The 56,147-nt window shown below is 64.3% G+C and carries 58 protein-coding genes (2 of these 58 running past the window's edge); 32 read left to right on the top strand and 26 right to left on the bottom strand.

Annotation, left to right across the window (positions count from 1 at the left end; genetic code table 11):
• Positions 1–1,435: the 3' portion of a GGDEF domain-containing protein gene (locus LK540_RS16475; RefSeq protein WP_229438391.1), read on the top strand. It extends 182 nt beyond the left edge of the window; only the last 1,435 of its 1,617 coding nucleotides appear in the window; the start codon falls outside the window, past its left edge; its stop codon occupies positions 1,433–1,435.
• 311 nt (positions 1,436–1,746) lie between these two features.
• Here the strand turns inward: LK540_RS16475 and fliD are convergent, their stop codons facing one another.
• The 4 genes from fliD to LK540_RS16455 all read right to left on the bottom strand — a co-directional run bounded on the left by fliD (position 1,747) and on the right by LK540_RS16455 (position 4,701).
• A complete protein-coding gene (gene fliD, locus LK540_RS16470; RefSeq protein WP_229438390.1) occupies positions 1,747–3,090 on the bottom strand; it encodes a flagellar filament capping protein FliD in 1,344 nt (447 codons plus the stop codon).
• 38 nt (positions 3,091–3,128) lie between these two features.
• Positions 3,129–3,491: a flagellar protein FlaG gene (locus LK540_RS16465; RefSeq protein ID WP_229438389.1), complete on the bottom strand. Its 363-nt coding sequence runs from the start codon at positions 3,489–3,491 to the stop codon at positions 3,129–3,131.
• A 73-nt stretch (positions 3,492–3,564) separates the two neighbouring features.
• On the bottom strand, positions 3,565–4,386 hold the full coding sequence (locus tag LK540_RS16460) for a flagellin (protein ID WP_229438388.1): 822 nt from the start codon (positions 4,384–4,386) through the stop codon (positions 3,565–3,567).
• 21 nt (positions 4,387–4,407) lie between these two features.
• Positions 4,408–4,701, bottom strand: coding sequence for a hypothetical protein (locus LK540_RS16455; RefSeq protein ID WP_229438387.1), 294 nt, complete (start codon positions 4,699–4,701; stop codon positions 4,408–4,410).
• 130 nt (positions 4,702–4,831) lie between these two features.
• On the opposite strand from LK540_RS16455, the gene LK540_RS16450 reads away from it, so the two are divergent.
• The 8 genes from LK540_RS16450 to LK540_RS16415 all read left to right on the top strand — a co-directional run bounded on the left by LK540_RS16450 (position 4,832) and on the right by LK540_RS16415 (position 12,625).
• Positions 4,832–7,024, top strand: a complete 2,193-nt coding sequence (locus tag LK540_RS16450) for a tetratricopeptide repeat protein (RefSeq protein ID WP_229438386.1) — start codon at positions 4,832–4,834, stop codon at positions 7,022–7,024.
• A 192-nt stretch (positions 7,025–7,216) separates the two neighbouring features.
• Positions 7,217–9,121, top strand: a complete 1,905-nt coding sequence (locus LK540_RS16445) for a sensor domain-containing phosphodiesterase (protein WP_229438385.1) — start codon at positions 7,217–7,219, stop codon at positions 9,119–9,121.
• Positions 9,122–9,235: 114 nt separating this feature from the next.
• Positions 9,236–9,433 (top strand): hypothetical protein, encoded by a 198-nt coding sequence (locus LK540_RS16440; protein WP_229438384.1) that lies wholly within the window; start codon positions 9,236–9,238, stop codon positions 9,431–9,433.
• Between the two features lie 243 nt (positions 9,434–9,676).
• Complete coding sequence (gene fliS / locus LK540_RS16435) at positions 9,677–10,120, top strand: flagellar export chaperone FliS (protein ID WP_229438383.1); 444 nt, start codon at positions 9,677–9,679, stop codon at positions 10,118–10,120.
• The gene (locus LK540_RS16430; RefSeq protein WP_307729185.1) at positions 10,117–10,449 is read left to right on the top strand and encodes a flagellar protein FliT; all 333 of its coding nucleotides are present in this window, start codon (positions 10,117–10,119) and stop codon (positions 10,447–10,449) included. Before fliS ends, LK540_RS16430 begins: the two co-directional genes overlap by 4 nt.
• 19 nt (positions 10,450–10,468) lie before the next feature.
• Positions 10,469–11,512 carry a flagellar hook-length control protein FliK gene (locus tag LK540_RS16425; protein WP_229438382.1) on the top strand — a complete coding sequence of 348 codons (1,044 nt, stop codon included), beginning with the start codon at positions 10,469–10,471 and terminating at the stop codon, positions 11,510–11,512.
• Positions 11,509–11,883: an EscU/YscU/HrcU family type III secretion system export apparatus switch protein gene (locus LK540_RS16420; protein WP_229438381.1), complete on the top strand. Its 375-nt coding sequence runs from the start codon at positions 11,509–11,511 to the stop codon at positions 11,881–11,883. The genes LK540_RS16425 and LK540_RS16420 overlap by 4 nt, the downstream gene beginning before the upstream one ends.
• Positions 11,867–12,625: a flagellar brake protein gene (locus LK540_RS16415; protein WP_229438380.1), complete on the top strand. Its 759-nt coding sequence runs from the start codon at positions 11,867–11,869 to the stop codon at positions 12,623–12,625. The genes LK540_RS16420 and LK540_RS16415 overlap by 17 nt, the downstream gene beginning before the upstream one ends.
• 296 nt (positions 12,626–12,921) lie before the next feature.
• On the opposite strand, the gene fliE is transcribed toward LK540_RS16415, so the two are convergent.
• A complete protein-coding gene (gene fliE, locus LK540_RS16410) occupies positions 12,922–13,335 on the bottom strand; it encodes a flagellar hook-basal body complex protein FliE (RefSeq protein ID WP_229438379.1) in 414 nt (137 codons plus the stop codon).
• A 194-nt stretch (positions 13,336–13,529) separates the two neighbouring features.
• Here fliE and fliF point away from each other — a divergent pair, with 194 nt between their 5' ends.
• The 13 genes from fliF to fliR all read left to right on the top strand — a co-directional run bounded on the left by fliF (position 13,530) and on the right by fliR (position 25,071).
• On the top strand, positions 13,530–15,251 hold the full coding sequence (gene fliF / locus LK540_RS16405; protein ID WP_229438378.1) for a flagellar basal-body MS-ring/collar protein FliF: 1,722 nt from the start codon (positions 13,530–13,532) through the stop codon (positions 15,249–15,251).
• Positions 15,251–16,252, top strand: coding sequence for a flagellar motor switch protein FliG (gene fliG, locus LK540_RS16400; protein ID WP_229438377.1), 1,002 nt, complete (start codon positions 15,251–15,253; stop codon positions 16,250–16,252). Before fliF ends, fliG begins: the two co-directional genes overlap by 1 nt.
• A 17-nt stretch (positions 16,253–16,269) precedes the next feature.
• Positions 16,270–17,010 carry a flagellar assembly protein FliH gene (fliH, locus tag LK540_RS16395; protein ID WP_229438376.1) on the top strand — a complete coding sequence of 247 codons (741 nt, stop codon included), beginning with the start codon at positions 16,270–16,272 and terminating at the stop codon, positions 17,008–17,010.
• A complete protein-coding gene (fliI, locus tag LK540_RS16390; protein WP_307729184.1) occupies positions 17,011–18,414 on the top strand; it encodes a flagellar protein export ATPase FliI in 1,404 nt (467 codons plus the stop codon).
• Positions 18,415–18,449: 35 nt separating this feature from the next.
• The gene (gene fliJ / locus LK540_RS16385) at positions 18,450–18,890 is read left to right on the top strand and encodes a flagellar export protein FliJ (protein ID WP_229438375.1); all 441 of its coding nucleotides are present in this window, start codon (positions 18,450–18,452) and stop codon (positions 18,888–18,890) included.
• Between the two features lie 7 nt (positions 18,891–18,897).
• Positions 18,898–20,172, top strand: coding sequence for a flagellar hook-length control protein FliK (locus LK540_RS16380; protein ID WP_229438374.1), 1,275 nt, complete (start codon positions 18,898–18,900; stop codon positions 20,170–20,172).
• Positions 20,173–20,540: 368 nt separating this feature from the next.
• Complete coding sequence (gene fliL / locus LK540_RS16375; RefSeq protein WP_267498813.1) at positions 20,541–21,068, top strand: flagellar basal body-associated protein FliL; 528 nt, start codon at positions 20,541–20,543, stop codon at positions 21,066–21,068.
• Between the two features lie 9 nt (positions 21,069–21,077).
• The gene (fliM, locus tag LK540_RS16370) at positions 21,078–22,076 is read left to right on the top strand and encodes a flagellar motor switch protein FliM (RefSeq protein WP_229438372.1); all 999 of its coding nucleotides are present in this window, start codon (positions 21,078–21,080) and stop codon (positions 22,074–22,076) included.
• Positions 22,069–22,488 carry a flagellar motor switch protein FliN gene (gene fliN / locus LK540_RS16365; protein WP_229438371.1) on the top strand — a complete coding sequence of 140 codons (420 nt, stop codon included), beginning with the start codon at positions 22,069–22,071 and terminating at the stop codon, positions 22,486–22,488. Before fliM ends, fliN begins: the two co-directional genes overlap by 8 nt.
• Positions 22,489–22,571: 83 nt before the next feature.
• Complete coding sequence (gene fliO / locus LK540_RS16360) at positions 22,572–23,222, top strand: flagellar biosynthetic protein FliO (RefSeq protein ID WP_229438370.1); 651 nt, start codon at positions 22,572–22,574, stop codon at positions 23,220–23,222.
• Positions 23,212–23,955: a flagellar type III secretion system pore protein FliP gene (gene fliP, locus LK540_RS16355; RefSeq protein ID WP_229438369.1), complete on the top strand. Its 744-nt coding sequence runs from the start codon at positions 23,212–23,214 to the stop codon at positions 23,953–23,955. Before fliO ends, fliP begins: the two co-directional genes overlap by 11 nt.
• A 9-nt stretch (positions 23,956–23,964) precedes the next feature.
• The gene (fliQ, locus tag LK540_RS16350; RefSeq protein WP_229438368.1) at positions 23,965–24,234 is read left to right on the top strand and encodes a flagellar biosynthesis protein FliQ; all 270 of its coding nucleotides are present in this window, start codon (positions 23,965–23,967) and stop codon (positions 24,232–24,234) included.
• A 12-nt stretch (positions 24,235–24,246) separates the two neighbouring features.
• Positions 24,247–25,071: a flagellar biosynthetic protein FliR gene (fliR, locus tag LK540_RS16345; protein ID WP_229438367.1), complete on the top strand. Its 825-nt coding sequence runs from the start codon at positions 24,247–24,249 to the stop codon at positions 25,069–25,071.
• Positions 25,072–25,076: 5 nt separating this feature from the next.
• On the opposite strand, the gene LK540_RS16340 is transcribed toward fliR, so the two are convergent.
• Positions 25,077–25,532: a hypothetical protein gene (locus LK540_RS16340; protein WP_229438366.1), complete on the bottom strand. Its 456-nt coding sequence runs from the start codon at positions 25,530–25,532 to the stop codon at positions 25,077–25,079.
• 211 nt (positions 25,533–25,743) lie between these two features.
• Between LK540_RS16340 and LK540_RS16335 the strand changes: the two genes are divergently transcribed.
• Positions 25,744–28,125 (top strand): bifunctional diguanylate cyclase/phosphodiesterase, encoded by a 2,382-nt coding sequence (locus tag LK540_RS16335; protein ID WP_229438365.1) that lies wholly within the window; start codon positions 25,744–25,746, stop codon positions 28,123–28,125.
• A gap of 177 nt (positions 28,126–28,302) precedes the next feature.
• The gene (locus tag LK540_RS16330; RefSeq protein ID WP_229438364.1) at positions 28,303–28,959 is read left to right on the top strand and encodes a PEP-CTERM sorting domain-containing protein; all 657 of its coding nucleotides are present in this window, start codon (positions 28,303–28,305) and stop codon (positions 28,957–28,959) included.
• Between the two features lie 53 nt (positions 28,960–29,012).
• Here LK540_RS16330 and LK540_RS16325 read toward each other — a convergent pair whose 3' ends face one another.
• On the bottom strand, positions 29,013–29,447 hold the full coding sequence (locus LK540_RS16325) for a hypothetical protein (protein WP_229438363.1): 435 nt from the start codon (positions 29,445–29,447) through the stop codon (positions 29,013–29,015).
• An 81-nt stretch (positions 29,448–29,528) separates the two neighbouring features.
• Here LK540_RS16325 and LK540_RS16320 point away from each other — a divergent pair, with 81 nt between their 5' ends.
• Positions 29,529–29,897, top strand: coding sequence for a MerR family transcriptional regulator (locus tag LK540_RS16320; RefSeq protein ID WP_229438362.1), 369 nt, complete (start codon positions 29,529–29,531; stop codon positions 29,895–29,897).
• Between the two features lie 92 nt (positions 29,898–29,989).
• Here LK540_RS16320 and flgL read toward each other — a convergent pair whose 3' ends face one another.
• The 11 genes from flgL to flgB all read right to left on the bottom strand — a co-directional run bounded on the left by flgL (position 29,990) and on the right by flgB (position 41,063).
• A complete protein-coding gene (gene flgL, locus LK540_RS16315; protein WP_229438361.1) occupies positions 29,990–31,207 on the bottom strand; it encodes a flagellar hook-associated protein FlgL in 1,218 nt (405 codons plus the stop codon).
• Between the two features lie 26 nt (positions 31,208–31,233).
• A complete protein-coding gene (gene flgK / locus LK540_RS16310; protein ID WP_229438360.1) occupies positions 31,234–33,189 on the bottom strand; it encodes a flagellar hook-associated protein FlgK in 1,956 nt (651 codons plus the stop codon).
• Between the two features lie 83 nt (positions 33,190–33,272).
• Positions 33,273–34,211 (bottom strand): flagellar assembly peptidoglycan hydrolase FlgJ, encoded by a 939-nt coding sequence (gene flgJ, locus LK540_RS16305; protein WP_229438359.1) that lies wholly within the window; start codon positions 34,209–34,211, stop codon positions 33,273–33,275.
• A gap of 9 nt (positions 34,212–34,220) precedes the next feature.
• Positions 34,221–35,336 carry a flagellar basal body P-ring protein FlgI gene (locus LK540_RS16300; protein WP_229438358.1) on the bottom strand — a complete coding sequence of 372 codons (1,116 nt, stop codon included), beginning with the start codon at positions 35,334–35,336 and terminating at the stop codon, positions 34,221–34,223.
• A gap of 23 nt (positions 35,337–35,359) precedes the next feature.
• Positions 35,360–36,010, bottom strand: coding sequence for a flagellar basal body L-ring protein FlgH (locus LK540_RS16295; protein WP_229438357.1), 651 nt, complete (start codon positions 36,008–36,010; stop codon positions 35,360–35,362).
• A gap of 23 nt (positions 36,011–36,033) precedes the next feature.
• Positions 36,034–36,816 carry a flagellar basal-body rod protein FlgG gene (gene flgG / locus LK540_RS16290; protein WP_229438356.1) on the bottom strand — a complete coding sequence of 261 codons (783 nt, stop codon included), beginning with the start codon at positions 36,814–36,816 and terminating at the stop codon, positions 36,034–36,036.
• Between the two features lie 73 nt (positions 36,817–36,889).
• On the bottom strand, positions 36,890–37,630 hold the full coding sequence (gene flgF, locus LK540_RS16285; protein WP_229438355.1) for a flagellar basal-body rod protein FlgF: 741 nt from the start codon (positions 37,628–37,630) through the stop codon (positions 36,890–36,892).
• A gap of 162 nt (positions 37,631–37,792) precedes the next feature.
• Positions 37,793–39,328, bottom strand: a complete 1,536-nt coding sequence (locus tag LK540_RS16280) for a flagellar hook-basal body complex protein (RefSeq protein WP_229438354.1) — start codon at positions 39,326–39,328, stop codon at positions 37,793–37,795.
• Positions 39,329–39,532: 204 nt separating this feature from the next.
• Positions 39,533–40,225 carry a flagellar hook assembly protein FlgD gene (locus LK540_RS16275; protein WP_229438353.1) on the bottom strand — a complete coding sequence of 231 codons (693 nt, stop codon included), beginning with the start codon at positions 40,223–40,225 and terminating at the stop codon, positions 39,533–39,535.
• A 17-nt stretch (positions 40,226–40,242) separates the two neighbouring features.
• Complete coding sequence (flgC, locus tag LK540_RS16270) at positions 40,243–40,644, bottom strand: flagellar basal body rod protein FlgC (protein WP_229438352.1); 402 nt, start codon at positions 40,642–40,644, stop codon at positions 40,243–40,245.
• 2 nt (positions 40,645–40,646) lie between these two features.
• Entirely contained in the window at positions 40,647–41,063 is a 417-nt protein-coding gene (gene flgB, locus LK540_RS16265; protein ID WP_229438351.1) for a flagellar basal body rod protein FlgB, read from the bottom strand.
• A 129-nt stretch (positions 41,064–41,192) separates the two neighbouring features.
• Here flgB and flgA point away from each other — a divergent pair, with 129 nt between their 5' ends.
• The 7 genes from flgA (at position 41,193) to LK540_RS16230 (ending at position 47,622) form a co-directional block, all read left to right on the top strand.
• Positions 41,193–41,936 (top strand): flagellar basal body P-ring formation chaperone FlgA, encoded by a 744-nt coding sequence (flgA, locus tag LK540_RS16260; protein ID WP_229438350.1) that lies wholly within the window; start codon positions 41,193–41,195, stop codon positions 41,934–41,936.
• A gap of 102 nt (positions 41,937–42,038) precedes the next feature.
• Positions 42,039–42,347: a flagellar biosynthesis anti-sigma factor FlgM gene (gene flgM / locus LK540_RS16255; RefSeq protein WP_229438349.1), complete on the top strand. Its 309-nt coding sequence runs from the start codon at positions 42,039–42,041 to the stop codon at positions 42,345–42,347.
• A 7-nt stretch (positions 42,348–42,354) separates the two neighbouring features.
• Positions 42,355–42,822 (top strand): flagella synthesis protein FlgN, encoded by a 468-nt coding sequence (locus LK540_RS16250; RefSeq protein WP_229438348.1) that lies wholly within the window; start codon positions 42,355–42,357, stop codon positions 42,820–42,822.
• A gap of 168 nt (positions 42,823–42,990) precedes the next feature.
• Entirely contained in the window at positions 42,991–44,094 is a 1,104-nt protein-coding gene (locus LK540_RS16245) for an acyltransferase family protein (RefSeq protein ID WP_374041368.1), read from the top strand.
• 229 nt (positions 44,095–44,323) lie between these two features.
• Positions 44,324–45,070, top strand: a complete 747-nt coding sequence (locus tag LK540_RS16240) for a hypothetical protein (protein WP_229438346.1) — start codon at positions 44,324–44,326, stop codon at positions 45,068–45,070.
• A 165-nt stretch (positions 45,071–45,235) separates the two neighbouring features.
• Entirely contained in the window at positions 45,236–46,282 is a 1,047-nt protein-coding gene (locus LK540_RS16235) for a M35 family metallo-endopeptidase (RefSeq protein WP_229438345.1), read from the top strand.
• A 236-nt stretch (positions 46,283–46,518) separates the two neighbouring features.
• Positions 46,519–47,622, top strand: coding sequence for a M35 family metallo-endopeptidase (locus LK540_RS16230; RefSeq protein ID WP_229438344.1), 1,104 nt, complete (start codon positions 46,519–46,521; stop codon positions 47,620–47,622).
• Between the two features lie 51 nt (positions 47,623–47,673).
• On the opposite strand, the gene LK540_RS16225 is transcribed toward LK540_RS16230, so the two are convergent.
• From LK540_RS16225 to flhB, 8 genes are all read right to left on the bottom strand, one after another.
• On the bottom strand, positions 47,674–48,165 hold the full coding sequence (locus tag LK540_RS16225; protein WP_229438343.1) for a hypothetical protein: 492 nt from the start codon (positions 48,163–48,165) through the stop codon (positions 47,674–47,676).
• Between the two features lie 199 nt (positions 48,166–48,364).
• Positions 48,365–49,138, bottom strand: coding sequence for a flagellar motor protein MotD (gene motD / locus LK540_RS16220; RefSeq protein ID WP_229438342.1), 774 nt, complete (start codon positions 49,136–49,138; stop codon positions 48,365–48,367).
• A 4-nt stretch (positions 49,139–49,142) separates the two neighbouring features.
• A complete protein-coding gene (locus LK540_RS16215) occupies positions 49,143–49,886 on the bottom strand; it encodes a flagellar motor protein (protein ID WP_229438341.1) in 744 nt (247 codons plus the stop codon).
• Positions 49,868–50,596 carry an RNA polymerase sigma factor FliA gene (locus LK540_RS16210; protein ID WP_229438340.1) on the bottom strand — a complete coding sequence of 243 codons (729 nt, stop codon included), beginning with the start codon at positions 50,594–50,596 and terminating at the stop codon, positions 49,868–49,870. Before LK540_RS16210 ends, LK540_RS16215 begins: the two co-directional genes overlap by 19 nt.
• 14 nt (positions 50,597–50,610) lie before the next feature.
• Positions 50,611–51,435 carry an antiactivator of flagellar biosynthesis FleN protein gene (locus tag LK540_RS16205; RefSeq protein ID WP_229438339.1) on the bottom strand — a complete coding sequence of 275 codons (825 nt, stop codon included), beginning with the start codon at positions 51,433–51,435 and terminating at the stop codon, positions 50,611–50,613.
• A complete protein-coding gene (flhF, locus tag LK540_RS16200; RefSeq protein WP_229438338.1) occupies positions 51,428–52,867 on the bottom strand; it encodes a flagellar biosynthesis protein FlhF in 1,440 nt (479 codons plus the stop codon). The genes LK540_RS16205 and flhF overlap by 8 nt, the downstream gene beginning before the upstream one ends.
• A 450-nt stretch (positions 52,868–53,317) precedes the next feature.
• Entirely contained in the window at positions 53,318–55,426 is a 2,109-nt protein-coding gene (gene flhA, locus LK540_RS16195) for a flagellar biosynthesis protein FlhA (RefSeq protein ID WP_229438337.1), read from the bottom strand.
• An 11-nt stretch (positions 55,427–55,437) separates the two neighbouring features.
• Positions 55,438–56,147 carry the 3' portion of a flagellar biosynthesis protein FlhB gene (flhB, locus tag LK540_RS16190; RefSeq protein ID WP_229438336.1) on the bottom strand. It continues 454 nt past the right edge of the window, so 710 of the gene's 1,164 nt are visible here — the last part of the coding sequence; its start codon lies beyond the right edge, outside the window; the stop codon is at positions 55,438–55,440.

Genomic DNA, 56,147 nt, shown 5'->3' with positions numbered 1-56,147 from the left:
CCAGGCGCCGCGCCAGCCTATCCCGCTGACCGGCCCCGCGCCCGAGGAAGTGCTGGCCGAGTTCGCCACCCAGATCACCGATACGCCGGGTGAACTGGCCGAATACGGCCGCCGCCTGAACCGCGCCGTGAAGGGGCGCGACTGGGAAGCTTATGCGCGCGCCCTGTCGCAGCTGGTCGAAAAGCACCTGCGGCGCGGCATTCCGCCCGGCGTCACCTATGGCATGGAAAGCCGCGACACTATCCTGCTGCGCGAATTGCTGAGCCGCACGCTCGCCTTTGCCCTGGCCTCGCTGCTGCCGGCCAAGTCGGCGCTGGCGGTCGAGGCCGAATCGCTCGGCGCGGCCGTCAAGATCGCGCACAGCGAAGCGGCGCTGCAGGAAATCGCGGCGCGCCTGAAGGAACTCTGTTTCCAGATCGAACTGCACAGCGGCGATTCGGGCGAGCAGCAGGAACTGCTGCTGCGCCTGTTCAAGCTGCTGCTGGAAAACGTCAGCGAACTGCTGGACGACGACAGCTGGATGCGCGGCCAGATCGCCGCCGTGCAGGACCTGATCGCCGGCCCGATCGACGCCCGCGCGCTGGAAGACGCCACGCGCAGCCTGAAGGACGTGATCTACAAGCAGGGCCAGCTGAAACACGGCCTGTCGGACGTGAAGTCGACCGTCAAGAACATGATGATGACCTTCATCGACCGCCTCGGCTCGGTGGCCGCCTCGACCGGCGACTTCAGCGACAAGCTGGGTGGATTTTCCGAACGGATCCGCCATGCCGGCGACATCGGCGAGCTGAACGAGGTGCTGGACGAAGTGCTGCGCGAAACCCGCAATGCCCAGGCCGAGGCCCTGGCCTCGCGCGACCGCATGCTGGCCGCACACCAGGAAGTGCAGGAAGCCGAAGGCCGCATCAAGGAACTCGAAGCCAAGCTCCAGCACCTGAGCGAGCTGGTGCGCGAAGACCAGCTCACCGGCACCCTGAACCGGCGGGGCCTGGACGACGTGTTCGAGCGCGAAAGCGCCCGCGCCGACCGCCGCGGCTCGCCGCTGTGCGTGGCCCTGCTCGACCTCGACAACTTCAAGAAGCTGAACGACACCTACGGCCACCTGGCCGGCGACAACGCCCTGCGCCACCTGGCCAAGGTGGTGAAAGGCACGCTGCGCTCGATCGACGTGATCGCCCGTTTCGGCGGCGAGGAATTCATGATCCTGATGACCGAGACCACGGTGGAATCGGCGGTGCAGACCATGGTGCGCCTGCAGCGCGAGCTGACCAAGCACTTCTTCCTGCACGATAACGAGAAGCTGCTGATCACCTTCTCGGCCGGCGTGGCCCTGCGCCTGCCGAACGAAGACCAAGCGACGCTGCTGGCGCGGGTGGACAAGGCGATGTACCAGGCCAAGCAGAGCGGGAAGAACCGGGTTGTCGTCGCGGAATAAGCGCCGCAGTGATCGAAGTGGCGTAGGGTGGGCACCCCGTGCCCACGCGGAACGATGCGCAGTGTTGACGCATGCAAGATCGAAACCGATGCGCTAACGAGACGCCTCTGAAGCGCAGTCGAAACGCCTCTTTTCGGGTCCAAACAACGCCAGCATGACGCGGCCATCCGCGTGGGCACTTCGGTTATAAGGCCCCCGGCCTTATAACCCCCACCCTACGGTCGGCGCCATCGCTCACAGATCACGCCTCGAACTCTTTAAATAAAAATGCCCGCTTCAAGCGGGCATTCTTATTCATGCAGCAGCAGACATTACCAGGACGACAGCGCCGCCAGCTGCTGGGTCATATAGCTGCTCATGCTCTGCATATTGGTCATCATCGTATCGAGCGAGGTGAACTGGGCGCGGTAGCGCTTTTCGGTCTGGGCCAGCTGCAGCTCCATTCGCTCCTGGCTCTTGCTCATGCTCTCGATCGATGCATTCAGGCCGTCGGTGCGGTTCTTGAACACGCCCTTCGATCCCAGCATGTCTTCTGTCACCTTGGTCAGGCGCGTGGCCACGCCGTCGGTGGCCGAGAACAGGTTCGAGACACCGGCGAAATTGGTTTCCAGCGCACTCTTCAGCTTCTCCGGCTTTTCCAGCTTCAGGGTGCCGTCGCGCTGGAAGGAAATGCCGATGTCGGACAGTCCCTGCAGGCCGCCGCCCCCGCCCACGGCCTTGCCGAGCTCGGCACGGATGCCGGTCATGATCGAGCGCGCGCCGGCGTCGCCGTTCAGCACGGCCGCGGTCTTGGTGGTGGCGTTGTAGGCGGTCTGCTTGTTCACCGCCGTCGCCAGGGTGTTGTAGGCATCGACGAAAGCCGTGATCTTGCTCGTCACCGACGCTGTGTCCTTGGCCAGGTCGATCTTCACCGGGCTGCCGACGTTGGTCTGGTTCAGGTTCAGGGTCACGCCCTTGATCGCATCGGTGACCGTGTTCGAGGCTTTCGACACGGCGATGCCGTCGATCGTCAGCTCGGCGTTCTGCGCCGTCTGCGACTTGGTCATGCCGCCGCCGCTCGTGGCGAACTGCGCCAGGCTGCCGCTGGCGGCGATGCTGACCGTGTTGTCCTTGCCGGTTTCATTGCCGGTAATGACCAGGCGGTCCGAGGTGCCGTCGTTCAGGATGGTGGCGGTAACGCCGGCGTTGGCCTTGTTGATGGCGCTCGACAGGCCGGAGAGCGTGGTGTCGGTCAGCGTCAGCTTGGTGGTCTTGCCGCCGATGCTGATCTCCATCGAACTGTCGGCGGCGCTGAAGGTGGTGCCGGGGGCGACACCGCTTGACACCAGCTTGTCGCTCTGCGCCAGCTTGCTCACTTCGATGGAGTAATTGCCGGCCGATGCACTGCTGGCCTTGGACACCGAGACGCCGACCGTCTCGGCCTTGCTGGACGTTGCCGTCAGCGCCGACAGCGCGTCGCTCGACACGTTCTTGACCGCGGTCTGGAAGGTCGAGACCGCGCTTTTCAAGGTGCCGAACGCCGACAGCTTGGAATTGAAGCTGGACTGCTTCGATTGAAGCAGCGTCAGCGGCTGCCGTTCGACCGACATCAGGGAAGAAACCAGATCGTCGACCGGGAGCCCGGACAGCATGCCTGCACCGCTGATAGCCGCCATGTGTTTTTCCTTTCAAGTCTCGTGCATGCCGCGCCGGCTTACGCCTTGTCGCGCAACATCGCACCCTGCATCTGTTCCATCGAGCGCCAGAGTTTCAATGCCTCGACCGACGGGATCTGGCGCAGCACCTTGTCGGTCTGGGTGTCGACCACCTTGACCACGGTGCGGCCGGTGTCTTCGTCGATCGAAAAACGCACGCCCTGGGACGCGGCCTGGGCGACCTTGTTCAGGTCGGCCACCGCGTTGCCCAGTTCCTCGTTCGTCGGTTTTTTTTCCGCTTCGGCCTGCGCCTCGGCGGGAACGCGCCCCGTCGCCGCAGGCTTGGCAGCCGCCTCGGCCTGTGGCCGCGTGGTGGTGCCTGCAACGGCCGATGGGCTTCCAGAGTTTATTGGTTGCAACATCGGAACACCTCTTTACAAACGGCTGTGCGGGGATGAACCCCGCACAGGTAAAACACTCGATTACAGCGCTAGATTAGCCACGCAGCAGCGACATCACGCTGTTCGGCGCCGAGTTGGCCTGGGCCAGCATCGCGGTACCGGCCTGCTGCAGGATCTGCGCGCGGCTCAGTTTGCTGGTTTCCGAAGCGTAGTCGGTGTCGGTGATGCGGCTCTTTGCTGCCGACTGGTTTTCCACCGAGGTAGCCAGGTTGCTGATGGCGTAGCCCATGCGGTTTTGCGCGGTACCCAGCGACGAACGCTCGGTGTTCAGTGCCTTCAGGGCGTCGTCGATGGCGCTGATCGCGGCCGAAGCGGACGATGCGTCGGTGATCGAGATCGAGGCAGCCGACAGGCCGGCGTAGGCGGTGTTGGCGCCGAAGCTCACTTCGATCTTCTGGCCCGAGTCCGCACCCACCTGGATCGACTTGGTGACCGAGCTGGCGGTCAGCAGCGAGGTGCCGTTGAACTTGGTGTCCGAAGCGATACGGCCGATTTCGGTGTTCAGTGCCGAGATTTCGGTGTTGATGTTCGACCATTCGTCGTCGCCGTTGGTGTCGTTCGCACCCTGGACTGCCAGCTCACGCATACGCTGCAGTGCGTCCGAGATGTTCGACAGGGCGCCGTCGGCGGTCTGGATCATCGAGATGCCGTCGTTGGCGTTACGCGATGCCTGCGACATGCCGCGGATCTGCGAATCCATCTTGGTGGCGATCGACATGCCGGCCGCGTCGTCCTTGGCGCTGTTCACGCGCAGGCCCGACGACAGGCGCTGCATCGAAGTCGACAGTTCGTTGTTCGACTTGGTCAGGTTGCGTTGCGCGTTGATCGAAGACAGGTTGGTATTAATGGTCGACATGGTAGTTCTCCAGTGGGCAGTTCAGTTTGGTGCTGCTATCAGGGTTCGGTTGGTTTCTTGCGCCGCGTTTTCCGCTCGCTTGAATTCTTTAACGGACCCCTCTGCAAAACCTTGAGGATTTTTTTCAAAAAAATGTTTGTGAGCAACTTTGCATCCGAAGCGGACCGGCCCACATAGGCATGGCGCCATCACCGCAACAAACACATCAACGGCAGCACCGGAAAAATATTTAGGTGCTGCAACACGAAATCCGCGAAACGCCCGGACCTCGACCTGTGCAGAATATCCTGCGGGCAACAAGAGCAGTGCCCGCATTTGAAGGCGATTTGCCCGCCTATTCCCCGGATGCAAGAAAATCCTCCTCAGCTACACTCGCCGGCATTGTTCAATAGGCCCGGCATGCGTGCGCGGGGCTATCCCATCACCGAGCACCTTCTTCCTGCCCATGACCAGACACCCTACCCCCTCCCAGGCCGACCGCCTGTTCGCCGCCGGCCTGGCCGCCCACCAGGCAGGCCGCCTGGAAGACGCCTTTGCCCAGTACGAGGCGGCCCTGCAAAAGCAGCCGCGCCACTTCGACTCGCTGCACCACGTCGGCATCCTCGGCTACCAGATCGGCAACCACGAGCTGGCGCTGCAGTTCATGGGCGACGCCCTGGCCGTGAATCCGCGCGTGTCGGCCGTCTACAGCAACCTGGGGAATATCTTCAAGGCGATCGGCGACTTCCCCGCCGCCCTGCAGAGCTACGAGCAGGCGCTGGGGCTGGACAAGAAGAATGTCGACGCTTTATATAACCGCGGCAACGTGCTGCAGTCGCTCAAGCGCTACGAGCAAGCCCTGGCCAGCTACGAGCGCGCCCTGCAACTCGTTCCGCGCGACGTCGAAGCCTGGAACAACCGTGCCGTGGTGCTGCAGCACCTGAAGCGCAACGAGGAAGCGCTGGACGCCTGCGAGCGCGCCCTGAAGCTCGACCCGCGCCACCTCGAAGCGCTGGATAACCGCGGCAACATCCTGATGGCGCTGCGGCGCGCCGACGATGCGCTGGCCAGCTACGACCAGGCGATCGCCCTGCAGCCGGCGTACACCAAGGCGCGCATCAACCGCGCCAAGGCCCTGCGCCTGCTGGGCGCGCTCGACGATGCGCTCGACGTCTACGACGCCATGCTGGAAGAAAACCTCGATCCGCTCGACGCGGCCGAGGTCCACCACGGCCGCGGCAACGTGCTGCGCCACATGCGCCGCGCCACCGACGCGCTCGACGCCTACCGCCTTGCGGTCGAGCTGGCGCCGAAGTCGGCCCAGCTGCGCGCCAGCCTGGGCCACATGATGAACGACATCGGCCACCTGGAGTCGGCGCTGCGCTGCTTCGACGTCTCGATCGGCCTCGATGCGGAGCTGCCGGCCAGCCATAACGGCCGCGGCATCGTGCTGCAGCGCCTGCGCCGCCGCGAAGACGCGATGGCCGCTTTCGAGCGCGCGCTCGAGGTCGACCCGGAATTCACCGACGCCCTGCTGAATCGCGGCAACGTGCTGCAGGACCTGGGCCGCGCCGAGGAAGCCTTGATTGTCTACGACGAAGTGCTGGCCCTGAAGGGCGACAGCCCCGCCACCTGGAACAACCGCGGCAACGTCTACGAGGCGCTGCGCCGCTACGAGGATGCCCTGCACTGCTTCGACCGCTCCCTGGCGATCGACCCCGAGTACGCGCCGGCGCACTGGAACCGCGCCCTGCTGAACCTGCAGTACGGCGCCCTGCTCGAAGGCTGGCGCGGCTACGAATGGCGCTGGAACAATGAACTGCTCAGCGTCTACAACGAGCAGCGCCCGTTCGAGCAGGCGCTGTGGCTGGGCCAGGAATCGCTGGAAGGCAAGACCATCCTGCTGTTCGCCGAACAGGGCCTGGGCGACACCCTGCAGTTCTGCCGCTACGTGCCGCTGGTGGCGGCGCTGGGCGCGCGCGTGGTGCTGGAAGTGCAGCGCCCGCTGGTCGGCTTGCTGGACAGCCTGGGCGGCACCGTGCAGATCCTGGCCAAGGGCGATCCGCTGCCGGCATTCGATTTCCAGTGCCCGCTGATGAGCCTGCCGCTTGCCTTCGGCACCGAAGTCGACACCATCCCGGCCCCGCAACGCTACCTGGCGCCGGATGCGGCGCGCCTGGCGGCCTGGCAGGAGCGCCTGGGCCCCAGCACGCGTCCGCGTGTCGGCCTGGTCTGGAGCGGCAACATGCAGCACGCGAACGATCACAACCGCAGCATTCCCTTTGCCCAGCTGGCGCCGCTGCTCGCACTCGACTGCGAGTTCTATTCGCTGCAGAAGGAATACCGCGCCGCCGACATGGCGGCGCTCGACGCCAGCGTGGTGCGGCGCATGGATGCGCACCTGCAGGACTTCGCCGACACCGCGGCCCTGTGTGAACAGATGGACCTGGTGATCGCGGTCGACACCAGCGTCGCCCACCTGGCCGCCGCGCTGGGCCGCCCGACCTGGGTGATGCTGCCGCACGTGGCCGACTGGCGCTGGCTGACCGCGCGCGCGGACAGCCCCTGGTATCCAAGCGTGCGCCTGCTGCGCCAGCCGGAACGCGGCGACTGGGCCGGCGCGATCGCCCAGGCGGCGCAGGCACTGGCGGCGCTGTAAGCTCTCTCCGCTCCGGTGTAACAATTCGTGGCACCGGAGCGGCGACAAAATTTCACAATGCATCCTGCATGAAGCGGCGCATTTCAGCAGTGCTTGCATTGCACTTTCATTCGTATTCTGGCGTAATGGAGTTATCTCAACGGACACGCCAGAACCGGTGAATTGTTAAATATGCAGAGACCGCAGATCCCGGTGGACGAGGCAAAACGGCTGGCGGCCCTCTACGCCACCGAGCTCTACGGCACCGCGCCCGAAGAGGCTTTCGACCGCATCACCCGCCTGACAGCCAAGCTGTTCGACGTTCCTACTGTTTTGATTTCCCTGGTCGGCAGCGATACCCAATGGTTCAAGTCGCGCTGCGGCATGGACGCCCAGTCCGGCCCGCGCGACACCTCGTTCTGCGGCCACGCCATCCTCAGCGACAAGGCCCTGGTGGTGGAAGACGCCACCCTCGACGAACGCTTTGCCGACAACCCGAGCGTGGTCGGTGCACCCCACATCCGCTTTTATGCCGGCGTGCAGCTGTATTCGGTCGAGCGCGCCAAGCTGGGCACGCTGTGCGTGATCGACAGCCGCCCACGCACCATGGGCGAGGACGAGCTGGAGGAACTGTACGAGCTCGGGCGCATGGTCGAGGAACTGATCTACCACCGCCAGCTGGCGCGCGCGGCCCAGGAATTGCACGAGCAATTGCTGCACAACGCGGCCCACGCGCCCGCGTCGATTGCGACCTCGGCCGCGGCCGGGCAAGTGAAATACCTGCTGACCCACGACGCCCTCACCGGCCTGGCCAACCGCCAGGCGCTGCTGCGCAGCATCGGCGACAACATCGCGGCCTGGCAGGCCGAAGGCGCGGGCGCGGTCGTCGCCTGCCTGAACCTGGACCGCTTCAAGCAACTGAACGAAGTGCTCGGCCACGAGGTCGGCGACGCCGCCCTGGTGACGGTCACGCGCGCCCTGCAATCGCACCTGCGCGAAGGCGACATGCTGGCGCGCGCCGGCAACGACGAATTCGTCATGCTGCTGAACGACCCCGACGGCGAGGAACGACTGCTGGCGCGCCTGGGGCAACTCATGGCCGAGGTCAACAGCCACGCCTATGGCGCCAGCGCCGACCTCTCGCTCACCTGCAGCGTCGGCTTCGCCTGCTATCCGCAGGATGGCGAGGAAGGCGACGCCCTGCTCAACAATGCGGTCACCGCCATGCGCCATGCCAAGGCCCAGGGCGGCGGACGCATCGAGCGCTACGACCCGGCGCAGCGGCGCGAGATGGGGCGCCGCCTGACCCTGGAAAGCCACCTGCGGCGCGCCCTTGAGCGCGAGGAGCTGTTCCTGCAGTACCAGCCGAAGATCGCCCTCGGCAGCGGCGAACTGGCCGGCTTCGAGGTGCTGCTGCGCTGGCGCCATCCCGAGCACGGCGTGGTGTCGCCCGAAGAATTCGTGCCGATCGCCGAGGAAACCGGCCTGATCGCGCCGATCGGCGAATGGATCGTCAAGACCGCGGTCGGCCAGCTGGCGGCCTGGCGCGCGGCCGGCGTGCCCGAAGTGCCGGTGGCGGTGAATTTGTCGGCGCGCCAGTTCATGCAGAGCGATATCGTGGCCATCGTCAGCGAACAACTGGCCGCGGCCGACCTGCACCCGGGGATGCTGGAACTGGAACTGACCGAAAGCGTGTCGATGGCCGACCCGGGCCGCAGCATGGTGGTCATGCACAAGCTCAAATCGCTCGGCGTGGCGCTCAGCATCGACGACTTCGGCACCGGCTATTCCAGCTTCAGCTACCTGCGCCGCCTGCCGATCGACAAGCTCAAGATCGACAAGTCGTTCGTGCAGGACGTGGCGCACAGCGCCGACTCGCGCGCCATCGTGCAGGCGATCGCGGCCATGGCGCACCGCCTGAACCTGGGCGTGGTGGCCGAAGGCGTGGAAACCGAGGCCCAGGCCACGGCCCTGCGCGACGCCGGCTGCGACCAGGCCCAGGGCTTCCTGTATGCGCGCCCGCTGGGGCCGGACGATGCGGCGCGCTTCATTGTTGCGCATGCGTCACAGCCGGATTGCCCCACGTTGCCCCGTGCATGCAGGAAGCAGGCGCACTAAACTGGCGCTGTCCTACAGCCGATACAATTTCTCACAACTTCCCCGCGCGTGCGTCTCGGGCACCGACATATCATTGTGCCAACGCCCCTGCTTTCATCAGGGATGGAGATGCACATGATCCAGCGACGCACCGACGAACAGACCGCCCTTACCGCCGAATATGCCCTGTACCTAGTCGATATCCGCGGGGTCGATTTCGCCTTCCAGTATCTCGACAGCTGCAACGTGCCGCGCGCCATCCTGGCACGCGCCCTGCAATCCCCGCTGCACCGCCGCCACCACGAGCGCCGCAAGCAGATGCGCAAGGATTGACACCCGCCGCGCGTCCTCCTGCGACCGCGCAAAAACGCCTCCTTTCTTGTTCGTGCAATAAAACCGCGATATGGCATGCATTTCCAGCTCTCAAGTCCGGTTAGATGCTGCCGTTAAGTGAGTAAACTACCCTCGCTGAAGAATGGCAGGCCGGCCTCGATACCGTCCCGACCAGCTCCAGCACGAACTCTGCGGCAGGCGATCGAAGACGCTTGCGCACAACTGAAGTATTTGGAGGTTCTGATGTTTGGATCGATGCAGCGCGGCGTGAACGCTTACGCAAAAGTAGGCCTGGAGACTTCGGTCATCGCCGCCTCGCCCCATAAACTGATCGTCATGTTGTACGACGGCGCCCTGAGCGCGATCAAGAACGCCGGCAAGCATATGTCGGCGGGCCAGATCGCGGAAAAAGGCGCCGCCATTTCGAAGGCACTCGACATCATCAACAATGGCCTGCGCGCCAGTCTGGACAAGAAGGCCGGCGGCGAAATCGCCGGCAACCTGGACTCGCTGTACGCCTACATGACCGAACGCCTGCTCACCGCTAACTTGCAAAACAAGGCTGAAATGCTGGAAGAAGTGCAAACCCTGTTGACCGACCTGCGCGACGCGTGGACCCAGATCGGCGAAAAGCCGGCCACCCCGAGCGCGCTGGCTTCCCACTACCCTGTCATGGCGAGCGCATGATGATGACCGGCCAGGAAGTGCTGTCCGAATACGCCGCCGTTGCCGACCTCACCGGCCAGATGCTCGCCGCCGCCGAAGCCGGCGACTGGGACCACCTGACCGAGCTCGAGGAGCGCGTCAGCGTCCATGTCGACGTGCTCAAGCGCGGCGAAGCCGCGGTCCAGCTCAATCCGCTGGGCCGCCAGGCAAAAGTCGACTGCATCAAGCGCATCCTGGCCGACGATCGCCGCATCCGCGATCTCACCATGCCGTGGATGGCCCACCTGTCCGCCCTCATCAACAACTCCGGCACCCAGCGCCGCCTCGCCAACGCCTACGGCAGCGTGTAAGGCAGTGCCCAGCTAAGCCATGGTCGAGCGCATCCCCAGTCCCGGCGTCAGCGCCCCGCTGCCGGCGCGGCCGGTGGCGCCGGCCGAGCGCACGGCCGACCCGCGTACCGAGGCGTTCCAGCGTGCGCTCTCGACCATGCTGGGCAGCAAAGTACCGGTGTCGGTACTGTCCCGCCTGGGCGACGGCAGCTTCATGGTGCGCGTCGCCGACATGCAGGTGCGCATGGCGTTGCCGGCCGGCACCCAGCCGGGCGCCGAACTGTCGATGAAAGTGCTGGCGGCCTCGCCCCAGCCGACCTTCCAGCTCGGCGACGCCACCCTGCACGGCACACCCGTTCCACTCAGCAGCAACGCAGCCTCGCTTGCGGCCGCCGTTGCCGCCGCCAGTTCTCCGTTGACGCACAGCGCGGGCCAGCACGAGGGCGCCGATCTCAGCCCCGCTGCCCGCCTGCTGGCACAAGTGCTGCAGAACGCGCAGGGCACGCCGGCATCGGCCTCCGTCACCGGGACCGCACCGCTGGTGCCGCAAGGCGCGCCCGACCCGGCCCAGCTTGCCAGCCAGTTGCAGCAGGCTATCGCGAAGAGCGGCCTGTTCTACGAATCGCACGTGGCCGAATGGGCCGAAGGCAAGCGCCCGCTGTCCGAACTGATGGGCGAGCCGCAGGCGCAGAAACCGCCCGGCACCCCGCCCACCGACCCGGCCCTGGCGCGCATGATCAACATGCAGCTGGCCGGCCAGGAACAGGGGCAGCTTACCTGGCAGGGCCAGCTGAGCCCGGGCCAGCCGCTCGAATGGAAGGTCACACGCGAAGAGCAAAAGGAATCGCGCGGCGGCGATGAACCGGAACCCGGCTGGCAAAGCGGCCTGCGCCTGCGCTTCGCGCGCCTGGGCGAAGTCAAGGCCAGCATCACCCTGCGCGGCAGGCACGTGCAGATCGATTTGCAGGCGGCCCCGGACGTGCTGGCGCCGCTGCGCGACGGCGCGCCGCGCCTGCAGGATGCGCTGGCCGCGGCCGGCAGCGAACTGGCGGCGCTGCGCATCCATGGTACGGACACGCCGTGAGCAGCCAGGACAATGCTTCCCAGCGCCAGCAGCGCGCCGTGGCGCTGGCCTATGCCGCCGGTTCAAAGGCGCCGACCGTGGTGGCCAAGGGCCGCGGCCTGGTGGCCGAGCAGATCATCGGCCGCGCCAAGGACGCCGGCGTCTTCGTGCACGAATCGAAGGAGCTGGTGTCGCTGCTGATGGACATCGATCTCGACGGCCAGATCCCGCCTGCCCTGTACCGCGCAATTGCGGAACTGTTGGCATGGCTATATCATATTGAGTCAGCGCAACAGCACGGCCGGCCGCTTCCCGCCCCGCCCGACACCGCGCTTTTCCTCGACTCCCCTTCACCTGCATTACCGGCGGAACAAGATGCAAGCAATTCATGACGCAGAACTGGAAAACTGGCACGACTACGAAGTACAGTCGCGCAAGGAAATCGTGGCGCTGCTGCGCCAGATCGGCGAAAAGAAACAGCTGATCCGCATGAAGATCAAGGGCGAAGCCGACGTCTGCGTCACCTCGGTGCTGGAAGTCGATCCGGAGAGCGGCCTGTTCATCCTGGACCGCTCGATCAACCGCGAGCAGAACGAGCGCATCCTGCGCGCCGGCCAGGTGATGTGCGAGACCTACCTCGACAAGATCCGCATCCTGTTCCGCGCCGGCGGCTTGCAGGAGCTCGAATTCGGCGGCGGCGCCGCCCTGGCCGCGAACATTCCCGATTCCCTGATCCGCCTGCAGCGGCGCGAGTTCTACCGCATGCCGACGCCGGTAACGAACCCGGTGCCGGTACTGGTGCCGATGCCGGTCGACCTCGGCGGCGGCAGCGCCAACTTCCCGCTGGCCGACATCAGCTGCGGCGGCATCGCCCTGCTCGACAACAAGATGCTGCTGAACTCGACCATCGGCCAGACCTTCACCGGCTGCCGCATCGAGCTGCCGGAAATCGGCGCCGTGAACACCTCGCTGCAGGTGAGGAATGCGCTGGACGTGACGATGCTGAACAACAAGACCAGCCGCCGGATCGGGTGCATGTTCGTGGATATTTCGCGGGCGAATATGGCGGGGGTGCAGCGTTATATCACCAAGCTCGAGCGCGAGCGGAATGCACGCCTGGCGGGATTAGGCTGATCAGCCGCCAGCGATATTTGGGCCTGGAACGGTGACCGTACGGTGGGCACTCCGTGCCCACGCGGAACGATGCTTCGTGTTGGCCGGGTTGAGGCCGCGGGCTATGCATTGAGACGCGGCGTGTCCGAGCAGGCCGCAACAATAAAGCGAAGCCAACACCATGCCGGTTTTCGCGTGGGCACGGAGTGCCCACCTTACGGTTCCGGCCGCAGGCCGGCATTTCCAGCTGCAGGCACGCATAACAAAACGGGCCGCGCTCCTGATGGATGCGCGGCCCGTTTTTTCCATGCCAATGCTTACACCTGCATATTCATGATCTCGTGATACGCCGAGACCAGCTTGTTCCTCACCTGCACCGTCGCCTGGAAGGCAATGCTCGACTTCTGCATCGCGATCATGGTGTCCGACAAACTCACGCTGTCGTCGCCCATCGCGAACTTCTGGCCCATCTCTTCCGCCGACTTCTGCGCATTGCTCACCTGCTGGAGCGAATTCTTCAGCGCGTCGGAGAAGCTGACCTTCGATGCGCCTTCGGTGGCGCCGGTCGCGGCGGCATTGCCGAGCCCGCCAATGCCACCGAGCCCGCCCGGCGCGCCGGCCCCCAGCGAGGGCGCCGCCGGCTTGGTGGCGGCCGCCTTCAGCTGGTTCATCATGGCCTCGATGCGGCTGCTGTCGATGCCGCCTATGCCGCCGATTCCGCCTATGCTCATGGGTTCTCCTATCGATCTCTTGCGTGCCCGCGTACAAAACGTACACGAGCGATGTCAGGCTGTCAGATTACCAGTCCACTGACGAGATTTTGCGTCGAGCAGGAGGGGAAACCACCCCCTATTCAAGCGTTTGAATGTTGCCCTACGGCTCCATAATCTCGTCCTGACCTCATTCATCCTCACGGACAAACCACATGGCCGCAACGACTGCTGACGAACTGATCGACACCCCAGCACAGCCGCAACCTTTCCATAAGACCCCGATGGGCAAGAAGGTCGTGATTGGCGGCGGCATTGCCGCCGTGCTGGCCGCGGTGGTGGCGGTCTGGATGTGGAGCCAGACGCCGGACTACCGCGTCCTGTACGCCAACTACAGCGACAAGGACGGCGGCGCCATCACCGCCTCGCTCGACCAGATGGGCGTCAAGTACAAGTTTTCGGAAGGCGGCACCGCCATCCTGGTGCCGGCCGAGCAAGTGCCCGACCTGCGCCTGAAGCTGGCTTCGCAAGGCTTGCCGAAAGGCGGCAACGTCGGCTTCGAGCTGCTGGAAAACCAGAAGCTGGGCGTGTCGCAGTTCGTCGAGCAGGTGAACTACCAGCGCTCGCTGGAAGGCGAGCTGGCGCGTTCGATCCAGTCGCTTGGTTCGGTGGCCGGCGCCCGTGTCCACCTGGCGCTGCCGAAGCCGTCCGTGTTCGTGCGCGACCAGCAGAAGCCGACCGCCTCGGTCCTGCTGAACCTGCAGTCGGGCCGTGCGCTGGACCCGGGCCAGGTCAGCGCCATCGTGCACCTGGTGGCATCGAGCATTCCTGAACTGACCATCGGCAACGTGACCGTGGTCGACCAGAACGGTAACCTGCTCTCCGAACAGCCGAAAGGCAATGGCCTGGGCAAGCAGCTCGACGCCAGCCAGCTGAAGTATGTCGAGCAGGTACAGCAGAACATCATCAAGCAGGTCGAATCGCTGATTTCGCCGATCGTCGGCAAGGGCAATGTGCGCGCCGAAGCGACCGCCGAAGTGGACTTCGCGCAGGTCGATACTGCCGCCGAGATGTACAAGCCGAATTCGCCGCCGGAACCGCAGGCGATCCGCAGCCAGCAGACCTCTGAACAGACCGGCCCGTCGACCGGCAACGCCAACGGCATCCCGGGCGCGCTGTCGAACCAGCCGCCGGGCGTGGCAACCGCACCGATCGAAGGCGGCGCCCCTGGCGCTCCGGGTGCAGCACCTGCGCAAACCGGGCCAAGCCGCAAGGATGCGACGACCAACTACGAAGTGGATAAGACTATCCGCTACGAGCAGCGTCCGATGGGCGGCATCAAGCGCCTGACGGTGGGTGTGGTGGTGAATTACCGCCGTACCGTCGACCCGGCCACCGGCAAGGTCACTGTCAAGCCGCTGCCGGCCGCCGAAGTGGCACAGATCAACGAGCTGGTGAAGCAGGCGATGGGTTACTCGCAAGCGCGTGGCGATACCCTGAACGTGGCGAACGCCCCGTTCGATGGTGTCGACAAGCCGGACGAAACCGGCCCGGACTGGTACAAGGACCCTTCCAACCTGCCGCTGGCAATGGAAGTCGGCAAGTACCTGCTGATTGCGGCAATCCTGGCCTTCCTGTACTTCCGCATCCTGCGTCCGCTGCTGCGTCCGGTGATGAACAAGTTCGACGAAGTGACCGCCGTGCCGGAAGACGAGAAGGAAAAAGCCGAAGACGGCGACGACGACGACGACAGCAGCACCGTCGAACTGGGCAGCGGCGGCAAGCCGGCCCTGGGTCCGGACGGGATGCCGCTGGAACCGGAAGAAGCACCGCGGGAGCGCACCTATCGCGCCAACCTGGCGATGGCAAAAGAGATGGCGCGTAACGATCCGCGCATCGTGGCAAACGTGATCAAGGCATGGGTGGGGTCGGAATAATGAGCGACAAACAAGACGGTATCCAGAAAGCGGCCATCCTGATGCTGGCCATGGGCGAGGAAGAAGCGGCCGAGGTCATGAAGTTCCTCGGCCCGCGCGAAGTGCTGAAGCTCGGCGCGGCGATGGCCTCGATGAAGGCGGTCCAGCACGAGCAGGTGGTCAATGTACTGGAGTCCTTCCGCGACGAGGCCGACGCCCACTCGACGGTCGGCCTCGACTCGGACGAATACATCCGCGAAGTGCTGACCAAGGCGCTGGGCGACGACAAGGCGGCCGTGCTGCTGAACCGCATCCTGGGCGGCAAGGATGCCTCGGGTATCGAAAGCCTGAAGTGGATGGACGCGCAGTCGGTGTCGGAACTGATCCGCAACGAGCACCCGCAGATCATCGCCACCATCCTGGTCCACCTCGAGCGCGACCAGGCCTGCGAGATCCTGAGCCACTTCACCGAGCGCCTGCGCAACGACGTGGTGCTGCGAATCGCCACCCTGGACGGCGTGCAGCCTGCAGCCTTGCGCGAACTGAACGACGTGCTGACCAAGCTGCTTTCGGGTAACGAGCACATCAAGAAGTCCTCGCTCGGCGGCGTGCGCACGGCGGCCGAGATCCTGAACTTCATGACCGGCGAGCAGGAAGGCGCGGTGATGGAAAACATCAAGAACTACGACAACGACATGGCGCAGAAGATCATGGACGAGATGTTCGTGTTCGACAACATCATCGACATCGACGACCGCGGCATTCAGTTGCTGCTGCGCGAAGTGCAGTCGGAAATGCTGATCATCGCCCTGAAAGGCGCCTCGCAAGACCTGCGCGAGAAGATCTTCAAGAACATGAGCCAGCGCGCCAGCGAAATGATGCGCGAAGACCTGGAATCGAAAGGTCCGGTCCGTTTGTCGGAAGTGGAAGCGCAGCAGAAGCAGATCCTGCAGATCGTGCGCCGCCTGGCGGACGAGGGCCAGATCGTGCTGGGCGGCAAGGGCGAGGATTCCTTCGTCTAATCGTTTAATATTCGACGATGAACAAAGACACGCAAGGCGCCTTCAAGCGCTGGGAAATGAACTCCTTCGGCGACCAGCGTCCGAGCACGCTGGCAGCCCGCATCGCGGCCGAGGAGCGAGAAAAGGCGGCAGCGGCAGCGGCAAACGCATCGCGCATACCGGCGCAGGCTCCGGCCCAGTCTGTTCCCCAGGTGCAGTTGCCGACCGCCGCCGAGCTCGAAGCATTGCGCGAAGCGGCGCGCGCCGAGGGCTATGACGAAGGGCTGGAAGAAGGCCGCGCCGCCGGCTACGCGGCCGGTCACGCCGAGGCACTGGAACAGGGTCGGCTGGAAGCGGCGGCCGAAATCGAGAGCCTGCGCGCGGTGGCGTCCAGCTTCTCGACGGCGCTGGCGCAGGCCGACGACAGCATTGCGTCCGACGTGCTCGACCTGGCCCTGCACCTGGCGCGCTCGATGGTGCGCACGGCCTTCGAGGTGCGCCCCGAACTGATCATCCCGATCGTGCGCGAAGCCATCGAATACCTGCCAGTGCTGCAGCAGCCGGCGGTGCTGGCCGTGCATCCGGACGACATCGAGATCGTGCGCGCCGGCCTGGGCGACGAGATCGACAAGGGCGGCTGGCGCCTGATCGCCGATCCGCAGGTGGCGCGCGGCGGCTGCAAGGTCGATACCGCCAGCAACCAGATCGACGCCACGGCCCAGGCGCGCTGGACCCGCCTGTCGCATGCGCTGGGCAAGAACGTGGAGTGGCTGGGTTAAATGAGCACAGTCACGTTGGATCGCCATACTGCGCGCTGGAAGTCCTACCTGAACGACTGCGACGCCCTGCTCGGCTTTGTCGAGCCGATGCAGGTGTCGGGCCGCGTCACGCGCGTGGCCGGCCTGGTGATGGAGTGCGTGGGCCTGCGCCTGGCCGTGGGCAGCGCCTGCACCATCCCGCTGTCGAGCGGCGCCAAGATCGAGGCCGAAGTGGTCGGCTTCGAGGGCGACCGGCTGTTCCTGATGCCGCAAAGCGACGTCGAAGGCGTGGTGCCGGGTTCGCGCGTGTTTCCAGTGGAAACGCCGGTGCCGCGTCCGGGCACGGTGGCCCACCCGCGCCGCCGTCCGAGCGACCGCGCGCGCCACCTGCCGGTCGGCATCGAATTGCTGGGCCGCGTGGTCGACGGCGCCGGCCGTCCGCTCGACGGCAAGGGGCCGCTCGGCACCAACGATATGGCGCCGATCAATGCCCGCCCCGTGAACCCGCTCGACCGCGCGCCGATCAAGGACACGCTGGACGTGGGTGTGCGCGCCATCAATTCCATGCTGACCGTCGGCCGGGGCCAGCGCCTGGGCTTGTTCGCCGGTACCGGCGTCGGTAAATCCGTCTTGCTGGGCATGATTGCGCGCTACACCACGGCCGAGATCATCGTGGTCGGCCTGATCGGCGAACGGGGCCGCGAAGTCAAAGAATTCATCGAGCAGATTCTGGGGCCGGAAGGCCTGGCGCGCTCGGCGGTCGTCGCCGCACCGGCCGACAGCCCGCCGCTGATGCGCCTGCAGGGCGCGGCCTATGCCACGGCGATTGCCGAGCACTTCCGCGACAAGGGCAAGAGCGTGCTGCTGATCATGGATTCGCTGACCCGCTATGCGATGGCCCAGCGCGAAATTGCGCTCGCCATTGGCGAACCGCCGGCCACCAAGGGTTATCCGCCGTCGGTGTTCGCCAAGCTGCCGGTACTGGTGGAACGCGCCGGCAATGGCCTGGAAGGCGGCGGCTCGATCACGGCCTTTTATACCGTGCTGTCCGAGGGCGACGACCAGCAGGACCCGATCGCCGATGCGGCGCGCGGTATTCTCGACGGCCACATCGTGCTGAACCGTCACCTGGCCGAGGCCGGCCACTACCCGGCCATCGACATCGAACAATCGATCAGCCGCGCCATGCACGGCATCACCACGCACGAGCACCAGCTGGCGGCGCGCAAGCTGAAACAGTTGTATTCGCGCTACCAGCGCTCGCGCGATCTGATCAGCGTGGGCGCGTATGCGCCGGGCAGCGATCCGGTGCTGGACCAGGCGATTGCGCTGAACGAAAAGATCGAGGAATTCCTGTGCCAGGAAATCTTCGAAAACACCGGCATGGACCAGAGCTTGGGGCAATTAACCTCTCTGTTCAGCTGATCGGTATGGTTGCTGCGTGGATATACTAATCCACTATGGCAAATACCTCCGCCCTTGAAACCCTGATCGAACTGGCCCAGCGCGAGTCCGACGACGCAGCCAAGCGTCTCGGCGCGGCGCTGAAGGCGGTCGAGGAAGCCGAGCAGAAGCACCAGATGCTGCTCGGCTACCGCGACGATTATGCGAACCGCCTGGACCAGCAGCAGATGGCGGGCATCACGCCCTTCGCCTACCAGAACTTCGTCGCCTTTGTCGGCAAGCTCGACAACGCGATCAATGGCCAGGCCGAAGTCGTGAAACACGCGAAGTACAAGAGCGACCAGGAAAAGAAAGCCTGGCAGGAAAGCGAGCGCAAGCGACTGTCCTACCGCACGCTGAACGAGCGTGCGCTGGCCGAAGCCCAGAAGGTCGCCGACAAGCGCGACCAGAAAATGATGGATGACCACGCTGCGCGTACCGTCCGCAACCAACGTTGAACGAATCATGACGATGCACACCACTCCCCTTCCGTTCCAGGTCAATGGCGCGAACGGCCTGAACGGCCAGTCGCAGAACATGCGCGGCAATGCCGTGCTGAACACCGACGGTGCCAACTTCGGCGCGACCCTGACCCGCCAGATCGAGCAGCGCCAGCTGGAGCAGCGCCAGGCGCAGATGCAAGCCCAGCCGGCTCCGCAGATGCAGCCGCAGCCGGCCCAGCCGCAAGCTGTGGCGAAACCGCAGGCGCAAGCCAGCAAGCCGGCCGCCAACGAAGCCAAGGCGCCGGCACGCGAAGCGGCGAAAGAACCGGCCAAGGAAGCGGCGAAATCCGACAGCGCCGAGAAAGCCGATGGCGCCCAGGCCAGCACCGACACCAAGGCCACTGCCGACGGCGGCGAGGGCGAGGAAGCGGCGCAAGGCGACAGCAAGGCGGCCGACTCGGTCACCGACATGCTCGCCATGCTCGCCAGCCTGAGCCAGCCGCAAACGGCGGCGAAAGCCGCGCCGGCGCCCGTCACCGATGCCGCGGGCGGCGCCCAGGCCGGCCTGAAGGGCAAGCTGGGCCTCGAAGGTACTGAGCCGGCCATCAAGCTCGACACGCATGCGGCAGCGGCCGACGGCCAGGACAAGGCGGCGCAGGGCATCGACCTGCGCGGCATGGAGCTGGGCAAGGCCGGCGAGCAGGCGGCCAAGCTGCAAGCGGATGCCGGCCAGTTCGCCGCCAAGCTGCACGACAGCACGGCGGCACTGAAGGAAACGGCCGCGCCGGAAACCTTCACCAACCTGGTGGCGCAGACGAATGCCCTGCAAAACGCCCAGGCCGCGGGCGCCGTGCCGACCGACCGCCTGAGCGCACGCGTGGGCACGCCGGCATGGGATAACCAGGTCGGCCAGAAAGTGATCTGGATGGTGGGCGGCGAAGAGCAGAGCGCAACGCTGGAACTGAACCCGCCGGACCTGGGGCCGGTGCAGGTGGTGCTGAACGTGTCGAACGACATGGCCAGCGTGACCTTCTCGTCGCAGCAGCTCGAGGTGCGCCAGGCCCTGGAAAACTCCCTGCCGCGCTTGCGCGAGATGATGAGCGAGAGCGGGATCGCGCTGGGGAATGCGAGCGTGAATTCGGGGAATGAGGGTAATGGGCAGCAGGGCCAGCCCGGTTCGGGCCGCTCGGGCGGCGGTAGCGGGAATGGCGGCGGCGACAGCGCCGTGGCCGAAGCGACGCCGCGCCAGCGCACCAGCATCCTGGGTGGCGCCGGGGCAGTCGACACCTTCGCGTAAAACAGCATCAGCACACAATAACGGCCGCGTTACGCGGCCGTTTTTTTTGTTTGCAGGCCGGGTACATCAACGTAGGGTGGGCCGGGCCGCGCTAGGCACTCCGTGCCCACGCGGGCTAACGTGCGCCCGCATTCTGATGTGTTGACGTTAAGCGTCTCGATACCTTTCTTGTGGCACGAATGCTCATCCGTGCTATACCGCGTGGGCACAGGTGCCCACCCTACGAACCCCCACCTGCCTACCGATTGGCACGTTACCACTCGACAAACCCCGAGATAGCCCACCTTCCCCTTTCTTTTCAAAGCTTGCCGCTGCGCACTTTTTCTCGATAATGCCATAATCACGCAACCCATTTGGCACGAGGCATCTTGAAAGCGAATCCGAAAACGAAGGCCGACCCGAAGGCAGACGCAGCAGCACCAGCCGGCGGGTCGAAGAAGAAGCTCATGATCATCGCGATCGCGGGCGTACTCCTGCTGGGCGGCGGCGCCGGTGCGGGCTGGTTCTTCCTGCACGGCAGCGGCGATGCCGAGGCCCACGAGGAAGCACCGAAGAAAAAGAAAAAGGCCAAGGAATCCCACAAGGCCGAGTACATTCCGGTGGAACAGTTCGTGGTGAACCTGCAGCCCGAGAACGGCGACCAGTATTTGCAGATTCAGTTTACCCTGCAGGTGAATGGCCCGGAACAAGGCGCCCTGATCAAGGAAAACATGGCCAAGGTGCGCAGCCGCGTGCTGTTGCTGTTGTCGGGCAAGAAGGCGTCCGAGATCAGCACCGTCGAAGGCAAGCAGCAGCTGGCGTCGGAGATCAAGGCCGTGGTACAAGTGCCGTTCGAAGAAGAAGGCGACGAACAGGAAGTGTCCGACGTCTTGTTCACCTCGTTCATCATCCAGTAAAGAAACATCATGGCCGATAATTTCCTCTCACAGGAAGAAGTCGATGCCCTCTTAAAAGGGGTCAACGGCGATCAGGACGACATCTCCGCGCCTGAAGACACCTCGGGAGTCCGCACCTACAACCTGGCGACCCAGGAGCGGATCGTGCGCGGCCGCATGCCGACGCTCGAGATCATCAACGAGCGTTTCGCGCGGCTGCTGCGCATCGGCCTGTTCAACTTCCTGCGCCGCAGCGCCGAGGTTTCGGTGGGCTCGGTGCGGGTCTCGAAGTACAGCGAATTCATCCGCAACCTGGTGGTCCCGACCAACCTGAACCTGATCCACATGAAGCCCCTGCGCGGCACCGCGCTGATGGTCTTCGATCCAGGCCTGGTGTTCCTGCTGGTCGACAACCTGTTCGGCGGCGACGGCCGCTTCCACACCCGCGTGGAAGGCCGCGACTTTACCCAGACCGAGCAGCGCATCATTTTGCGCATCCTGGACATCGTGTTCGAGGCCTACGGCAAGTCGTGGGAACCGGTGTACCCGATCGAATTCGAGTACATCCGCTCGGAGATGAACACGCAGTTCGCCAACATCGCGACCCCGAACGAAGTCGTGGTATCGTCCACCTTCACCATCGAGCTCGGTCCGGTGTCGGGCCAGATCCACTTCTGCATGCCCTACTCGATGATCGAGCCGATCCGCGATGCGCTGACCTCGAGCATCCAGGGCGAGGCGCTGGAAGTCGACAAGCGCTGGATCCGCCTGATGACCCAGCAGATCCAGGTGGCCGAAGTCGAACTCGTGGCCGAACTCGGCCACGGCAAGGCGAACTTCGACGACATCCTCAACATGAAGATCGGCGACGTGATCCCCATTTCCGTCCCCGAAACCATCCAGGCCACCGTCGACGGCGTGCCCGTGATGGAATGCACTTACGGCGTCGCGAATGGCCAGTACGCGCTGAAGGTCGAGAAACTGCTGGCCAACAGCGACAGCTTCAATCAGGAGAAACACAATGTCTGACAACCAGGACGATCAAAACCTCGACGACGATTGGGGCGCCGCGATTGCAGAACAAGCAGCTGCAGAGGCCGCCGCCTTGCAAAAGCAGCAGGCCGCCACCGCCGCCGTGTTCCAGGACTTCGGCGCCAAGAGCCCGCGTCCGGACACGCCGAACGACATCGACTTCATCCTCGACATCCCGGTGCAGCTCACCGTGGAACTGGGCCGCACCAAGATCGCCATCAAGAATCTGCTGCAGCTGGCGCAGGGCTCGGTCGTCGAGCTCGACGGCCTGGCCGGCGAACCGATGGACGTGCTGGTGAACGGCTGCCTGATCGCCCAGGGCGAGGTCGTGGTCGTGAACGACAAGTTCGGCATCCGCCTGACTGATATCATCACGCCATCGGAACGGATCAGAAAATTGAATAAATGATGCCCACGCTCTCCCCCGCCCGCAGGACCGCACACGGATGTGCTTCGCCATCTTCCCTGTTGCGCGGGTGCGGGGCGAGCGTGATGCTGGCGGCGGCCTGCTGGCTGCCGCTGGCGGCGTCGGCGCAGGCGCCGGCGTCCACCGCATCGGCTCCGGCGCCTTCCCGCGCCACGCCTGCTGCCACTCCCGCAACGTCCCCTGCTTCCTCCGACGCCCAAGTTGACATCGTACCGCCGGAACGCGCCACCACCGTCGGCGAAGTGCCGACCACGGCGCAGAACCCGCTCAACGATCCTCCTGCCGCTGTACAACCTGCGGCCCCCGCCGCCATTCCCGGCACGCCGGCGCGGCCCGCGACGATTCCCCGGCCCACAACCATTCCTTCCACCGGCATGCTGATGCAGACCATCTTCGCCCTGCTGCTGGTGCTGGGCCTGCTGGCGGCGCTGGCCTGGGCGGCCAAGCGCTGGGGCCCCAAGCTCACCGGCAATTCCGCCAACCTGCGCCTGGTCGGGGCGCTGAACATCGGCGGACGCGAACGCATCATGGTAGTGGAAGTGGGTAATCAGTGGATCGTGGTCGGCGCCTCGCCGGGGCGCGTGAACGCGCTCGCCACGATGCCGCGGCAGGAGGCTGGCGTACAATCGGGCGCCACCCTGGCCGCCGATACATTGCCGGTCACGAATTTTTCCGACTGGCTCAAGAACACGATCGACAAACGCAATGCGAAATAAGACACTCCTGCTGGCCGCCGGCCTGGCGGCCCTGCTGCCGCTGGCGGCGCTGGCCCAGCCGGGCATTCCCGCCCTGACCACCAGCCCGGCCCCGGGCGGCGGCACCGAGTACTCGCTGCCGGTGCAGACGCTGCTCCTGATGACGGCGTTCACCTTCCTGCCGGCCGCGCTGCTGATGATGACGAGTTTCACCCGCATCATCATCGTGCTGTCGCTGCTGCGCCAGGCGATCGGTACGCAAACCGCGCCGCCGAACCAGGTGATGGTCGGCCTGGCCCTGTTCCTGACCCTGTTCGTGATGGGGCCGACCTTCGACAAGATCTATACCGAGGCCTATGTGCCGCTGCAGGAAAACCGCATCCAGATGACGGAAGCGATGAACCGCGGCGCCGCGCCCCTGAAGGACTTCATGCTGAAGCAGACGCGCCAGTCCGACCTCGCCATGTTCGCCAAGATCTCGCGCACGCCGGCCCTGCAGGGCCCGGAAGACGTGCCGCTGCGCGTGCTGATCCCGGCCTTCGTCACCAGCGAGCTGAAGACGGCCTTCCAGATCGGCTTCGCCATCTTCATCCCCTTCCTCATCATCGACATGGTGGTGGCTTCGGTGCTGATGGCAATGGGCATGATGATGATGTCGCCGGCCGTGATTTCGCTGCCGTTCAAGATGATGCTGTTCGTGCTGGTCGACGGCTGGCAACTACTGCTGGGCTCGCTGTCCCAGAGTTTCAACTAGGGGCGCGCGATGACTCCGGAATCCGTCATGACCCTCGGCAAGCAGGCCATGGAAATCACCCTGCTGGTGTCGGCGCCGCTGCTGCTGGTGGCGCTGATTATCGGCCTCATCGTCAGCATCTTCCAGGCCGCGACCCAGATCAACGAAGCGACCCTCTCCTTCATCCCGAAACTGGTCGGCGTGTTCATCGCCCTGGTGGTGGCGGGGCCATGGATGCTGTCGATCATGCTCGACTACATGCGCCAGGTGTTCACCGGCATTCCCAACATGGTCGGCTAGGTTTCCCTGCCGATGCTGACCCTGACCTCGGTCGAGATCAACGCCTGGATCGCGGGCCTGCTGTGGCCGCTCACGCGCATCCTCGGGCTGGTCGCGTCGGCCCCGATCTTTGGCCACGCCAGCGTGCCGAACCAGGTCAAGCTGATCCTGGGCGTGCTGCTGGCGCTGGTGATCGCCCCGACGGTGCCGGCCGTGCCCGCGCTTGACCCCACCTCCTACGCCGGCCTGCTGATCCTGGTGCAGGAACTCCTGATCGGGCTGGCGATGGGCTTTTCCATGCGCCTGGTGTTTGCCGCGGTGGAGTATGCCGGCGAACTGGCCAGCTCCACCATGGGCTTCAGCTTCGCCTCCTTCTTCGACCCCTCCACGCAAGGCCGCTCGGCCGCGATCAGCCAGTTCATGTCGATGGTCGCGACCATGGCATTTCTCGCCGTGAACGCGCATCTGGTACTGCTGGCGGCCTTGTCGGAAAGCTTCGTCAGCCTGCCGATCTCGGCCACGCCCCTGTCGCTGGCCGCGCCGCTGGAAGTGGTGCGCTGGGGCTCGCGCATCTTCTCGACCGGGCTGCAACTGGCCCTGCCGATCATCGGCGCGATCCTGATCGTCAACGTCGCGCTCGGCATCCTCACGCGCGCGGCGCCGCAACTGAACATCTTCGGCATCGGCTTCCCGATCACGCTCGGCGTCGGCCTGCTGACCCTGAGCATCGCCCTGCCCTACCTAGGCACGCCGATCGTGAATTTGTTCAATGAAGGTATCGAAGCGGGGCGGCGGATTCCGCGCGCAGCAGCCGAGCGGGTGCCGGCGACGGCGCCGCCCGCGCCTGTTCGTGACTAAAACGTCTAGGACGCCGCCTTGAGCGCGCCGGACTTCACCGGCCGGGTGCGGTCGACCCTCCAGGCCCCCAGCCTGCCGACGTCCTGCACGGTTCCCTGCCACAGTCCCAAGTGACCGCCAGCGCCGGCGCGGAAGCGGCCCTCTACCAGCACATAGGCCTTGTTCAGTTTGGCCGCGGCGCGCCTTTGCGCTTGCGTCAGGCTGATCGCGATGCTGTTCTGGATGATCGCGTGCCTGAAGTCTTCATGGTGTAGATACACGGTATCGCCTTCGAATTGCAGGTGCAGTACGCCGATGAAGCGAACGGACTGGCCATCGAATCGGGCCGGATTGGCAATCAGCTGGACCATGGAAACGTCCCGTGGCTGCTCGGCTGCTGCATGGCCCATACAGCCGCTCATCAAGGCAAACACCAGCAACAAAAAGGAGGTCATTTTCGCGATCATGGAGTCGAGCAGCATCGTTTTGGAAACGCCAATGCAGGTCTGGATTTTAGCTTTCCAATCAATAATAACTCATCAATTATTGCTGCAGAGTCAATAATCGTAACGCCCTCCGCCGGCCTCCGCACGCCAGAAATCACTCCTCGCATGGTATCGGGCGCTGCGCTATCATGAGATGTCAATACACGCCGAGCCTCTGGGCATTTGCTCAGCGGTCACGGAGGACATCGTGAATCTCTCGCCTTTGCCGCTTGCCGTCTTCGTGGTCGACGTCAACGGCAGCATCACCAGCTGGAACCGGGCCTGCGAAAAGCTGGCCGGCTATACGGCATCGGACATCCGCCACGCCACGCTCGACCGCATCATCGCATTCGATGACGCCGCGGGAACCGTCACGATGGCCGCGCGCGCCGACGCCGAGTCCACCGGCCACCTGCTGTGCGCCAACGGCCAGCACTTGCCGATCCGCGTCACGGTGGCGCCGCAATCCTACGATGGCGACCAGTCCGGCACCTACAGCGTGATCGTCATCCCGCGCAACGGCCACAGTCCGCCGCGCTATTCGCTGATCCAGGACTTGCCGGTGGCCGACATCATCGAAGGTCTGCCCTGCGTGTTCTACGTGATCGACCAGAGCGGCCACCTGCTGCTATGGAACCACCAGCTCGAGGAAGCGCTGGAGATGTCGAGCGAGGAGCTGCCGACCAGTAACGTGAAGTTCTTCTTCGACGAAAAGGAAAGGCCCCTGATCGTGCAGAAGATCATGGACGCCTTCGACCACGGCAGTTCCTCGCACGAAGCCGAAATGGTCGGCAAGCACGGCAAGCGCACCACCTTCCTGTTCCAGTGCGCGCGCACCAGCCTGGGCAGCCTGCCCTGCATCTTCGGTACCGGGATCGACATCGAGGCGCGCAAGCGCAGCGAGCAAGGCATGCGGGTGCGCGAGCGCGCCATCTTTTCCAGCGTGAATGCCATCGTGATCACCTGCTGCGAAGGCCGCGAGAACAAGATCGAGTACGTGAATCCCGCCTTCGAGCAGATCACCGGCTACACCCTGGCCGAGATCAAGGGCCGCAATCCGCGCTTCATGCGCATCGAAGGCTGCGACGTGCAGGAACACCAGCGCGTCCGCGAAGCGCTGGAGCGCCAGGAAAGCGTGCGCTCGGTGCTGCGCAACAAGCGCAAGAACGGCGAGCTGTTCTGGAACGATCTGCGCATCGACCCGGTGAGCAACATCGACGGCGAGGTCACCCATTTCGTGGCCGTGATCAACGACATCACCGAGGCCCGCCACTACGAGCGCCGCCTGCACCACCTGGCCCACCACGACCCGCTCACCGGCCTGGCGAACCGCACCCTGCTGCAGGACCAGTTAAAGCTGGCGATCGACCATGCGCTTGCCAACGGGGTGCTGGGCGCCCTCGCCTTCCTCGACCTCGACAACTTCAAGCACATCAACGACAACTTCGGCCATGAAGCCGGCGACGTGGTGTTGCAGGAAATCGCCAGCCGCCTGAAGGCGAACATGCGCGAGCACGACACGGTGGCGCGCGTCGGCGGCGACGAGTTCGTGCTGGTGATCAAGGACCAGCCGAGCGCCGGGCACGTGGCCGACCTGGTCGAGCGCATCCGCCGTAGCGTGCGCGCACCGATCGAGGTGGGCGGGCATGAAATCGTGCCCGGCACCAGCATCGGCGTCGCCCTGTTCCCGCTCGACGGCGACAATGTCGACCGCATCATGCGCGCGGCCGACGCCGCCATGTACCACGCCAAGAGCCTGGGCAAGAACAATTGCCAGTTCTATTCGATGGAACTGAACCAGGCCGTGCACCAGCACCTGCTGCTCGAAGCCAGCCTCAGCCGTGCGATCCGCAACGACGAGATGATGCTCGGCTACCAGCCGAAGGTCGACCTGCGCAGCGGCAAGGTGGTCGGCGCCGAAGCCCTGGTGCGCTGGCGCCATCCGGAGCAAGGCATGATTTCGCCCGACGACTTCATTCCCGTGGCCGAAGAAACCGGGCTCATTGTGCCGCTGGGCGAATGGGTGATCGCCGAAGCCTGCGGCGCCCTGAAGGCCCTGAAGGCGCTGGGCATCGACGACTTCGTGATCTCGGTGAACCTGTCGCCGCGCCAGTTGCGCCAGCGCCAGTTCGCCCACCACCTGGCCGAGGTGCTGAAGCGGCACCAGGTCGACCCGTGCATGCTGGAACTGGAAGTGACGGAAAGCCAGCTGATGGACCGTCCGGCGGAAGCGATGGAAGCGCTGGCGGAACTCAAGGCACTGGGCGTGCGCCTGTCGATCGACGACTTCGGCACCGGTTATTCGAGCCTGAGCCATCTGCAGAAATTCCCGGTGGACTTCATCAAGATCGACCGCTCTTTCCTCGGCGGCGGCGTGCACGACGGCCACGCCGTGATCACGCGCGCCATCATCGCGCTCGGGCACAGCCTGAAAATGAAAGTGATTGCCGAGGGCGTGGAAACGAAGGAACAGCTGGCTTTCCTGCGCACCCACAACTGCGACCAGATGCAGGGGTATTACTTCAGCGCCGCGCTGTCCCAGGAAAAATTGCAGGAGATGGTGTGCAATGACGACCGTTTGCCGACGTAAATACAAATGATGTGTCGTAACAGTTGATTCTTTGTCGAAATTCTTTACAGCATGTAACTATTCAAAAGATACAAAAAAGCTAAGTTGCTGAATTTATAAGGCAATTTCCAGCTGGCATGGGGCTTGCTAAACAGGTAAGGAAGTCTTTTTTCGATACCTGTTCCAACTGGAGAAATAATGAAAGCAATCATCAAGCGCGCCCTTCCTGCCCTGCTGCTCGCCTGCGCGGCTTCCGCCAATGCCGGCGTCATCGATCTGGGGTCGGTCGACAAGAACTACGGCAGCGCGACGGGCTACGTCAACACAAACACCGGCGTGCGCAAGCCCTGCGACAAGATGGGCACCAACGCGGTGACCGTCAAGGACACGCCATCGGGCTGCAGCTGGTTCAGCGACGCCTTCGATTTCAGCGCGCTGGGCACGAAGAACATCGACAGCTTCGACCTGACCCTGACCTTCAGCAACACCAACGATTCCTTCGCCCTCGGCCCGACCCGCACCTTTGAAGACTGGCGCGTGCAGGTGGGCGATTCGGCCACCAGCAAATCGGCCGTGGAAATGGACCTGCTGAACAGCTTGGCCCTGACCAGCCAGACCTTCCACATCGACGCTACGACCCATGCCGACGTGTTCTCGAACATCGCCGCGAACGGCAAGTTCTACCTGTCCTTCCGCGACGACTCCTGGCTGTCGAGCGAGTTCATCCTGCGCAGCGCCAGCCTGAAGGTCAACGGCATCGAAGCCGCCGACGTGCCGGAACCGGCGAGCATCGCCCTGTTCGGCGTGGCCATGCTGGGCGCCGCCGTGGCCCGCCGCCGCCGCGCAGCGAAGTAATCCGCGCTTAGTAGTCAGTGAGGCCGCTTCCGGTACGCCGGGGCGGCCTTTTTTCATGGCGCCGTCGGCAAGGCAGCTGCTTGTCCCGGGCGGCTGCACCGCCCCGCCAGCGGCCACCACTGCGCCACACCCCAGGCAAATTCCGGCACCAGCAGCAGCCACAGCAGCGGCGCACCGGTCTGCGCCAGCGTCCACGCCATCCAGCCTGAAAACAGGAAGCGCGCCGCGCCGTCGTACAGGCCCAGCCGGCGGCTCGGGTGGCGCAGGCGCAGCAGCGACCACACGGTCACGACGCTGCCCAGCAGGCCGGCGATGAACATGTGGAAGGGCTCGAAGGCCGGCAGCGGCGCGCCGCCGAGCTGCACGTTCAGGCCCGACATCAGCGCCTGCATCGGCGCCTGGGTCCAGGGCGTTGCCAGCGCGGCCGTGAAGACGATGTCGTAGAAGGCGCTGGCGCGCACGAGCTTGCGGTAGGCAGGAAGTTGCATCGGAGTGCTCCGGCTGGTCGAAAAGCTTATCATCAACCCTCGGGTACACTCCAGGGTCAAGCACTTTCGAGGAGCGATGCGATGCGCATTGGAGAACTGGCCGAGGCGACCGGGCTGAGCCGCGACACGCTGCGGTTTTACGAGGAACGCGGGCTGCTGGCGGCCAGGCGGCGCGGGAATGGCTACCGCGATTATCCAGTCGAGGCGGTCGAGTGGCTGTGCTATTTGCGCAGTGCGCAGGCGCTGGGATTCACGCTGGCCGAGATCGAGGCGGGGATGCCCCTGCTGGCCGATCCGGCGAACGCGGGGGTGGAATTGCGGGCGGCGCTGGAGCGCAAGCTGGGCGATATCGATGCGCGGATTGCGGGGCTGGCGGAATTGCGGGGGGCCTTGGCGCGCAAGGTCGAGGACCTGGGGGCCGATTGTCCGTTGCGGACGGCGGCGCGATAAGGCGGCGGTAACGAGCGGTGGGTTTGGAGAACCCACCCTACCGATTCAGGGCGTAGGGTGGGTTCTCCGAACCCACCATTTCAGCCGCCAACTTAGCCGATGTAATTGAACAGCGACAGCCCCGACATCGTCTTGAACGACTTCTGCGCCGCTTCCAGCGTGGTCTGCTGGGTGGCATAGTCCGAGATCGCCTTGACGATGTCCAGGTCCTGCAGCTTCGACAGCGTGCCCTTGTACTGAATGTTCAGGTCCGAGCCCTGGTCTTCCAGGTAGTCGAGTTCCTTCATGCGCGAGCCCACCGAGGCGCGCACGGTCAGGATGTTGTCGAGCGAGGACTTCAGGCCTTCGCTGGCGGTGCTGAGCTTGTTCGACAGGGTGGCCAGGCCGTTGTTGTCTTCGCCGGAATCGCGCAGCGCGTTGACCAGGTTGGTCATGGTGGTGAAGATCGATTCCTTTTCGCTCGGCTTGACCTCGAACTTGTCGCCATTGTCCGGTGCGCCGGTGATGGTGAACGAGGTGCCTTCGAAGGCGATCTGCTTGCCGCCCACGTACGGTTCGTCGCTCATCACCGCGCGGTGCGGCGAGGTGCTGGTGTCGGTGACGGAATACGTGGTCGCGCCGTTGTCGACCTTGAATTCCAGCGTGTAGTTGTGGCCGGTGAGCTGGCGGGGGTCCGTCACCGAGCCCGAACCGGCCACGGCGCCGCCGGTATTGCCGTCGACCATCTTGGTCTGGTAGCTGCCGTTGCCGGTGCGGTTGTTCTCGAAGATCGAGCTGCCCGAGTCGCTGATCGCGATCGAGCGCGAGGAGCCGACCTGGAGCTTGCGCTGGCCCTGGTCGCCCTGGTAGACGGCGCCGCTGTCGGTCTGCACGAAGGGAGTGGTGCTGCCCTTGTAGCCCGAGAACAGGTAGCCGCCCGAACCGTCGGCGGTGTTGGCGATGCCCAGCAGGTCCTGCATGCGGCCTTCGATCTCGGTGGCGATCTGCAGGCGGTCGGACTTCGACAGCGTGCCGTTGCCGGCCTGGACCACCAGGGTCTGCACGTCCATGATCAGGTCGGAACCGTTGGTCAGCGCGCTTTCCACCAGCGACAGCGAGCTGCCGGCGTTGGCGCGGTTGGTGCCGTACTGGGTGTTAAGCGACTGCGACTGCGTCACTTCGAGCGCGCGCGCCGAGGCGATCGGGTCGTCGGCGGCGGTCAGGTTGCGCTTGTTGGTCGCCAGCTGGGTCTGGGTGCGCGCCATCTGCGACTGCAGGGAATTGAGCTGCGTGGTGGCGTTTTCGTAGATCGTCTTGGTACTGATGCGCATGGTTTATCTCCGCTCGCTTGCCGGAATTAACGGGCGATCGACAGCAGCGTGTCGAAAATGGTGCTGGCAATCTGCATGACCTTGCCGGCGGCCTGGTAGGCCTGCTGGTACTTCAGCAGATTCGTCGCTTCCTCGTCCAGGTTCACGCCCGACACGTCGAGCGCGGCGCCCTGCACCTGCTTGAGCAGGGAATCGTTGGCGCTGGCGTTCACCTGCACTTCGCGGGTCTTGTTGCCGACCGTGCTGACGGTCTGGGCAAACGCCGACTGCAGCGTGGCGCTGGCGCCGTTGAAGATGTTCTTGGTCTGGATCGCGCCCAGGGCCTGGATGTTGCGGGTGTCGGCATTGCCCGCGGTGTTCGCGTTGATGGTGAAGGTGTCGCCGGTCTGCGGCACGCCGCTCATGCTGACGTTCACGCCGCTGAAGCTGTAGCTGGCGTTGGCCGCGAACGGCGCGCTGCCGCCGGTGTGGGTGGTGGTCTCGCCGTTCACGGTCATGGTGACGGTGGCGCCCGCCGGGAAGCCAGACAAATTGCCGCTGTCCTTGTTGTAGCTGAGCGTGACCGGCAGGCTGGGGCCGGCCGTGAAGTAGTCCTTCGAGACGCTGCCCGCGCTGATCTGGCCGGTGCCCTTGTTGGCGATCGGGGCGGCGGTGGCGATCGGGGTGCCGGCGGCGATCCCGCTCACGTCCGACAGCGCCAGCTGCAGGTTCGAGGCGCCGAGCGCGGTCGGGCGCACCAGGTAGTTGTCGCCCGAGGCGGCGTTGCCCGAGAACGAGAACTCGACGCCGTCGATGCTGCGCTTGGTGCCGGCCGGGTCGTAGGGTTCGATCTTGGTCTTCTGGTTGTCGGACAGGCGCGTGACGTAGAAATTGCTGCCGTCGGACTCGACCTTGTAGTCGCTGTCGGTGAGCTTGGTCGGGTCGGTGACCACGGCGCCGATCTTGCCGGTGCTGGTGCGGTCGTTGTCGGCCGCGGCCGCCACGTAGGCCGGGGCCTGGACGAAGAAGTCCTTGCCCTGCTGGCCGGAACCGTCGATGCCCAGCTTGTGCTGGTCGTTGAAGGTCTGGGCCAGGCCGATGGCCAGGCGCCCGATCGAGTTCTGCACACGGTCGAGGGTGCCGCTGCGGAACTCCAGCAGGCCGCCCAGTTCGCCGCCCGAGAGCGCGCTTTCCGGCAGCGGCACCACCTTGTCGCCGGTGGCGTAACCGACCGTCACGCGGGTCAGGTCGGTCGGCGACTTCATGGTCGCCAGCTGGAAGGCTTGCTGGCCCACGACCAGCGGCTGGCCATTGCCGATCGAGATGTTCAGCGCATTGTTGCTGCCCACGGTGACGTTGGCCTTGACGTGCTTGTTCAGCTCCATCACCAGCTGGTCGCGCTGGTCGAGCAGGTCGTTCGGCTGGCGCGCTTCGGTCGAGCCGTAGGAGCCGATCTTGGCATTCAGTTGCGAGATCTGCTTGGCGTAGGTGTTGATCAGGTTGACGTTGGTCTCGATGCCGGTGTTCACGCCGGCGTCGATTTCTTCCAGGCGGGCGTCGATCTGCTGGAAGCTCGACGCCAGGCTTTCGGCCGACGACAGCAGCGCCTGGCGCGACGGCACCGAGGCGCCGTTGCCGGTGACGTCCTGCACCGCCGAGAAGAAGTTCTGGATCGCCGGCGACAGGCCGGCGGTGGTGTCGGCCAGCAAATTGTCGATCTGGCTGATCTGGCTGTAATAGGTGTCGAGCGACGCGCCCGAGGCGGTGGCGGTGCGCACCTGGCCGTTCAGGAAATCGTCGCTGTAGCGCTTGATCTCGGCGATCTTGGTGCCGGTGCCCACGAAACCATAGCCGTACTCCATCGTCGTCGACGTGGCCTGCACCACGCCCTGGCGGCTGTAGCCGTCCACGTTGGCGTTGGTGATGTTGTGGCCGGTCGTGGCGAGTGCGGTTTGCGCCGCGTACAGGCCAGTTTTGCCGATGCTGAGGAGGTTTCCGGACATGACGTTTTCTCTATGTGCTGAGTTCTTCTACGGCAGCAGGCGTCAAAACTTGAGTGCTTTTTTGACGAATCTGATGCCTGTCTTTATGCCAATGAGTTCTTGATAATCTTGCTCAGCTTGTGGCCGTAGTTCGGGTCGGTGGCATAGCCGGCGCGCTGCAGGCCGTGGGCAAACGCTTCGGGGCTGCCTGCGCTGTTGATGACCTTTTCGTAACGTGGATTGTTCGCCAGCATGCGGGCGTAATCCTTGAACGAGTCGGCCGGCGTGTCGTAGGCGCGGAACTTTTCCACGCGGCGGTGGGCGACGCCGTTCACGTATTCGGTGGTCACTGCGGTGGCAACCTTGCCTTTCCAGCCAGGGCCGGCCTTGATGCCGAACAGATTGTTGCTGTTGCTGCCGTCGGCATTGCGGATCATGCGCTTGCCCCAACCGGTTTCCAGCGCGGCCTGGCCCAGCATGAACTTGGCCGGCACGCCGGTCACCTGTTCGGCCGCGGCGGCGTGGGCGCCCAGCTTTTCCTGGAACGCCTGCACGTGCGGCGCCTGGGTACGGCCGCTGGCGGTGATGCCCTGGGTCTGCAGGCCGGCGTCCAGGCCTTCCTTGAGCGGACCGGCTTTTGGCTTGAGCGGAATCTCGAGCGCGGCGGCCACGCCGTCGCGGCCGATGGTGGTCGAGGCTTCGCTGCCGATGGCCAGCGCCTTGGCGTCGGTCTGCACCGACAGCTGGCGGGTCAGCACGTCGGCCAGCCCCATGCCGCGCTTGGCCAGGTTCTGGCTCAGCTGCTGGTCGAGCATCGAGGTGAACATCTTGGTCTGCTGGTTGTCCATCAGCCCATCCTGCGGCGTGGCGTCGCGCATGCTCTTCATCATCTGGTTGATGAACATGGCTTCGAACTGGGTCGCGGCGCCTTTCAGGGCGTCGGGCGAACCGGCTTTTGCCGACTGCTTGAGCGAACCGAGGCCTTGCGCGTCGAGCGCGAACTTGCTGCTCAGGTCGTTCGTGGATGGGCTGTTACCGATCATGGCGGGTCCTTAGATGATCTCGAGTTCGGCACGCAGCGAACCTGCGGCTTTCAGGGCCTGCAGGATGGCCAGCAGGTCTTGCGGCGAAGCGCCGATCGAATTCATGGCCTTCACGACTTCCGCCAGCGAGGCGCCGCCTTTCACCAGCAGCACCTTGCCCGGGTCCTTCTTGATTTCCACGCTCGGCGTGGTGGTTACCGCGGTCTGGCCGCGCGAACCCGGCGCCGGCTGGCTGACGTTGGTATCGGCGCCGATCGTCACCGACAGGTTGCCGTGCGAAATGGCGCAGGTATCGAGCGTGACGGCCTGGTTCATCACCACCGAACCGGTACGCGCATTCAGGATCACTTTCGCGGCAGCGGCGGCCGGCTTGACATCGATGTTTTCCAGCAGGCCAATGAAGCTGACGCGGGCATCCGACGACGCCGGGGTGCGCACGCGGATCACGCGGCCGTCGAGGGCGGTGGCGGTGCCGGCGCCGAACTGGTTGTTCACGGCCTCGACCACGCGGCTGGCGGTGGCGAAGTCGGTGTTGTTCAGCTCCAGGCGGATCTGGTTGTTTTCGCCCAGGTTCGAGGCGACCGCGCGCTCGACGGTGGCGCCGGCGGAGATCTTGCCGACCGACAGGTGGTTCACCTGGACTTGCGCGCCGCCACCACCGGCGGAGGCGCCGACGCCGCCAACCAGCACGTTACCCTGGGCCATGGCGTACACCTGGCCATCGGCGCCGTGCAGCGGGGTCATCAGCAAGGTGCCGCCGCGCAGGCTTTTCGCGTTACCGATCGACGACACGGTGATGTCGATGTTCTGGCCCGGCTGGGCGAACGCCGGCAGCGAGGTCGTGACCATCACGGCCGCGACGTTCTTCAGCTGCAGCTGGCCGGTCGGCGGCAGGTTCACGCCCTTTTGCTGGAGCATGGCGATGATAGACTGCACGGTGAACGGGGTCTGGCTGGTCTGGTCGCCGGTGCCGTCCAGGCCCACCACCAGGCCATAGCCCGACAGCTGGTTCTGGCGCACGCCGGCGATGCTGGTCATGTCCTTCAGGCGCTCGGCCTGGGCAGCCAGCGGTGCAGTGACGGTCAGGGCAGCGCACAGCGCCAGCAGCGGGAATTTCAAACGCATGATCACTCCGGAATCAGAAAGGCTTAGAACGGCAGCAGCGACTGGAAGAAGCGCGACATCATCGAGTTCATCTCGGCGCGGTCGAGCTGGCTGCTGGTGCGGTATTCCACACGCGCATCGGCCACCAGGGTCGAGGACACGACATTGCCGTTCTGGATGGTGTCGGGGCTGACCATGCCCGAGAAGCGGATGAACTCGATGCCCTTGTTCATCGCCACCTGCTTTTCGCCGGCCACGATCAGGTTGCCGTTCGACAGCACTTCGGTAACGGTCACGCCGATAGTGCCGGTAAAGGCATTGCTGGCGCTCTGGTTGTCGCCGTCGGCAAACTTGATGCCGCCTTCGGTGGCCACGTTCGCGCCGAGTTTCGACTGCAGCGGACCCGGCAGGCCGAAGCTGGCGCTGCCCGTCTTGTTGCCCGAGCTGGTGCCGGCTTTATTCGCCGAGGTCTTTTCGACGATGTTGATCGTCAGCAGGTCGCCGATCTGGCGCGCACGGCGGTCTTCGAACATCGGGCGGTAGCGCGCGGCGTTGTAGATGGCGCCGTCGGTCGGCGGCGCGACTTCGGCCAGGGCCGGACGGGCGCTGCGCGTTTCCTGCACGATCGAGCTGGGCGTGGTGGCGCAGCCGGCGATGACGAGGGAGAACGTGGCGATGAAAGCGATTTTCTTCATGGTTGGGCGTAAAAGAAGTCGGATTAGAGCTGGGACAGTTTTTGCAGCATCTGGTCGGACGTCGTGATCGCCTTGCTGTTGATCTCGTAAGCCCGCTGGGTCTGGATCATGTTGACCATTTCCTCGACCACGTTCACGTTCGAGGTTTCCACGTAACCCTGCATGATCACGCCGGCGCCGTTGGTGCCCGGGGTGTTCGCGTTCGGGTTGCCCGAGGCCGTGGTTTCCATGTACAGGTTCTCGCCCTTCGACTCCAGACCGGCCGGGTTGATGAAGGTCATCAGTTGCAGGTTGCCGATCTGGGTGGTGGCGGTAGAACCGGCGGTCTTCACCGACACGGTGCCGTCGCGGCCGACGGTGATGGTTTCGGCATTCGCCGGCACGGTGATCGGCGGCTGCAGCGGGTAGCCGCTGGAGGTGACCAGGGTGCCGTTCGAATCGGTCTGGAACGAGCCGTCGCGGGTATAGGCCTGGGTGCCGTCGGGCAGCAGCACCGGGAAGAAGCCGGTACCGTTGATCATCACGTCCTTGGCGTTGCCGGTTTCCTGCGGGTTACCCTGGGTGAAGATGCGCTCGGTCGAGACGGCGCGCACACCGGTACCGAGCTGCAGGCCGGATGGCAAATTGGTTTGCTGCGAGGATTGGGCGCCGGGCTGGCGCTGGGTCTGGTAAAGCAGGTCCTCGAACACCGCACGCGACTTCTTGAAACCGTTGGTGCTGACGTTGGCGAGGTTATTGGTGATGACGTCGAGGTTGGTTTGCTGCGCCTCGAGACCGGTCTTGGCGATGTACAGCGAACGAATCATGGGTTTCTCCTATTGGCGGCGGCGCTGGTGGCAACAACGCCCCACGCACAATAGAATTATGCTGGAGAAACACTTAGTTCAAAGCGAGGATCTGGCTGGCTTTCGCGGCGTTATTCTCGGCGTTCTTCATCAGGCTCATTTGCGTTTCAAAGGACCTTGCCAGGCCGATCATTGACACCATGGCATCGACCGCGTTCACGTTGCTGCCTTCGAGCGCGCCGCCGGCCACGCGCACGGCCGGGTCCGCCGGGGCGCTGCTGCCGTCTTTCATGCGGAACAGGCCATCGTCGCCGCGGGTGAGGCTGTTCTGGTCCGGGTTGACCAGCTTCAGGCGGCCGAGGATGACCGGGGCGGCCGGGCGCTCGGCGTTCGAGATGGTGGAGATGGTGCCGTCGCCGCCGACCGTCACGGTCACGTCCGGCGGAATCGTGATCGGACCGCCCTCGCCCATGATGGTCTGGCCGGAAGGCGTGGTCAGCACGCCGTTCGGGCTCGCCTGCAGGGCGCCGTTCCTCGTGTACGACTCGGTGCCGTCGGCGTTCTGCACGGCGATCCAGCCCGGGCCCTTGATGGCGACGTCGAGGTCGCGGCCGGTCATCTGCAGCGGGCCGGAACTGAAGTCGGCGCCGACGGTGTTGTTGACCACGAAGGTGCGGGTCGGCAGGCCTTCGCCCTGCACCGGCACGGCGCGGAAGGTGTCCAACTGGGCGCGGAAACCGGTCGTGTTCAGGTTCGCCAAGTTGTTCGAGGTCGTGGCCTGCTGCTCGAGGACGTGTTTGGCGCCGGAGGCGACGGTGTAGATCAAGCGGTCCATGTGTGTTCCTTCTTTATCGTGCCGGGTGTGGTGTTTCGGTTTGCTGCTGTTCTATACAGCGTGGACTCGGGAGTCCACCCTACAAAACCTGCTTTACCGTAGGGTGGACACCTGTGTCCACGCTGTCTCACCGCGTGAACAAACGCGGCCTTACGACATCAATTAACGCAGATTCACCAGCGTCTGCAACACCGAATCCTGCGTCTTGATGGTCTGCGCATTCGCCTGGTACACGCGCTGCGCCGTGATCATGTTCACCAGCTCGGCCGTCAAATCGACGTTCGAGGTTTCCACCGCCGACGACTGCAGCACGCCGAAGCTGCCGGAATCCGGGGTGCCGATCAGCGGCGTGCCCGACTTGGCCGATTCGGCCCAGGCATTGTTGCCGAGCGGCTCGAGGCCGTTCGAGTTGGCGAAGTTCGCCAGCACCACCTGGCCCAGCGGCTTGCTCTGGCCGTTGCTGTACTGGCCGAGGATGGTGCCGTCGTCGCCGATCGAGAAACGCTGCAGGTGGCCGGCGGCATAGCCGTCCTGGGTCAGCTTCTTGTCGCTGGTGGCGGTGCCGTACTGGGTGCTGCCGGTAAAGGCCAGTTCCATGGTCTGGGTCGGCTCGGAACCGGTCGACGGGAAGATCGGCAGGGTCACGTTCATCTTGCCGCCGCCCGTGGTGTCGACGGCATTCAACGCGCCGTTGACGTCGAAGCTCAGGGTGCCGATCGGCACCGACGGTACCTTCACGGCGCCGGCGATGGCCTTGTCGACCTGGTCCGGCGAGTAGCCGGCGATGCGCGCGGCGTCGGCGCCGGCGGTGGCGATCGAGGTCTGCACGTCGGCGCTGGCGCCGTTCTGGCCGGCAGCGGCCGCCACCATGCGCGAGGCTTCGGTGGCATAGTTCTGCAGGGCGGCGGCAATCGTGTCCGGCACCGGCGGCACTGCCTTGGTGGCGGCTTCCCAGGCGTTGCGCGCGGCGTTCACGGCGGCGAACTCGGCAGTTTCGCCCTGGGCGGCCTGGGCCACTTTCAGGTTGGTGACCTCGGTGCCGTCGTTGGCGGCGTACACGTCCCAGGTGCCGGAACCGTTCTTCACGTAGAAGGTCGACAGCACGTGCGGGTTGCCCAGGGTGTCGTAGACGTCGACCGGGGTCTGCTTGTTGTAGGTGTTCGGGTCGGAAGCGTCGAACGGGGTGACGGTCGGGGCGCTTGCGCGCGAATCAAGGTTCATTTCCACGCCGACCTTGGTGGTCGACACAGGCTTGATGTCGGAGGCGTTGATCTGCAGCGGGTTCGGCGTGCCGGCCAGGATCTGGCCGGTCGGGCCGACGCCGTAGCCGGTGAGCTTGGCGCCTTGCGCATTGGTCATGAAGCCGTCCTTGTCGAGCGAGAACTGGCCGTTGCGGGTGTACTGCACCATGCCCGAGGACACGGTACGGAAGAAGCCCTGGCCGTTGATGGCCACGTCGAGCGAGTTGTTCGAGGATTCGATATTGCCCTGGGTGAACTGCTGGGCGATCTGCGACACCTTGGTACCGATACCCGCGGTCATGCCGCCGGCGCCGTTCAGCGAGCTGGCGTACACGTCCGCGAACTGCGCGGTCGAACCCTTGAAGCCGACGGTGCTGGCGTTGGCGATGTTGTTACCGATGACGTCGAGGGATTTGGCAGCGCCGTTCAAGCCGCTCAGACCTTGTTGAAAAGACATTTAGTTCTCCAGAAAGATAAAGGGTATGCGGCTAGTACTTGACCTGAAAGAAATGTGAATTTTGGCGAACAGAACCGGATGCGGTGCAAGGCGACGAGTGCGCCGCAGTGCGAGCACTGCAAGCACTGCAAGCAGGAGTCAACGCAGCAACGCGCCGGTTATGGAAGCCAAAAACACATTTATTTCAGGGCAAGTACGTAGGGCTTACAAGACTTGTTTGATGTCGGCCAGGGTGATGGCGCCCTTGCCTGCGAGGTTGATCTTCACCCCGTCCTTGGTATTCGTGCTGACGCTGGCGACGCTGTCCAGGCTCAGGGCCTTGACGTCGGTGAGCGGCTGGCCGCCCTGCATGGCCTCGACGCGGAAGTTGTAGCCGCCGTCGGCCAGGGTCGCGGCATCGACCGCATCCGAGCTGCCGTCCCAGGCCAGCGGGGTGGCGCCGGCTTCCATGGCGCCGAGGTCGATCGTGGCCACGTCCTTGCCGGTCTTCGGATCGCTGACGATCACCTTCACGCTGTCGGCCGCGGTGGCGAGTTCGACGCCGAACACCGACTTGCCTTCGGTCAGGTGGATCTTGTTGCCCTCGACCAGCACGCCATGGCCGATCAGGTTGGTCGCCTGCATCGCCTCGCTCGACTGGTAGCTCGACTTCAGCGTTTCCAGCGTCTCGTTCAGCTTGTTCACGCCGGTCACGGTCTGCAGCTGGGCCAGCTGGCTGGTCACCTGGGCATTGTCGAGCGGGTTCAGCGGGTCCTGGTTCTTCAGCTGGGTGACGAGGAGGGTCATGAACTTGTCGGTGTCGGCCTGGACGCTGTCGGTCTCGGCCTTCTTCGTGTTCATGGTCGACATCAGGTCGTTGATCGAGGTGCCGGAAGCGGCGCTATTTACGGTGGACATGGAGTGGATGGCTCAGGTTATTGACCGAGGGTCAGGGTTTTCATCAGCATGCTTTTGGCGGTGTTCATGGTCTCGACGTTGTTCTGGTAAGAACGCGAGGCCGACAGCATGTTGACCATTTCGTCCACCGGGTTCACGTTCGGCATCGACACGTAGCCCTTTTCGTCGGCCAGCGGATTCTTCGGGTCGTAGACCTGTTTCAGCGGCGACGGGTCTTCCACCACTTCGCGCACCTTGACGCCGGTGCCGCCGGTGGCCATCGGCACCGCCTCGAACACGACCTGCTTGGCGCGGTAGGCTTCGCCGGTGCTGGAAGTGGCGCTGTCGGCATTCGCGAGGTTGCTGGCCACCGTGTTCAGGCGCTGGGCCTGGGCGCTCATGGCCGAACCCGAGACGTTAAAGATATTAAAGAGCGACATGCTTATTGCCCGTTCTGGATCGCCGCCAGCAGGCCGCGGATCTGGTGGTTGATCATCGTGATGCCGGCTTCGTAGCGCACCGCATTGTCGGCAAACTGGTTGCGCTCGACGTCCATGTCGACCGTGTTGCCGTCGACCGCGCCCTGCACCACGCCGCGGTACAGCACCGGGGTGCCGTCGGGCAGGGTCTTGCCGTCGAGCGGCGCCTGCATGTGGGAATTATTGGTGGCGGCCAGGCCGCTGCTGCCGCCGCTTTTGCTCAGCGCGCCCTGCATGGCGCTGGCGAAGTCGATGTCGCGCGCCTTGAAGTTCGGGGTGTCGGCGTTGGCGATGTTGGAAGCGAGCAGTTCCTGGCGCTGCGACCGCAGGGACAGCGCTGTTTCGTTGAAGCGTAGGTAGTTGTCGATTTTGCCGATCATGCCGCCTCCGGGCCAATAACTTGTTGGGACAGGCTGAATGATACGTACGGGCAACAACAGCCAATCGATGGAGAAGGACGGGCAAACCGGGTTTATTCAAAGTTTCGCTGTGGCATCAAGCCACCTAAGATGGCGTCATTCGGAATCACGCTCATTGCCATGTTCAAGAACTCGCTACTCAAGAACTCCCTACTGTTCACCGCTGCTGTCTTGTTCGCCTCGCCTGCCGCGTTCGCCCAGAATGGCGGTGCGCGCCAGGACGGCGCCGCGCTGCGCAAGGTGGCCGAGCAATATCTGCAGGCACAAAGTGCCGGCCTGCCCGGCAAGGTGACGGTAAAGGTGGGCGCGGTCGACCCGCGTTTGTCGCTGGCCGCCTGCCCGGCGCCGGAAGCCTTCCAGCAGCCGGGCGCCCGCCCCTGGGGCAAGACGACGGTCGGCGTGCGCTGCACGGCGCCGGTGTGGAATGTGTTCCTGCAGGCGCAGGTGAGCGTGCTGGCCGATTACGTCACCGCCGCCGTGCCGCTGGCCCAGGGCCAGACCATCGACGCCAGCCAACTGACGACGATGCAGGGCGACATCGCCGCCATGCCGAACGGGATCATCACCGACATGGGCCAGGCCATCGGCCGCACGCCGACGGTGTCGCTGCCGGCCGGGGCGCCGCTGCGCCTGGACTCGCTCAAGAGCAAGCCGGTGGTGCAGCAGAACCAGGCGGTGCGCATCGTGTCGAAGGGCGAGAATTTCTCGGTCACGGGCGAAGGCAAGGCCATCGGCAACGCCGGCGAGGGGCAAGTCGTGCAGGTACGCACCCCGCGCGGGGCCATCATCAGCGGCACGGCCCGGGCCGGCGGCGTGGTGGAAGTGACATTGTAAAAAAACCTTAAGAGAAAGGCCCATATTGCTAAAGTTTGCGGGTGGCTAGCCGTTACACAGTGCAGATCCCGGAGTTCCTGCTCCGAACCGAAAGGATAGGCTGTGAAAATCAACGACACCCTCAAAGGCGCGCAAGGCCTTCAGCAACAGAATCAAACCCAGGCAGCCACCGCAAAACAGGCGGAAAAAGCTGCCGCCACCGCCGCCCCGGCCCAGACCGACAGCGTACGCCTGTCGTCGCAAGCCCAGGCCGCGAGCGGCACCGGCAAGGCGAACGAAGTGTTCGATGCCAAGAAAGTTGAACGTATCAAGATGGCAATTGCCGATGGGCAGTTCCAAGTTAACTCGGAGCGCATCGCGGACGGACTGCTCGATACCGTGCGCGACATGCTCCACTCACGTAACCGATAGAGGCTCCATGACCCGTCCGCACGCCACCCTCCCCGCCGAACACGAGCGCCTCAGCGCGCTGGTTGAACTGATGAAGCAGGAACAGCAATTGCTGATGGCGGCGGATGCGGACGCCCTGGCCGAACTCACCCCGCGCAAGGTTGCATTGGTACAGGAGCTGGCGCAGCTATCGCGCCAGCGCCACGCGACCCTGGGCGGGATGGGATTCGAGGCAGGCGAAGCGGGCATGGAAGCCTGGGTGGTGTCGCATGCGGATGCGGACACCCGCAGCCACTGGTCGGGTTTGTTGACCTCGGCTGCCGAAGCGAAGGAACTGAACCGGGTAAACGGCCTGCTGATCAACCGCCAGCTGGCGCATAACCAGACCGTGCTGCAGGCGCTGCGTACGCCGACCGGGGCGGCCGAATCGACCTTGTATGGGGCGAAGGGGCAGACGTTCGGTGCGGGCGCGGCGCGGCGGTTTCTGGCGGCATGAGTTTGTGTTGACTTGAGTAGGATGACGGCCGCTTTTGCGGCCGTTGTTGTTTCTGGCGCTGGCGCCGAACCAGTACATATGGCCGGCGACGTTGTTTTTATAAAAACTTAATGGTCAAAAGAAAGCTTTCAAGATAACATTTGATGTTTCTATTTTGAAAGCATCAGTGTGAACACAGGTCGAATCCAGCATATCGACGTATGGCGCTGTATTGCAATTACCATGGTCGTGGCGAGCCACCTCGTCCGTTTCCTCGATCCATGGTATCAACAGGCGCTGCCCGGGATATTATCGGCCATACGGAAGGCCGGTCCGCTGGGCGTCCAGATATTCTTCTGCATCAGTGGTTTCGTGATCTGTCGGGGAATGATGCGCGAAGCCGCGGCATCCGGAACGGTTGGCATGCGCGGTTTCTATATACGGCGCGCTTACCGCATTCTTCCGGCATTGACCGCCTATCTCGCCTGTATAGCCTTGCTGAATCATTTCGGCGTCTTTAACCTGAACTTTGTCCAGTTCCTGAAAGTAGGCGCTTTCCTGTGTAACTTCCGTGAATTCGGCCCTTCCTGTCCTTGGGAAATCGGTCATACCTGGAGTCTTGCCTACGAAGAGCAGTTCTATCTGATATTTCCACTGCTTTTTGTGTGTGGACGGTACGTTCGCCATGGTGGTACAGCACTGAAAACGGTCTGTGTCCTTACCCCCTTGTTCCTCCTTGCCCTGGTGTGGAAGAACAGCGCGGTGACGACCTACCTGGGCTATATGCTCTTCATGTTGGCCGGGTGTTTCTTCGCGCTTTATTGGAAAAAGCTCGAACCCCTGCTTACCAGCCTGCCCGTGCCTGGCTGGTTCGCTATCTTACTGATCGTACTTGCGATCGGCTTGCTTCCCCAGCCCTCCGCACTCAAGAGGCTGTTTGCGTTTGTCTTGCCGATATTGATTTGCATTGTCATTTTCGGCACACCGATTCGCCGGGCTTCGATCAAGTCATTCTTTTCGAATCAAGGTCTTGCTCACCTGGGCCGAATCTCATACGGCATCTATCTGTGGCAGCAGCTAGCGACCGCCAACTTCGGTTTCGCCTCGCCGTTCATGACTGCGCTGGCGCTTTCCGGACTCACCGTCATACTGGCTCATTATTCTTATCGCTATTTCGAGCTGCCGCTGATCAAAAAAGGAAATGTGCTGGCAGCCAAATATAGCGCACCGAAAAAAGTAGCCGGCGAAAGTCCCGATTACGCTGACGATGTGCCGTCGAAAATGGCGGCATGAAGCGCACATCCTGTTTGTCGCCTGGCGAATTCAACGACCTGCCGACAGGTCCCGCGCAGGTTTTCCGCTATGCGCGCGGGGCGATTGCAGCGCTATCGCCGAACAATCGGCGGTAGCGCTGCACCGACGCCGTCCATCGCACGAATAGCGGGGTTTTACCGGCCGGGGCGACAGCCTGTCGCTTTGGCCTCACCGTTGACTGGGCAGGCTGTTATCGTCAGGCCTTCACATGACAGGCTGGATCAATATGCAGACGCGTTTTCTTTTTGCCGCCCTTGCCATTGCCGGCAATGCGCTGGCAGCCGAGCCGGCCGATAGCGGCCTGCAAGTCGTTCACGTCAACGGTTCCGTGCCCGGCCAGACCATGGCCTGGCGCTATGGCCTGCTGCACAAGGCGCAAGACGTGTTCGGAAAACATGCCGCCGCCCAGGCGCCCGGCGCGCAACTGAGCTTCCGGCTGCCGAGAATCGATCCGGCGCAGGAGGGTAACCAGGTCGAGATCGTGCTGGAAAACAAGCGCGTTCCGCTTGCGATGGCATCGCCCGCCAGCTTCACCCTGCCCGGCCCTGACGCGGTGGACGACGATGATGCGATGGTCGTGGCGAACAAGGAGTTCCCGAAGGGCAGCTACCTGCATCCGAACGTGCAGGTGCGCTCGCCCGGACTCGCGGCGAACGTCGTGCGCATGGGCGACCTGCGCCTGGCCTGCGCGGCGCAAGTGGCCATGGCAAAGGCCGAAAGCCTGAAGTTCCGGTTCCTGCTCGGCACTGTGGGCCTGTTTGCCGACCTGTGCGGCGAAATGGAAATCACGAACATGAATGCGCCGGCGGGTCGCTACGACATGGTCACGATCGAGGATGGCGAACGCAAGCTGACGCTTGCGAAATCGGATGACAAGCTGCCGCGCCTGGGCGAGAAGAGCTGGTCGGACGATGCGCGTATCCATTACCTGTCGGGCGAAGCAACGGCTCCATGAAGCCGGCGGCCCCCGGAGTGTATCGGCGTTATCGGTAAAAGAACAGGATGGCAAGCGTCAGGTGGGTTCGAGAACCACCCTACGAAAACCTTGCAGTTGCGCAAGTTCTCTACTGTATAACAGGCACACAGTGTTCCTTGGTCTATTTTTTTGACGGAGGAATCGATGCGCCACCTTGCCATTCACACTGCCTGCACCCTGCTGCTGGCCGCCGCCCTGCCCGCTTATGCCAACATCGCCGTCAGCGTCACGCCCGAGCAGAGTTCTCTCGGCAAGGGCGACGAGGTCAATGTCACGGTCACGCTGACGAATACCGGTTCCACGCCGCAGCGCCTGCTGAAATGGCGCACGCCCTTCGTGCCGGCCGAACATGCGCTGTTCCAGATCACGCGCGACGGCCAGCCGGTGCGCTACCTCGGCCGCCATGTGAAGCGCGCGGCGCCGCTTGAGGCGGACTACATCGTGCTGGCGCCGGGCGAATCGCGCAGCGCCCGGGTCGAACTGTCGAGCCTGTACGAGATGGGGGTGACCGGTGCCTATTCGGTGCGTTACCTGACCAGCAACGCGGCGCCGAGCGCCAAGGCCGGCAGCCAGATCGTGGTCGGCGACCTGGCTTCGAACCCGGCCGCCATCTGGATCGAGGGCCGCCTGCCACGCGGCACGGTGATGCCGCAGCTGTTGGCTACCCCGGCGGCCAGCGCCGGCCTCACCTTCAGCTCCTGCTCGAATGCCCAGCAAACCTCGATCACGAATGCCTTTGCCGCCGGCACGGCGATGGCGGCCGATGGCCTGGAGTACCTCACCAGCCGCAAGCAGCAGGGCCAGCGCTACGTGAACTGGTTCGGCCCGCATGAAGCGACGCGCGTGGCCACGGTGACCAGCAATTTCACCGCGATCAAGGATGCCTTCGAGACCAGGCCGGTGAAGGTCGACTGCGGCTGCAACGAGCCCTATTTCGCCTACGTGTACCCGGCCCAGCCCTACAACATCTACGTGTGCCGGGCGTTCTGGACCGCGCCGCTGACCGGGACCGATTCGATGGGCGGCACCCTGCTCCACGAGATGAGCCACTTCAATGTGGTGGCGGGAACCGACGACCACGTGTACGGGCAAAGCGGCGCAGCGGACCTGGCGCGGACCTCGCCCGAGCGCGCGATCAACAATGCCGATTCGCACGAATATTTCGGGGAGAACACGCCGACCTTGCCCTGATGTATGTACGACCTAGCACGACAATCGGCAAAATGACACACTTTTCTTGCAATAATTGATATTTGTTATTTTTTCGCAAAGAAAGGTGCGCACTATCCGATTTGAATTGCTAGGAGCTCATGAATTGATCAGTATGTGCGTGAGTTTTCGTTAGATTGTGATCAAGCTTTCGGCGAAAACTCATTAATAACAAGGCTGCGGTTGGGCCAACACAAACTTACATACGGAGAAGACACATGAGCAGGAACAGCATCTGGAAGGCAGTAGTCGGTATGGCGGCACTGGGCGTTGCATTCGGCGCCCAGGCAGGATCGAACGGCGTGAAGGTCGCGGTCACGCCCGAGAAAAACATGCTCGGCGCGAGCGACAACGTGGTCGTCAACGTGACCATGACGAATACCTCGAACAGCCCGCAATACGTGCTGAAGTGGCGCACGCCCTTCGCCGGCATGAGCGCGCCGCTGTTCGAGGTACAGCGCGACGGCGCGGCCGTGCCCTACACCGGCGCCCTGGTCAAGCGCCCGGCCCCGACCCAGGCCGACTACTACCTGCTGAAACCGGGCGCCTCGCACACGGTGAAGGTGGAGCTGTCGGCGCTATACGACATGAGCGTCAGCGGCGACTACGCGGTGCGCTACCGCGCCGCTTCGCCCGACCTGTTCCTGGGCAACAAGAGCCGTATCGGCGGCGAGGTGACGGCCGCGGGCGGCGCCACGGCGGACGTGCTGGAATCGGACACCGCCTCGCTCTACATCGAAGGCCGCCTGCCGCGCGGCTCGGCCTCGCCGATCATGCAGGCCCTGAAACTGCAGGGCGGCGAAGTGCAGGCGGCGGCGCTGAGCTTCAGTTCGTGCAGCGCCTCGCAGCAAAGCACCATCACCTCGGCGATCTCGGCGGCCAAGACCATGGCCAACAATTCGAACACCTACATGACGAACGGCGTGATGGGCACGCGCTACAAGAAATGGTTCGGCACCGTGACCTCAACCCGCCAGAACACGGTCAAGTCGCACTACGCCGCGATCAAGAATGCCTTCGACACCAAGAACGTGATCGTCGACTGCAACTGCAACGACAGCGCCTACGCCTACGTGTACCCGACCCAGCCTTACCGCATCTACGTCTGCAAGGCCTTCTGGACGGCGCCGCTGACGGGCACGGACTCGAAAGGCGGCACCCTGGTGCACGAGATGAGCCACTTCAACGCGGTCGCCGGCACCGACGATCACGTGTATGGCCAGAGCGGCGCCGCCAGCCTGGCGATCAGCAATCCGAACCTGGCGGTCGACAATGCCGACTCGCACGAGTACTTCTCGGAGAACACGCCGGCACTGAACTGATCGGGCGGCCGATGTGACGAAGCCGGCTCCTGGAGCCGGCTTTTTTATTCGCTATTTGCCGGTGTGGGCAAAGGTGGTTGGCTTGGCCGGGCTTTCCGCCAGCTGGTCCGGCTTGTTCACATCGACGAGATAGGGGCCGGCGTAACCGATGTTATAGGTGTGCCGGCCTCCCTTGAAGGCGTACGAGGGCGTGATGTCGATCGTGGCTTTCAGGGTCTTGCCGGCTTCCACGGCCTGGTAATCGGCGGCAGTGAGCGCGGCGCGTTTCACCATCTTGCCGGTGTAGTCGAGCGGGCGGTTATCGAAGCCGCGCACGTCGAAGCGGCGCCCGGTCAATTCCTTCCCTTCCGCGATTTCGCGCGGGATCCAGATCGTTTGCTTGCCGTAGTTGAACACCGTCAGGTGCACCAGCACGCGGCCGTTGTTCGAGTCGACATCGATGGTCTGCTTGACGTTCACTTGGTCGGTTCCGGCGGCGCCCGCCAGTGCGGAGAGAAGGCTCATCGCGGCCAGGGCGGTGAGCAGGAAGGGTCTGCGTTGCATGATTACTCCGTGAGGCTGGTCTCATGCATTGTGCGGGCGGGAGCGGGATTTGCCAAGGTGTGATGATCGCGAGCGGTGAGACAGCGTGGACACAGGTGTCCACCCTACGGGGGTGGTAGGGTGGACTCCCGAGTCCACGCGGTATGGAACGCTCGAATGACAAAAAATTTCACCGAGGCCGCATCGATGAAATATTATTTCAACGCACCGCCGGCTCCGCCGCCGCCGGCACCGCGGTCAAGATCGTAATCGCCACCCGCCGGTTACGCGCCCTGCCCGCCTCATCCCCATTCGACGCCACCGGCTGGTTCGCGCCATGCCCCACGGCCGTCAGCCTGGCCGGCGCAATCCCGTTGTCGATGAACAGCCGCACCACGCTGCTGGCGCGCACGGCCGACAATTCCCAATTCGACGGGAACAGCGGGCTGGCGATCGGCAGGTTGTCGGTATGCCCTTCGACCTCGATCGCATGCGGATCGTTCTTCAGCAGGTCGGCCACCGTGCCGAGCGTCTCCCGCGACTCTTCGCCGAGCGCGGCCTGGGCTTCGGCGAACAGGATGCTGGCATTGATCTCGACGCTGACCCCGCGCCCGGTCTGCACCACGCGCACCTTGCCGGCCTGGATCAGCGGCATCAGTGAATTGTTGAGGTCGCGCGCCAGGGTATTCATGCGCTCGCGCTCGCGCTTCGCGGCCTCGGCCCGCTTGCGGGCGATGATGCCGCTCAGCGGCAAGGCGTCGATGGCGCTGCTGGCCTGCGGGGTCTCCGGGTTGCCGCCGAAGGCACTCCCGAGCGCATCCGACAGCACCTTGTACTTGCCTTCGTTGACCACCGAAATCGCGTACATCACCACAAAAAAGGCGAACAGCAGCGTGATGAAGTCGGCATAGGAAATCAGCCAGCGGTCGTGGTTGTCCCCGGCGCCGGCGCCATGGCCGGCGTTGCCGTTGTCGTCGTAGCGTTTGCGCGCCATCGCCTCAGCGCTTCGCCAGCAGGCTGGCCACGCGCTCTTCCACCACGCGCGTGTGGTTGCCGGTAGCGAGGTCGTGGAAGACTTCCAGCAGGATTTCGTACTGCGCCACCTGGTCCGAGACGATGGCCTTCAGCTTGTTCCCCACCGGCAGGAAGAACAGGTTGGCCAGCCCCACACCGTACACGGTCGAGACGAAGGCCACCGCGATGCCCGAACCCAGGCGCGAGGGATCGGACAGATTTTCCATCACGTGGATCAGCCCCAGCACGGCGCCCAGGATGCCGATGGTCGGCGCGTAACCGGCGGCGGACTCCCAGATGCGCGCCGCCTGGCGCTCGCCGAATTCATAGGCGTTGATCTCGGTTTCCAGCAGATTGCGCAGCTTGTCCGGGTGGATGCCGTCGACCACCAGGCGCAGGCCCTTCTGCACGAACAGGTCTTTCGTGCCCATGTACTGTTCCAGCGACAAAAGCCCGTCACGGCGTGCCGACAGGCTCCAGAGGGCAATCGCTTGCGCCAGCGGCTGGCGCCCGCTTTTCGGCGGGAAGAAGACCCAGCGCAGCATACGCATGCCGCGCCGGAAGGTTTTCGCTTCGGATTGCAGCAGCACCGCGCCGAAGGTGCCGACCACGACGATGGCAAACGCCGCCGGCTGGATCAGCGAGGCAAAGCGGCCGCCGTCGAGCGTATGCCCGACGAACAGGCCGGCCAGCGCCAGCGCCAGGCCGATCAGGCTGGCGAAGTCCACAGTCTCTCCCGCAGCGACGCACGCAGCCGCGCCACCGCCTGTGTATGGAGCTGCGATACGCGCGACTCGGACACGCCGAGCACGGCGCCGATTTCCTTCAGGTTCAGCTCTTCCTCATAGTACAGGCCCATGAGGATTTTTTCGCGCGGCGGCAGGCCGTCGATGGCCTCGATCACGGCCGAGCGGAAGTCGGTGTCGAGCAGCGCGCGCAGCGGGTCGGCTTCGTCCACGGCGTAGCGGTCGAGGAAGCTGTCGTTGCCGTCGTCGTCGTGGAAGTCCTCGTAGTAGACCAGTTGGTGGCCGCCGCCTTCGAACAGCATTTCCTGGTAATCCTCGAGCGGGATGTCGAGCGACTTGGCGACCTCGAGTTCGGTCGGCGCGCGGCCCAGGCGCTGCTGCAGTGCGGTCATGGCGGATTCCACTTTCTTCATGTTCTGGCGGGTGCTGCGCGGCATCCAGTCGTTGGCGCGCAGTTCGTCGACCATCGCGCCGCGGATGCGCAGCACGGCATAGGTCTCGAACTGGGCCCCGTGGTTGTCTTCGTAGCGGTTGATGGCATCGAGCAGGCCCATCATTCCGGCCTGGATCAGGTCATCGACCTCGACCGACGGCGGCAGCTTGGCCTTCATCTGGTGCGCCAGGCGCTTGACCAGCGGTTGATGCTGGGCGAGCAAATGGTTCTTGTCCGCTTTCCCTTTGACGGTATACATGCTTGTGCTTTTTCTTAAGAGCCGAATCTGGAGCCGACGCCGCCCTGGCGCGCCATGGCGAAGCGCCCGGCCAGCTGGCGGAACGCCACCGAAGCCCCGGCCAGCGGAAACGCGTCCACCACGGACCGTCCAAGCCGCGCCGCGCGATGCAGGTATTCGTCCGCCGGCACCGAACCCATCGACGTCAACGTTACTGCCAGGTAACGGCTTGCTGCTTGTGACATATTATCGTAAACAATCTCGGCCTCCGCCTCGCTCGCCCCGGTCACCAGGATGCCGAACGGACGGCGTCCGAACTCCTGCGCCAGGCGCTTGATGAGCGTGTACGCGTTGGTGATCGAGGTGGCGCTGGTGGACACCTGCACCACGATTTCCGACTCGGCCAGCACCGGCACCGCAAAGCTGCCGTCGCGCTGCAACTCGCCGTCGACGATGACGATGCCGCCCTGCCCTTTCACCAGCACATCGAAGGCTTTCGCCAAACGGCGCGCCTCGTCGCTGCCGGCTTGCGGCGCCACGCCGTCGCGCACCAGGGTCGCCACCTGGAAACCCTGCGGCGCATGCTGCACCACCTGGTTCAGCGCACATTCCTGGCGCGCCACCTGCAGCAGGCTGACGTGGCGTTCCATTTCCAGCTGGCGTGCGACACCGTGTTCGCGCTGGCAAGCATCGACGATCAGCACGTCGTTGCCGGCCTGGGCCAGCGAAGCGCCCAGGTTGACCAGCATGGCGCCCTTGCCGTCGCTGGCCGTGGCCGAGAGGAAGGTCACGACGCGCGGTTTCGGGCCGGCCAGCATCCGGCGCAGGCCTTCGGCCTGGTCGAAATCAAAACTAGCCAAGGTGCACCCCGCGCAGGCTGCTGTCGGCGTTCAAGTTACCGGTGCCGGCCATCAGCACGCCCAGGTCGGCGTCGTCGAACTGGCTGCCGGCATCGCGGCGGCTGCGGAAGGCGCGGTCGACCAGCATGGCGCGGTCGGCCAGGTGCAGGTCTTCCGGCACGCGCTGGCCGTTCGAGATGTAGTGCAGGTTCAGCTTGTTGCGGATCATCACGTCGAGCACGTTGCCGATCGAGGCAGCTTCGTCGAGCTTGGTCATGATGCAGCCGTGCAGACCGCTGCCCTGGTAGGCGCGCACGACTTCGTTCAGGGTTTCGTTGGTCGAGGTCGCGTTCAGGCACAGCAGGCGCTTCACATCCGCGCCGGCGCCGGCCAGCATCGCCACCTGTTCGGTCACCATCTGGTCGCGCTGCGACATGCCGATGGTGTCGATCAGCACAGTGTGCTTGTTCTTCAGTTCTTTCAGGGCGATGCGCAGGTCGGCTTCGTCCTTCACCGAGTGCACCATCACGCCCAGGATCTTGCCGTAGATGCGCAGCTGCTCGTGGCCGCCGATACGGTAGGCATCGGTGGTGATCAGGGCCAGCTTGTCGGCGCCGTGACGCATCACGCAGCGCGCGGCCAGCTTGGCGGTGGTGGTGGTCTTGCCGACGCCGGTCGGGCCGACCAGGGCGAACACGCCGCCCTGGTCCAGCAGCGCGTCTTCGTCGGCCATGGTGGTGAGATTGCGGGCCAGCACGGTTTTCACCCAGCGCATCGACTCGGCGGCATCCTTGTTGGCAGGCAGCTTGTCGATCAGGTAGCGCGACAGCGTGGCCGAGAAGCCGGCGCCCAGCATCTCGCGCAGCACGGCCGCCTTTTGCGGCTCGCGCTGCTGGGTGCTGCCCCAGGACAGCTCGGCCAGCTGGCTTTCCATCATGCCGCGCATGGCGCGCAGTTCGCTCATCATGCCGGTCATCTCTTGCGCAGCCGATTCCTTGGCCTGCGCGATGGCGCTCTGCATCATCTTGGTCATGGCGGCCATGTCGAAAGCCGGCTCGGCCGGGGCGGCGACAGGCGCCGGGGCCTGGGCGCGCAGGCTGGTAAAGGCCGGCTCGGGGGCGAAATCCGGTGCGAAGCCTGCCGGCTCGGCCTTGGCGGCGCGGCGCGCGAACACGTGTTCCGGGGCCACGGCCGGAGCGGCGCCGCGGCGGTTCACGAAAGCCGGGGCTTCCGGCTCGAAGGCATCCAGGGCCAGGCGCGGCTGCGGCTGGGCCATTTCCGATTCCGGCGCCGGCGACGCCAGCGACGCGACGTCGTCGTTGTCCAGCGCGAGAATCTCGACCACGCCATCGACGGGCCGGTTCGAGAGGATGACGGCATCCGGCCCGAGCGCATCGCGCACCTTGCGCAAGGCTTCACGAGAGGTTGCCGCTGTAAATTTCTTCACATTCATCTTTTTCTCCGCACACACTGCATACATATTCAACGACAGGCATGAGCACCTGTCCACGAATGAGATTATTGACGATGCCGTGAGGCAAGCATCTGGGGAGAAAGCGGGGAAAAGGGGGTTATTTCTCGGGGGAGGTGTTTGGTGGGGCGTGGCCGGGCTCGAGTTTTCGAGCGAAAACGCGCGGCTGCGGGCCTATGGATGCGTGCGTACCGCGTGGGCACGGAGTGCCCACCTTACGGTAGAAGCCAGCAGCTTCGGCACTCTTTCCGGGGTGATGCATGCTTCTTCGGGGACGTATCCCGTACGGTGGGCACTCTGTGCCCACGCGGATCATGCATACCGATACTGCTGCGCCGACGGGCCCCGCGACGTAAAAACACCACGAACGCCCAACGATCAACCACACGAAAAAAATGGCGCCGGTTTCGCTCCGGCGCCACTTTGACTCTATTACTGCGCACCCACCAGACTGGTCACCCGAATCGTCTTGGTCTCCGGAATCTCCGAATGCGACAAGACCTTCAAATTCGGCAGCGCGCGGCGCAGGAAGCGCGACAGCAGCACACGCAGCGGGCCCGGCACCAGCAGCACCGGGGTGTGGCCCATGGCTTCCTGCTGCTGCGAGGCGTTATACGCCTGCTGGGCAATCGTATCCGCCAGCCCCGGCTCGATACCGGTGCCGTCGCCGCCCGCACCCAGGGCCTGCATCAGCAGACGCTCGAGGCGGTTGTCCAGGGTCATCACCGACAACTCGTTCGTGCCCGGGAACAGCTGCTGCACGATCGCCCGGCCCAGCGCAATCCGCACCAGCGCGGTCAAGTCGTTCGGGTCCTGCGTCTGGCCGGCGTGCTCCGACAGCGTCTCGATGATGGTACGCATGTCGCGGATGTGCACGCCCTCGATCAATAGATTCTGCAGCACTTTCTGCAGCGTCGACAGCGACACGACTTTCGGCACCAGGTCTTCGACCAGCTTCGGCGATTCCTTGCCCAGGTGATCCAGCAAGGCCTGGACTTCCATGCGGCCCAGCAGTTCCGACGCGTGCGTCGTGATCAGATGGTTCAGGTGGGTCGCCACGACCGTACCGGCATCGACCACGGTATAGCCCAGGTTCTGGGCTTCGTCGCGCAGGCTGGCCTCGATCCATACCGCCGGCAAACCAAAGGCCGGATCGGTCGTCGCCTGGCCCGGCAGCGTGCCGCTGGCCATGCCCGGGTTGATTGCCAGGAACTGGCCGTTGATCGCTTCGCCGGTGCCCACTTCCACGCCCTTCAGGGTGATGCGGTAGCTCGAGGGTTTCAGTTCCAGATTGTCGCGGATGTGCACCGGCGGCGCCAGGAAGCCGACTTCCTGGGCGAACTTCTTGCGGATGCCCTTGATGCGCTTGAGCAGCTCGCCGCCCTGCGTCTTGTCGACCAGCGGAATCAGGCGGTAGCCCACTTCCAGGCCCAGGGTGTCGACCGGCATGATGTCCTGCCAGGTCGCTTCTTCGGTCTCGGCGCTGGCCGCCTTGTTGGCGCCGGCTGCCGCTTCGTCGGCTGCCGCTTCGGCTTCGCGCTGGGGGGCGTCCTTGTTGCGCTTGGCCATCAGGTAGCCCGAGCCGACCAGCGAGCCGGCCAGCAGCAGGAACACCAGGTTCGGCATGCCCGGGATCAGGCCCAGGCCACCGATGATGGCGCCGGTGATGTACAGCACTTCCGGCTTGGCGAACAGCTGGCCGACCATCTGGCCGCCGATGTCCTGGTCGTTGGCCACGCGCGAGACCACCATACCGGCGGCGATCGAGATGATCAGCGATGGAATCTGCGCCACCAGGCCGTCACCGATGGCCAGCAGGGTGTAGGTCTTGGCGGCGTCGCCGACGGCCATGTCGTGCATCACCACGCCGACGATCAGGCCGCCGATCACGTTGATCAGGGTCACCATGATACCGGCCACGGCGTCACCCTTGACGTACTTCGAGGCACCGTCCATCGCGCCGTAGAACTCGGCTTCCTGGCCCACTTCGGCGCGGCGCTTGCGCGCTTCGGCTTCGCCGATCATGCCTGCGTTCAAATCGGCGTCGATCGCCATCTGTTTGCCAGGCATCGCGTCCAGGGCGAAGCGCGCGCCGACTTCGGCGATACGGCCGGCACCCTTGGTGACGACGGTGAAGTTGATGATGGTCAGGATGACGAACACCACGATACCGACGGTGTAGTTACCGCCGATCAGGAAGTGGCCGAAGGCCTCGATGACCTTGCCGGCCGCGGCGCCGCCGGTGTGGCCTTCGGTCAACACGATACGGGTCGATGCGACGTTCAGCGACAGGCGCAGCATGGTCGACACCAGCAGGATCGCCGGGAAGGCCATGAAGTCGAGCGGCTTGACCGTGTACAGCGCGGTCAGCAGCACGATCACCGACAGGGCGATGTTGAAGCTGAAGAACAGATCGAGGACGAATGCCGGCAGCGGCAGGATCATCATTGCCAGCAGCAGGATGATCAGGATCGGCGCAGCCAGGGCGCTGCCCCTGCTACCGAGGCCGGTCATCCATGCTGGCAGTCTCAAACTATTCATCGAATGCTTCCTTATCGTTTAGGTTCGGGTTTCTGTTGCGATGCCGGGTTCAGCGGGTCCATCTCCGGCGGCACGGCCAGCTTGGTCGGGCGATCCGGGTAATGGCCGCCAGCCTTGAAGTTACGTACCTGGAACACATAGGCCAGCACTTCCGCCACCGCCGAGTACAGCGTTTCCGGAATCTCGTCATCGATCTCGGTGTGCTTGTACAGGGCACGGGCCAGGGCCGGCGCTTCCAGCAGGGCCACCTTGTTCTCGCGCGCCAGCTCGCGGATCTTGGCGGCCACTTCGTCGACACCCTTGGCCACCACGCGCGGCGCGCCGGCCTGGCCGTCGGTGTACTTCAGCGCCACCGCGTAATGGGTCGGGTTGGTCACGACCACATCTGCAGTAGGAACATTTTGCATCATGCGGTTGCGCGCCATTTGCCGCTGCATCTGGCGAATCTTCCCTTTAATCTGAGGATTGCCGTCGGATTCTTTCGATTCTTGAATCATTTCCTGGCGCGTCATCTTGTGTTTATTGTTGTAATGCCAAATCTGGTAAGGCCCGTCGATCAGGGCGATCACGCCCAGGGCGCCGACGATGTACAGGAAAGTGCGCGCGATCAAATCGCCCAGGTGGCCGGTCGAGGTGCCGAGCGGCTCGACCGCCAGGCCGAGCACCGCATCGGTCTCGCTGCGGATCACGATCCAGGCCACGGCGCCCACCACCAGGGTCT

This window comes from Massilia sp. IC2-278, from assembly GCF_020708045.1.
GTDB lineage: Bacteria > Pseudomonadota > Gammaproteobacteria > Burkholderiales > Burkholderiaceae_D > Telluria.
Note: the sequence above shows the minus strand (reverse complement) of the source record. Positions and strands in the feature narration are given on the sequence as shown.

Coding starts and splice junctions, on each gene's coding strand:
- fliD (WP_229438390.1), bottom strand. CDS start 3,090: ATGGCGGCTATCAGCGGTGCAGGCATGCTGTCCGGGCTCCCGGTCGAC.
- LK540_RS16465 (WP_229438389.1), bottom strand. CDS start 3,491: ATGTTGCAACCAATAAACTCTGGAAGCCCATCGGCCGTTGCAGGCACC.
- LK540_RS16460 (WP_229438388.1), bottom strand. CDS start 4,386: ATGTCGACCATTAATACCAACCTGTCTTCGATCAACGCGCAACGCAAC.
- LK540_RS16455 (WP_229438387.1), bottom strand. CDS start 4,701: ATGCGGGCACTGCTCTTGTTGCCCGCAGGATATTCTGCACAGGTCGAG.
- LK540_RS16450 (WP_229438386.1), top strand. CDS start 4,832: ATGACCAGACACCCTACCCCCTCCCAGGCCGACCGCCTGTTCGCCGCC.
- LK540_RS16440 (WP_229438384.1), top strand. CDS start 9,236: ATGATCCAGCGACGCACCGACGAACAGACCGCCCTTACCGCCGAATAT.
- fliS (WP_229438383.1), top strand. CDS start 9,677: ATGTTTGGATCGATGCAGCGCGGCGTGAACGCTTACGCAAAAGTAGGC.
- LK540_RS16430 (WP_307729185.1), top strand. CDS start 10,117: ATGATGATGACCGGCCAGGAAGTGCTGTCCGAATACGCCGCCGTTGCC.
- LK540_RS16425 (WP_229438382.1), top strand. CDS start 10,469: ATGGTCGAGCGCATCCCCAGTCCCGGCGTCAGCGCCCCGCTGCCGGCG.
- LK540_RS16415 (WP_229438380.1), top strand. CDS start 11,867: ATGCAAGCAATTCATGACGCAGAACTGGAAAACTGGCACGACTACGAA.
- fliE (WP_229438379.1), bottom strand. CDS start 13,335: ATGAGCATAGGCGGAATCGGCGGCATAGGCGGCATCGACAGCAGCCGC.
- fliF (WP_229438378.1), top strand. CDS start 13,530: ATGGCCGCAACGACTGCTGACGAACTGATCGACACCCCAGCACAGCCG.
- fliG (WP_229438377.1), top strand. CDS start 15,251: ATGAGCGACAAACAAGACGGTATCCAGAAAGCGGCCATCCTGATGCTG.
- fliH (WP_229438376.1), top strand. CDS start 16,270: ATGAACAAAGACACGCAAGGCGCCTTCAAGCGCTGGGAAATGAACTCC.
- fliI (WP_307729184.1), top strand. CDS start 17,011: ATGAGCACAGTCACGTTGGATCGCCATACTGCGCGCTGGAAGTCCTAC.
- fliJ (WP_229438375.1), top strand. CDS start 18,450: ATGGCAAATACCTCCGCCCTTGAAACCCTGATCGAACTGGCCCAGCGC.
- LK540_RS16380 (WP_229438374.1), top strand. CDS start 18,898: ATGACGATGCACACCACTCCCCTTCCGTTCCAGGTCAATGGCGCGAAC.
- fliM (WP_229438372.1), top strand. CDS start 21,078: ATGGCCGATAATTTCCTCTCACAGGAAGAAGTCGATGCCCTCTTAAAA.
- fliN (WP_229438371.1), top strand. CDS start 22,069: ATGTCTGACAACCAGGACGATCAAAACCTCGACGACGATTGGGGCGCC.
- fliO (WP_229438370.1), top strand. CDS start 22,572: ATGCTGGCGGCGGCCTGCTGGCTGCCGCTGGCGGCGTCGGCGCAGGCG.
- fliP (WP_229438369.1), top strand. CDS start 23,212: ATGCGAAATAAGACACTCCTGCTGGCCGCCGGCCTGGCGGCCCTGCTG.
- fliQ (WP_229438368.1), top strand. CDS start 23,965: ATGACTCCGGAATCCGTCATGACCCTCGGCAAGCAGGCCATGGAAATC.
- fliR (WP_229438367.1), top strand. CDS start 24,247: ATGCTGACCCTGACCTCGGTCGAGATCAACGCCTGGATCGCGGGCCTG.
- LK540_RS16340 (WP_229438366.1), bottom strand. CDS start 25,532: ATGCTGCTCGACTCCATGATCGCGAAAATGACCTCCTTTTTGTTGCTG.
- LK540_RS16330 (WP_229438364.1), top strand. CDS start 28,303: ATGAAAGCAATCATCAAGCGCGCCCTTCCTGCCCTGCTGCTCGCCTGC.
- LK540_RS16325 (WP_229438363.1), bottom strand. CDS start 29,447: ATGCAACTTCCTGCCTACCGCAAGCTCGTGCGCGCCAGCGCCTTCTAC.
- LK540_RS16320 (WP_229438362.1), top strand. CDS start 29,529: ATGCGCATTGGAGAACTGGCCGAGGCGACCGGGCTGAGCCGCGACACG.
- flgL (WP_229438361.1), bottom strand. CDS start 31,207: ATGCGCATCAGTACCAAGACGATCTACGAAAACGCCACCACGCAGCTC.
- flgK (WP_229438360.1), bottom strand. CDS start 33,189: ATGTCCGGAAACCTCCTCAGCATCGGCAAAACTGGCCTGTACGCGGCG.
- flgJ (WP_229438359.1), bottom strand. CDS start 34,211: ATGATCGGTAACAGCCCATCCACGAACGACCTGAGCAGCAAGTTCGCG.
- LK540_RS16300 (WP_229438358.1), bottom strand. CDS start 35,336: ATGCGTTTGAAATTCCCGCTGCTGGCGCTGTGCGCTGCCCTGACCGTC.
- LK540_RS16295 (WP_229438357.1), bottom strand. CDS start 36,010: ATGAAGAAAATCGCTTTCATCGCCACGTTCTCCCTCGTCATCGCCGGC.
- flgG (WP_229438356.1), bottom strand. CDS start 36,816: ATGATTCGTTCGCTGTACATCGCCAAGACCGGTCTCGAGGCGCAGCAA.
- flgF (WP_229438355.1), bottom strand. CDS start 37,630: ATGGACCGCTTGATCTACACCGTCGCCTCCGGCGCCAAACACGTCCTC.
- LK540_RS16280 (WP_229438354.1), bottom strand. CDS start 39,328: ATGTCTTTTCAACAAGGTCTGAGCGGCTTGAACGGCGCTGCCAAATCC.
- LK540_RS16275 (WP_229438353.1), bottom strand. CDS start 40,225: ATGTCCACCGTAAATAGCGCCGCTTCCGGCACCTCGATCAACGACCTG.
- flgC (WP_229438352.1), bottom strand. CDS start 40,644: ATGTCGCTCTTTAATATCTTTAACGTCTCGGGTTCGGCCATGAGCGCC.
- flgB (WP_229438351.1), bottom strand. CDS start 41,063: ATGATCGGCAAAATCGACAACTACCTACGCTTCAACGAAACAGCGCTG.
- flgA (WP_229438350.1), top strand. CDS start 41,193: ATGGCGTCATTCGGAATCACGCTCATTGCCATGTTCAAGAACTCGCTA.
- LK540_RS16250 (WP_229438348.1), top strand. CDS start 42,355: ATGACCCGTCCGCACGCCACCCTCCCCGCCGAACACGAGCGCCTCAGC.
- LK540_RS16240 (WP_229438346.1), top strand. CDS start 44,324: ATGACAGGCTGGATCAATATGCAGACGCGTTTTCTTTTTGCCGCCCTT.
- LK540_RS16235 (WP_229438345.1), top strand. CDS start 45,236: ATGCGCCACCTTGCCATTCACACTGCCTGCACCCTGCTGCTGGCCGCC.
- LK540_RS16230 (WP_229438344.1), top strand. CDS start 46,519: ATGAGCAGGAACAGCATCTGGAAGGCAGTAGTCGGTATGGCGGCACTG.
- LK540_RS16225 (WP_229438343.1), bottom strand. CDS start 48,165: ATGCAACGCAGACCCTTCCTGCTCACCGCCCTGGCCGCGATGAGCCTT.
- motD (WP_229438342.1), bottom strand. CDS start 49,138: ATGGCGCGCAAACGCTACGACGACAACGGCAACGCCGGCCATGGCGCC.
- LK540_RS16210 (WP_229438340.1), bottom strand. CDS start 50,596: ATGTATACCGTCAAAGGGAAAGCGGACAAGAACCATTTGCTCGCCCAG.
- flhF (WP_229438338.1), bottom strand. CDS start 52,867: ATGAATGTGAAGAAATTTACAGCGGCAACCTCTCGTGAAGCCTTGCGC.
- flhA (WP_229438337.1), bottom strand. CDS start 55,426: ATGAATAGTTTGAGACTGCCAGCATGGATGACCGGCCTCGGTAGCAGG.